This is a genomic window from Aliiroseovarius sp., assembly GCF_965228805.1.
Classification (GTDB): Bacteria; Pseudomonadota; Alphaproteobacteria; order Rhodobacterales; family Rhodobacteraceae; genus JASBTN01.
This window is the reverse complement of record NZ_CBDDIE010000003.1, coordinates 992,963-1,047,669: the sequence shown is the minus strand read 5'-3', so window position 1 is coordinate 1,047,669 and position 54,707 is coordinate 992,963. Positions and strand designations below refer to the sequence as shown.

Here is a 54,707-nt window from a genome sequence, read left to right as displayed (position 1 = left end):
GCGCCGACGGGGTCGAGCTGAACTTCGGCTGCCCGCACGGCATGGCCGAACGCGGCATGGGGTCCGCCGTGGGCCAGGTGCCGGAGTACATCCAGATGGTGACGGAGTGGGTGAAGAAACACTCCTCGCTGCCCTGTATCGTCAAGCTGACGCCGAACATCACCAACATCCTCGGGCCGGCGCAGGCCGCCAAGGCGGGCGGTGCGGATGCGGTCAGCCTGATCAACACAATCAACTCGATCACCTCGGTGAACCTGGACATGATGAGCCCCGAACCGATGATCGACGGTATGGGCACGCACGGTGGCTACTGTGGTCCGGCGGTCAAGCCCATCGCCATGAACATGGTGGCCGAGATTGCACGCAATGAGAAAACCGCCGGTATCCCGATCTCGGGCATCGGCGGGGTCACCACCTGGCGTGATGCGGCCGAGTTCATGGCGCTGGGGGCCGCGAACGTGCAGGTCTGTACCGCCGCCATGACCTACGGGTTCAAGGTGGTGCAGGAGATGATCTCGGGCCTCAGCCAGTGGATGGATGAGAAGGGCTATACCAGCACGGCCGATTTCGTCGGCATGGCGACACCCAAAGTCACCGATTGGCAGCACCTGAACCTCGACCACATCACCAAGGCCGAGATCAATCAGGACGACTGCATCAAATGCGGCCGCTGCTATGCCGCCTGCGAGGACACCAGCCACCAGGCGATCGACATGTCGGATGACCGTGTGTTCACCGTGAAGGACGACGAATGCGTTGCCTGTAACCTCTGCGTCAATGTCTGCCCGGTTGAGGGCTGCATCACCATGCGCACCCTGGCGCCCGGTGAGGTGGACGAACGCACCGGCATGGTGGTGCCTGCGGTGGATGACAAGCGCACCTGGCTGCAGCACCCCAACAACCCCTCTGCCGACCCCAATATGTGCATCGTGCGCGGGCAGTAGGCGACAATAAGTTTGTCAGGCCCCGGCGCTGTGCTAGCGTCGGGGTTGACCACTTGGTCAAAAGAAGAACGCCGCGCCAGACCCCGCAAAAACAGGGGCCCCGCATAAGACGGACAGGCGCAAACACAGGGAGCCAGGGCGATGAATATCCGCCCCATAGCCACCCCGGCAATGCCGGTCATTTTCTCCCCATTGGGGAAATCCGCTCTCTGTTGTGATGAAAATCATGGCAAGCTGCCCAGACAGGCAGCATGCCCCCGAATTTCTGACAGGAGAGCAATACATGGCCGCACAGACCAACGCCCCGGGTGAGAACATGAAAGTGAACGGCGACCGCCTGTGGGAGTCGCTGATGGAAATGGCCAAGATCGGGCCGGGGATTGCGGGCGGGAACAACCGCCAGACCCTGACCGACGAGGATGCCGAGGGCCGCGCCCTGTTCCAGAAATGGTGCGAGGACGCAGGCATGACCATGGGCGTGGACACCATGGGCAACATGTTCGCCACGCGCGAAGGCACTGACCCCGACGCTCTGCCGGTCTATGTGGGCAGCCACCTTGATACCCAGCCCACCGGCGGGAAATACGACGGCGTGCTGGGCGTGCTCGGCGGGCTGGAGATCATCCGCTCGATGAACGATCTGGGCATCAAGACTCGTCACCCCATTGTGGTCACCAACTGGACCAACGAGGAAGGCACGCGCTTTGCGCCTGCCATGCTCGCCTCGGGCGTGTTTGCGGGCAAGCACACGCAGGATTGGGCTTATGACCGGGTGGACGCCGAGGGCAAACGCTTCGGCGACGAGATCAAGCGCATCGGTTGGGTCGGCGACGAAGAGGTCGGCGCGCGCAAGATGCATGCGATGTTTGAACTGCACATCGAACAGGGCCCGATCCTGGAAGCCGAGGGCAAGGATATCGGTGTCGTCACCCACGGCCAGGGGCTGAACTGGCTGGAGGTGACCATCACGGGCAAGGAAAGCCACACCGGCTCCACCCCCATGCACATGCGCATCAATGCGGGGCGTGGATTGGCCTTGATCACCGAGCTGGTGCATGAGATCGCGATGAAACACCAGCCCAACGCGGTTGGTGCCATCGGCCATGTCGATGTCTACCCGAACTCGCGCAACATCATCCCAGGCAAGGTCGTCTGCACCGTTGATTTCCGCTCGCACCTGCAGGATGTGATCGACGCGATGATTGCCGAATTTGATGAACGCGCGCCGAAGCTCTGCGAGGGTATCGGCGTCGAAATGAGCTGGGAAATGGTCGGCACCTTCGATCCGCCCGCCTTTGACGAAGGCTGCGTTGCCGCCGTGCGCAACGCCGCCGAGCGGTTGGGCTACAGCCATATGGATATCGTCTCGGGTGCGGGCCACGATGCCTGCTGGATCAACGAGATCTACCCGACCGCCATGGTCATGTGCCCCTGCGTCGACGGGCTGTCCCATAACGAAGCCGAGGAGATTTCCAAGGAATGGGCCACGGCGGGGGCGGATGTGTTGATGCACGCGGTGATTGAGACGGCGGGGATTGTGGAGTAGGAGGGAGCCGGGGGGCTAGCCCCCCGGACCCCCCAGGATATTTATGGAAAGATGAAAAAGCGGCCCGGCGCGAACAGGTTGCGAGACAGGGAGACAAACCAATGACCACAGTCATCAAGAACGGCACCATCGTGACCGCCGACCTGACCTACAAGGCCGATGTGCTGATTGACGGCGGCAAGATCATCGAGATCGGGCAGGGGCTGTCCGGCGACAAGCAACTGGACGCGACCGGCTGTTATGTGATGCCCGGCGGGATCGACCCGCATGTGCATCTGGAGATGCCCTTCATGGGTACCTATTCTAGCGATGACTTTGAGTCTGGCACCCGTGCGGGGCTGGCGGGGGGCACCACGATGGTGGTGGATTTCTGCCTGCCCAACCAGGGCGAAAGCCTGATGGATGCGATCAAGCGCTGGGACAACAAGTCGACCCGGGCGAACTGCGACTATTCCTTTCACATGGCGATCACCTGGTGGGGTGAACAGGTCTGGAACGACATGGAAACCATCGTCAAGGATCGCGGCATCAACACGTTCAAGCACTTCCTGGCCTACAAGGGCGCCTTGATGGTCAACGATGACGAGCTGTTCCACTCGTTCACCCGCTGCGCCGACCTGGGCGCGACCCCGCTGGTGCATGCCGAAAACGGCGATGTGGTGGCGGAACTCTCCGCGCGACTGCTGGCCGAGGGCAACACCGGGCCTGAGGCCCATGCCTATAGCCGCCCCAGCCAGGTGGAAGGCGAGGCGACCAACCGCGCGATCATGATTGCCGACATGGCCGGTGCGCCGCTCTATGTCGTGCATACCTCCTGCGAGGAAGCGCATGAGGCCATTCGCCGCGCGCGGATGCAGGGCAAGCGGGTCTGGGGCGAACCTCTGATCCAGCACCTGACCCTGGATGAACGGGAGTATTTCGTCGATGATTGGGACCATGCTGCGCGGCGGGTAATGTCGCCGCCGTTCCGAGATGCGCGCCATCAGGAGTCACTCTGGGCTGGATTGCAGTCGGGTAGCCTGAGCGTCGTGGCCACTGACCACTGCGCCTTTACCACCGAACAGAAACGCTATGGCGTTGGCGATTTCACCAAGATCCCCAACGGCACCGGCGGGCTCGAGGATCGAATGCCGATGCTCTGGACCCATGGGGTGACCACGGGTCGTCTGACGATGAACGAGTTCGTCGCCGTGACCTCGACCAACATCGCCAAGATCCTGAACTGCTATCCGCAGAAGGGCGCGGTGCTGGTTGGCGCGGATGCGGACCTGGTGGTCTGGGATCCCGAGAAGGAGAAGACCATCGGCGCTGGCAATCAGCAATCGTCGATCGACTACAACGTCTTCGAGGGCAAGCATGTGAAGGGCCTGCCGCGCTATACCTTGACCCGCGGGCAGGTTGCGGTGATGGATGGCGAAATCAACACCCAGGAAGGTCACGGCAAGTTTGTCTCACGCGAGCCCAACGCCACCGTGAACCGCGCCCTGAGCCAGTGGAAAGACCTGACCGCCCCGCGCCCGATCGAGCGTTCGGGCATTCCCGCAACCGGAGTGTAAGCAACTAATGAGCCGCAGCCGCCCCTCCCTCCTCAGATATCTTGGTTTTGCCTGCCTGTCGGTGGCCTTGGCCAATGTGGGGCTGTGGTTGTGGGTGGCGATGGCGGCCCCGGACGGAGCAGCGGATGTCAGCGCTCAGGACGTGTTCCTCTTTGGCCTGCTTATGAGCGCACTGGTGGGCTGGAGGATCTGGGGTCCGATTCTTCTGATCGCAATTCTCCCCGGCTATCCGATTTTCGTGATCTTCCATCGCTGGCTTTGCGATATGACCTTGAACCGCACTTTGCCCAACCTCTTGCCCGCCGCCGTTATCAGCGTGCTCAGCTGGTGGTTGGCGAATGTTGTACTGGGGGGTGAGGTCTCGAAGTCCGTTTCCCTGCTGTATTTCGGTATCCCGGCGGCTGTTCTCTCCGCCACTCTCATCCTCATAAGACGCGAGGAAATATGACCACCAAGACCACCCCTCAGGCCGTGATCGAGGCCAAATCCCTCGACCTGACCTTCCAGACCAACGATGGCCCGATCCATGCGCTGAAAGGCGTGGATCTGACCATCAACAAGGGCGATTTCGTCAGCTTCATTGGCCCGTCGGGCTGTGGCAAGACGACCTTCCTGCGCGTGGTGGCGGGGTTGGAGCACCCGACCGGCGGCGACATCACCGTCAATGGCATGACGCCGGACGAGGCGCGGCGGCAGCGCGCCTATGGCTACGTATTCCAGGCGGCGGGGCTGTATCCCTGGCGCACCATTGGCGGCAACATCAAGCTGCCGCTCGAGATCATGGGCTATCCCAAATCCGAGCTGGATGCCAAGGTCGCCAAGGTGCTGGAACTGGTTGATCTGGCCGGGTTTGAAAAGAAGTTCCCCTGGCAGCTGTCAGGCGGGATGCAGCAACGTGCCTCCATCGCGCGGGCGCTGGCCTTTGACGCCGAAATCCTGCTGATGGACGAACCCTTCGGGGCGCTGGATGAGATCGTGCGCGACCACCTGAACGAACAACTGTTGGAGCTCTGGGCGCGCACGGAAAAGACCATCGGTTTCGTCACCCACTCGATCCCCGAGGCGGTCTATCTGTCGACCAAGATCGTTGTCATGTCGCCCCGCCCGGGCCGCATCACCGATGTGATCGAAAGCCCGCTGCCCAAGGAGCGCCCGCTGGATATCCGCGATACGCCGGAGTTCCTGGAGGTCGCCCACCGGGTGCGCGAGGGTCTGCGCGCGGGGCATGCCTATGACTGATGCGGACAAAGGCCTGACCCCGGAGCAGATCAAGCGTGTGCGCTCGGCCTTCCTGTTCCGGATGGGTTATGTCGCGGTCCTGTGGCTGGGATGCGTGGTGATCATGAACAATTTCGTCACCGAAGGGTCCAGCTTCGGCGGTGTCATCACCGTGCTGACCTTCGCCCTGCCGGTGGTCATGGCCCTGATCGCGCCGATGGACTGGCGCTGGCTGAACAAACACCCCGACAGCGTGAACCGCTGGGGACTGCGCGCAGGAGGGGACGGATGAACAAGATCCTGCCGATTCTGACCGTCGTTGCCGCCATCGTGGTCATCTGGTATGCCGCCGCCATTGGCATGAACAAGAAATGGGCGCTGGATCAGGCCGCCCGGGCCGAGGTCACGCTGACAACCGGCGCGTTGATCAAGGACACCTGGAGCCAGGACCGCCCGCGTCTTCCCGCCCCCCATCAGGTGGTGGCGGAGCTATGGAAATCCACAGGCGGCATGGTGTTGAAGGGCAAGCCCTTTTCCAAACGCAGCCTGATCTTTCACGGCTGGATCACCCTGTCGGCCACGCTGGCGGGTTTCGTGATCGGCACCGGCGCGGGCATCCTTCTGGCTGTTGGCATCGTGCATAACAGGGCGATGGACATGTCTGTCATGCCCTGGGCGATCGCCAGCCAGACCATCCCGATCCTGGCCATTGCGCCGATGATCATCGTGGTTCTGAACTCGGTCGGGGTGCAGGGGCTGATCCCCAAGGCCATCATCTCGGCCTACCTGAGCTTCTTCCCGGTGGTCGTGGGCATGGTGAAGGGGCTGCGCAGCCCGGATCACATGCAGCTGGACCTGCTGCGCACCTATAACGCGTCAGGGTCCGAGACCTTCTGGAAACTGCGTTTGCCGTCCTCGATGCCCTACCTGTTCACCTCACTGAAGATCGGCATGGCGGCATCGCTGGTCGGCGCCATCGTCGGCGAGCTGCCGACAGGCGCGATCCGCGGCCTTGGCGCGCGCATGCTGACCGGTAGCTACTATGGGCAGACGATCCAGATCTGGTCGGCGCTCTTCGCCGCTGCGATCCTGGCGGCCACGCTGGTGGGGATCATCAGCCTGATTGAGAGGCGCATGTTGAAACGAATGGGGGCCGCGTGATGGGTTGGGTTATCTTTGCCGTCGCCTTCTGGCTGTTCACCTGGTTCCTGAACGCCTGGATCGCCAATGGGCCGCAGGCAGGCACACGTGCCGCCAAGCTGGCGGTGCCGGTGATCTTCGGTGTGACCGTCATCGTCGTGTGGGAGGCCCTAGTGCGGGGCCTCGACGTGCCCGGTGTAATTCTGCCGCCGCCCTCGGCGATCTGGGTCAAGCTGATCTCGGCCACGGATATCCTGTGGGAGGATTTCGTGCAGACCTTCGTCAAGGGCGCGCTGAGCGGCTATATCATCGGCTGCGGGGCGGCCTTCGTCACCGCGGTGTTGATCGACCGGTCACCCTTCCTGCAACGCGGCCTTCTGCCCGTGGGCAACTTCGTTGCCGCCCTGCCGATCATCGGCACCGCGCCGATCCTGGTCATGTGGTTCGGTTTCGACTGGCAGTCGAAATCGGCGGTGGTCGTGGTCATGGTCTTCTTCCCGATGCTGGTGAACACCGTGCAGGGGCTGGCGGATACCACTGCCATGCAGCGTGATCTGATGCACACCTATTCGGCCAGCTACACCCAGGCGCTGTTGAAGTTGCGCCTGCCCGCCGCCATGCCAGCGATCTTCAACGGGCTGAAGATCGCGACCACTCTGGCGCTGATCGGTGCCATCGTTGCCGAATTCTTCGGCAGTCCGATCAAGGGCATGGGTTTTCGCATCTCGACCGAGGTTGGGCGGCTGGGCCTGGACATGGTCTGGGCGGAAATCACCGTCGCGGCTTTGGCGGGATCGGCATTTTATGGCATCGTAGCCATGATCGAGAAGGGGGTCACATTCTGGCACCCCTCACAAAGAGGTTGAGCAAAAACAATCAACCAACACACCAACTGGGAGACTGAAACATGATGAAATTGATGAAAGGCGCGCTGGCCGGGCTGGCGATGACAGCCGGATCGGCCATGGCGGCGGACGATGTCACGCTGCAGCTGAAATGGGTGACCCAGGCGCAATTCGCGGGCTACTACGTCGCGCTGGAAAACGGGTTCTACGAGGAAGAGGGTCTGAACGTCACCATCAAGCCGGGCGGGCCCGACGTGGCCCCGGTGCAGGTGTTGATGGGCGGCGGCGCCGACGTGATGATCGATTGGATGCCCTCGGCCCTGGCCGCGCGTGAACAGGGCGCCCCGGTGGTGAACATCGCCCAGCCCTTCAAGAGCTCGGGCATGATGCTGACCTGTCGCAAGGACACCGGCATCGCCTCGCCCGCCGATTTCCCGGGCAAGACCCTGGGCGTGTGGTTCTTTGGCAATGAATACCCGTTCCTGAGCTGGATGGGCTCGCTTGGCATTGGTACCGAGGGTGGCGATGGCGTGACGGTCCTGAAACAGGGCTTCAACGTCGACCCGATCCTGCAGGGCCAGGCCGATTGCGTGTCGACCATGACCTATAACGAATACTGGCAGATCATCGATGCGGGCCTGTCCGCCGATGAGCTGGTGACCTTCAAATATGAGGACCAGGGCGTCGCGACGCTGGAAGACGGGCTCTATGTGCTCGAAGCCAACCTCGGCGACGAGGCCTTCAAGGACCGCATGGTGCGTTTCGTGCGTGCCTCGATGAAGGGCTGGAAATGGGCCGAGGAAAACCCCTCGGACGCCGCCATGATCGTGCTGGAGTATGACGAGACCGGCGCCCAGACCGAAGGCCACCAGGTCCGCATGATGGGCGAGATTGCCAAGCTGACTGCAGGCTCGAACGGCGCGCTGGACGTGGCGGATTACGACCGCACCGTCGCCACGCTGATGGCGGGCGGCTCTGACCCGGTCATCACCAAGGCGCCGGAGGGGGCCTATACGATGGAAATCACCGACGCCGCGCTGCAATAATCTGCGTCGGGAATGATGAGGGGCCACCTGACTTGGTGGCCCTTTTGCGTGCACGCTTGACCAATGTCTCGCCTTTTGGGTGTAGAACCTGCTAGCCTACGTTCGAAAGGATAGCGCGATGTGGGGCGAGTGACAGGTGGTGACCACCGATTCCAGGACAACGGGCGGCGGGCGTTTGGGTTGGCTGCACCTTCTGCGCAGCTACCTGCCGTCTTTCTATGTGCTTTTCGCGGTGATCCTGGTCGGGTTTCTGATCGACCGCCAATATGTGGTGATCGACCGGCAGGAGGAACGCGAGGCCGTCCGGCGTCAGGTTGCCACGATCCGTGCGCAGCTCGAAGGGCACCTGAATGCACCGATCCAGGCGGTGCGTGGGCTGGTGGCCACCCTGTCGACCGAACCCCAGATGAGTCAGGCGCGGTTCTCCATGCTGGCCGAGCAGGTCACCGACCGCAATTCCGGTGTCGTGAACATTGCGGGTGCACGTGACATGGTTATCAATCTGGTGCACCCTTACGATCAGAACGCATCAGCCCTGGGGTTGGACTACAACCTCAATGACGCGCAGCGCGAGGCGGCCTTTCGCGTACGCGAGAGCGGGCAGTTCATCCTGGCCGGGCCGGTCGACCTGGTGCAGGGCGGGCGGGGCTTCGTCGGTCGGTTTCCGGTTTTTGTCCCGGGGGAGGGCAACCGCTTGAGCTTCTGGGGCCTGACCTCGGTCGTGATCGACCAGCCCTGGCTGTTTCAGAAGGCGGGCGTGTTGGACCCGGACGGCCCCCTGGAACTCGCCTTGGCCGGGACGGATGGTACGGGGGCTGGTGGCCCGTTGTTTCATGGCCATCCCGAGGTGCTGGGGCAAAATCCGATCTCGACCGACATCCTGTTTCCAAACGGCAGCTGGGTGCTTTACGCGGTGCCGAAAGGGGGCTGGGGCAGCACCCATCTGGCGGCGATCCGGTCCTGGCGGGTCGTGCTGATCATCTTTGGGGCGACGGTGGTGGCGATGACCCTTCTGGCCAATCGCCTGGCCTCGCAGCGCGAAGGCATGATCGACCAGCTCAGCGAACGGGAGCGTCAGCTCGAAGCCATGAACCGTCAGGCCGAGATACAGGCGCTGCACGACCACCTGACCCAGTTGCCCAACCGCCGCTTTCTCGACCGACGGCTGGCGGAGCTTGCGCGCAGCCGCCGCCCTTTCCCGGGGTTGATTCAGCTGGACCTGGACGGGTTCAAGGATGTGAACGATCAATATGGCCATGCGGTCGGAGATACCTTGCTGACCCAGATTGCCGACCGGTTCCGCGCCGTTCTGAAGCCGGACGACTTCCTTGCCCGGATCGGCGGAGATGAGTTCGTCGTCCTTTGCCTTCCCGACGATCCCACCCCGCGGTTTGATGCGCGGGAATACCTCGAAGAAACCGCCCGGCGCCTGATCGAGTGTGTCAGCCACCCCTTCTTGGTGGCGGGGCAAAGCCAGCGCATTGGTTTGTCGGCGGGCATCCTGTCGGATCCGCAGTCGACCGCATTACCCTCCGATTGGCTCAGCCATGCCGACCGCGCCATGTACCTGGCCAAGCAAGAAGGCCGCAATCGCTTTGTCACCTTCCAACCAGCCCAGGTTGACGCGAGTGATCAGACGCCGCGGGACCGTGCGAATGCACTATTGGAAGCCCTGTCCGAGGGGCGCATCCGCCCCTTTTTCCAGCCCCAGTTTGCTGCTGATGGGCGCAGCTTGGTGGGGGCCGAAGCCCTGGCGCGCTGGGACCACCCGGAACTGGGCCTGATCACCCCTGCGGGCTTCATGACCACCGCCCGAAATTTGAAGGTCGAGAACGAGATCGACCAACAGATCTTTGATCGTGCAACGGCGCAGATGGCCGCATGGGACAGCGAAGGTCTGATCCTGCCGCGCCTGTCGGTCAATGTCTCGTTTCGGCAACTCAATGACCCCGGCTTGAGCGCGCGGCTGGCTGACCTGCCCGTCAGTCCGGATCGCGTCGCCATGGAACTGTTGGAGTCGGTCTACCTGGATGAGGGCAACGCCCAGCTGACCAGGAACGTAAACGCGCTGGTGGAACAGGGATTCCAAGTCGAGATTGACGATTTTGGCACCGGGTTCAGCTCGATCGTCAGCCTGCTGAAGTTGCGCCCACGGCGGCTCAAGATCGACCGCATGTTGGTGCAGGGGGCCACGCGGTCACCCGAAAACCGTCGCCTCTTGGCGACCATCGTCGACATGGGCCGAGCGCTGGAGATTGAGGTCTGCGCCGAAGGTATCGAAACCCGTGCCCAACTCCTCACCGCCCGCGCGGTGGGCTGCAACGTGATGCAGGGTTTCTTCCTCGCCCGTCCGATGAGCGCCAAGGACATGGGAGAATTCCTGCGGGAAAGGCGTTGTGTCTGAGCCCGTCAGAAGACGTACTCGCTCAGCAGATAGACAGCCAGAAACACGGCGCCGACCTGCAGAAGGCCCTTGATGGCGCTGATGCCGACCCCGCCAAGTGCAGGCAGGACCTGTGCCCGCATGTTCTCTCCCGCCTCACGCAAGGCTTCGTCGGAGGACATGTGTTGAGACTCCTTTGCCTCGCGATACCCGAACCAGACTGCGGCTGAAAGGATCAGGGCATCCAGGATCCACAGGGCCACCAACCACCCTCCGCTGATCGTGATCCCCGAGCTTGAGGCAATGTCGCCGAAACTCATTTCGCCGTATTCCGCGATATAGGTGACCGTGTCCCAAACGGCGCTGGGGCCTTGAGCGAACACGGCGTTGGCGATGTCGAACCCCATCACCAGGCCGATATAGATGTACCAGGTGGTGGCGATGTTCAGGACGATCCCCAACAGGGCGACAGCCATCAGGAACGTGGCAGAGCCGCGAACCGCGCCGTAAAGGTAGAAGACGACAAACAAGGCAAAAACGAGCGGGATGATCACGCCAATCACCGCAAGGGGAATGAGGTAGGCCAGCGCCGTGTAGGCCGCCACGGTAAGGGCACCGCCGATCAGCGCGACCAATCCAGTGCCGTATTTGTTGCGTGTCGCCGTCGGTTCTTTGGTCACACTCATATCGAAATCCCCTTGGTGAATCGTCTTGGTTCAAACAGTCGGGCGCGTTGTGATGGTCCTGTCGTCGCCTGTCGACGACGGGAGGTAAGGGCGGACCACGACGGGTCCGAAGTTCGCGCATCGCAACGGTAGAAGTAACCAGTTGGCGTTTCAAGCCACCTGTCCCGGGGCGCTTGAGAGTTGGGGAAAATGGCGACCCCGATAGAACTGCCCAAACCGAGAAAAAAACCAACAAGGTCAAGAACCTTGGGCGGGACACAAGCGGTGGTTCCGGGCCGTTACAGGTCAATAGCTTAGAGAGGCCAACGGGACACGCTGAGCGTCCTAAATCGTCCTCTCTATCCAAAACCATTAAGCCGGAACACCTGCGCATGTCGCGGATGCTTGGCTATTGCCTGACCCTTGGCACCACTGACGCTTGGGCTGCTTTCAGCCTTGTTGTCTCTGCCCGGCTCTCTGAAGCCGAGCGTGTGGCGCTGGCCTATGCCGTTCTCAGCTCACTCGAACACGACCACGCGGAAGCGACTGCTGCGACTGCACTTCGCTCCGCTGGTTCCCCTCTGCCACCCTTCCTCGGTGGGCTGGATGACGCCAGGTTCTGGGCGTCTTTGGCCAGCCGTTCTGAACTCAAGGCGTATGCTCTGGCGAGCTTCGAGGCCATGAGCCTCAAAGACCAGGCGGCCTTCCTTCGACACATCAGCGAAATGGAGATTGCAGCATGAAAGTGTTTGTGCAGCGTACCCCTGTGTCAGCGGAGCTTCCCTTCGATCTTGACGACCTCAAGCAGCACATGCGGGTCGCACATGACCTTGAAGACGATGCAGTTAGGAATATGGGGCTTACAGCAGCCGCTGAACTTGAGCAATTTGCCCAGATCTCGCTGCTTAAGCAGGACATCACCGTCACTGTGTTTGAGGCAACCTTCAGCCGGTCAGTTCTAACGTTCCCCATCGGCCCAATGGCCGAGGGCAGCGCGCCAATCATTGTCATGGATGGCGAGAACTTCACCAGCTTTGAGCATGTTGGTGGGAACCGTCCCGCAATTCGCTTCCTGTGCGACTATCTGCTTTTGGCTCCGGGCAAGATGGAGATCCGCTATCAAGCGGGATTCGGGGGCGATGCCTCCTACATCCCGGCAGATCTGGCGCAAGCGCTCATGGACCAAACGGCGCTTCACTATGATGGCCGGTCTCCCATGCATTCCAAAGACCTCACAACCTCCCCGCACTTGGCCCGTATTGGCGCCCGCTATCGGGGGGTTCAGCTATGACTGATCTCGAATTGGACCAGCTTCTGACTGTGCATTGGCCGCGCGTCGTCCGGCGCGTGATGGCGGATGGATCTGACGAGTGGCTGAAAGGTTTCGTGCGTTCCATCACCAAGCACAGCAAGCGAGCAACATGGCGTCCTTCTTCCAAGCAGGAGCAGATCATGCGGCGGCTGGTGGCCGAAGTGGATACCGCGCCGGAACAAGAGATGGAGCTGATCGAGAGGTAAGTAGCGGCGACCCTGCGCGCCACCCCAAACGCAGGGCCGAAGTGGTGGTTCGGGTTAGCAACGGTGGCACCACAAAGGAGAGCCTACCACGGGCGGGATCACAGGCAAAGGGCAGTCCGCAAGGCTGAGGCCCGATCCCCGGCACCGCACTCAGGTGTCGCAAGCAGCAGCCGACCGACTGGCAGGAGTGCATGACCAGGCGGGCCTAAAGCGATGGACCGGCTCCGTTGAGCAGGACTGACACGCGGAGGGCATGGGGACTGCCACGGCATCCGCTGTGGGCAGTCGTCCTATGCCCTTTGCTCCGAACCTCACCATTGAGCAGCGAGGGTGAGCGCAACGGTTGAAGAAAGAGATGCGCGCAAGAGGACACGCGATGACTGAGACGAAGAAGAAAAAAAGGGAATGGCGTAAAGTGGATGGCTCAAAGCTGCCGCCGCGTCCAAAGCCGTCGCCTGTTTCGTTCACGCAAGCTGATCTCTTCGGAAATGGTCCCAATGCCAGCGATTTTGCAGGCGCGGGGAACCGTGGTCTTGAGTTTTCAATTTTCGCGCCCGGCGGGGAATTGGAAAATTCCACACCCGCCGAAAGAGCTATGCATTTCATGCATGGCCTCTCGATCCCTGAAGGCCCGAACGCAGGAAAACCGATCCAACTGGCGGCATTCCAGCGCCGTTACATTGAGGGCGCGTTGGCGGCAGACACAGCCAATGCCGTTCTCAGCATTGGACGTGGCAATGGCAAATCTGCCATCACAGCGGGGCTTGCTCTGGGCGGGCTGTTGGGGGCCTGGGATAATCAGCCGCGCCGTGAGATTATCGCCGCCGCGCGGACACGGGACCAGGGCCGAATCATTTGGGACTTCGTTGCGGGATTTGCCGCCACTCTTCCCTTGGAAATTCAAAGCAGGCTGATCTATCGGCGCGCACCGAGGCTTGAAATTGAATACACCGGTGATGGTGGCGGGCACGTTCTTCGCGTCATCGCTGCTGACGGCAAGTCCGCCCTCGGCGGTGCACCGACAATGGCCATTCTTGATGAGCGTGGGCATTGGGCGCTGGACCGTGGTGACGAGCTGGAACACGCTCTGTTGTCCGGCCTGGGTAAGCGGTCCGGCCGTGCTTTTCTGATCAGCACCAGCGCAAGCGACGACGCACATCCCTTTTCCAAGTGGATCGATGACCCGTTGCCCGGCACATACGTGCAAGAGCATCGCCCGGCGCCAGGCCTGCCCGCAGATGAGGCTGAAAGCCTGCTGATCGCCAATCCTGGCGCACCTCATGGCATTGGTTCGTCGCTGGAATGGCTTGAAGCCCAAGCTAAACGGGCGATTGCGCGCGGTGGTTCCAGCCTCACGTCCTTCCGGCTCTACAACCGTAATGAACGTGTGTCCGGTGAAGCCCGTGACATGCTGATCACGCTGGATGAGTGGCTGAGCTGCGAGACCGATACTCTGCCTCCCCGTGAAGGAGGCGTTGTGATCGGAATCGACCTCGGCGGTTCCGCCTCGATGACTGCCGCTGCGTTCTACTGGCCTGACACCGGTCGCCTGGAATGTCTCGGCACCTTCCCGTCCATGCCGAGCCTGCTGGATCGAGGACAGTCCGATGGCGTGGCCGGACGCTATGTCGAGATGCAGGATCGTGGCGAGCTGAGTGTTCTTGGTGACAAGACGGTCCCGGTTGCTCCGTGGCTGGTTGAGGTAATGCGCCATGTCGAGGATCAACCGATCCTTGCCCTGACCATGGACCGCTACAAGCAAGCAGAACTTGGGGAAGCCATCGCCCGCGCCGGGATCCGCGCGCCGCTGGTTTGGCGCGGTCAGGGGTTTCGGGATGGGGGTGAAGATGCAGAGCGATTCCGCCGCGCAGCCTTTGACGGTGTGGTGAAAGCCAAACCGTCCCTGCTGCTGCGGTCGGCCTTTGCGGACACGGTATGTCTGCGCGACCCCGCCAATAACATCAAAATCGCCAAAGCCCGGTCTACCGGCCGGATCGACGCCGCCGCTGCATCGGTCCTGGCGGTGGCCCAAGGCGCGCGTATTGCTGCTCAACCCAAAGCCAAAGCGAGGGCGACATGGGTGTGAGACGTGAACACTATCGCCACTCCAAGCGCGTAACGCGGACGAAGAGGTGGAAGGCTTTACGTGCCGAGATCTTGGAGCGTGACGGCTACCGCTGCAGATCTTGCGGCTGCGGAGGGCGACTGGAAGTCGACCACATTAAACCCGTTAGGACGCATCCCGAGTTGTCCTATGCCCAAAGCAACCTGCAGGCGCTTTGCCCCAGTTGCCACACCCGAAAAACACGGATCGAGTGCGGGCACCCCCCGCCCCGAAAGGACCGCCGAGATTGGCGGGAAGCCGTCGAGTCGCTTGAGCGACCCGACAATAAGCCCAATGAGCAGAAAGGATAAAACAATGCTCGAGAGTGTGAAGATCGCGCGGCGGCAAAGCGAAATCCGCCAGAACCTCGCCGAACTGGCAGGGAAGGAGAACCCGACCGAGGATGAAGTTCGCCAGATGGACGAACAGGATCGGGAATACCGTTCCAATGAAACCCGCTATCGTGCGGCGCTGATCGCGGAAGACGCAGAACGGCGCGACGCTGGCGAAGAGCTGGAAACCCGCTCCGACCGTGAATGGTCCGACATGATGGCCGGTTTCGAAATGCGCCAGGTCGCGCTGGCCCTCGATGAGGGGCGCCAGCTGGATGGCCAGACGGCCGAGATCGTGACCGAACTGCGCGAACAGGGCGGCTTCCGGGGCATTCCCGTGCCGTGGCAGGCCCTGGAAGTCCGGGCCGGTGAAACTGTTGCCAGCGGAACCCCGCACCCGGTCCAGACCCGCCCCATCATCGACCGGTTGTTCCCGGACAGTGTTGCGTCACGAATGGGGGCACAGATGATCAGCATCGACGCGGGCGCGGTGGAATGGCCGGTGACCACCTCGGGCGTTACGGCAGGCTGGGCGGATGGCGAAACGGCTAATGTGGCCGGGCCGACCACCTATGCCACCACCGACCGCGCCATGTCGCCGGACCACAACCTCGGCATTCAGATGCGCATCACCCGCAAGACGCTGAAACAGTCCGGCGCGGCGCTGGAGCAGGCAGTGCGGCGTGACATGAGCGGGGCCATGGGCGCCGCGATGGATCAGGCAGCATTCCTGGGCACCGGGGCCAATGGCCAGCCGCTTGGTGTCATCACCGGCGCGGCGACCTATGGTATTACCACTACGCCCGTGGATGCGCTGGCCATCTGGGGCGCGTTCCGCTCGGCTGTCACCCGGTTCATGACCGCGAATGCCGCCGGTTCGCCGGATGCAGTGCGGGCGCTGATCCGGCCTGAGTTGTGGGATTATCTGGACAGCGTCCTAATCAGCGGCACCGCCGTATCGGAATGGGACCGACTGGTGAAGAACATTCCTGGTGGCAACATCGCCATGACGAACAACGCTCTGGCGGCGCCTTCCGGCTCGCCCTCGGCCACTTCGTCCCTGCTGACCACGGCGGCGGGCGGTGTGGCTCCGATCTTCGTCGGTGCATGGGGCGCAGTAGACGTGATCCGCGACCCCTACAGCGACGCTCAGTCCGGCGGGCTACGGATCACGGCGCTGGCCACGATGGATGTGACCGTGGCGCGCCCGGCCCAGCTCGAACTGCTGACCGGCCTCGAACTGGAAGCTGCGTAATGCTCTGGGGCGCTCATGTTGGCAGCCTGGAGCTGCGCACCGAGGGCGGGGAAACCCGCCTTCGGGCAATCTTTCCCTATGGCCGGGAAACCGTTCTGGCCGAGCGCGTAGGCATGGGGCGTGAGCGTCGTGAGATGATCGCAGCCCGTGCTTTCGCGGATCGGTTGGAACGCGGCGAGGATGTGCATTTTCTGTCCGGCCATGACTTCAACAAGCCGCTGGCCTCACGTTCGGCCGGCACCCTGAACCTGACGGAGTCGGATGAAGCCCTGACCATGGAAGCGACGATCAGCGCCAACATGTGTCAAGTCAGCTATGTCCGGGACTTCCTAAGCGCTCACGCGGCCGGGCTGGTGCGCGGCCTTTCCCCGGGCTTCCGTGTCCGGCCCGGTGGCGAGACGGTCGAGGAACGCGGCAACGCGATCCTGCGGACCGTCAAGGCGGCTGACCTGATCGAAATCAGCGCGGTCACGAAACCGGCCTATCCCGAAGCCCAGATCGAGGCTCGGAACTGGCAACCCGTTGGCGAGGTGGCAAAGTGCCTGACGCACCGCCCCGCCGCGATCCGGTGGAGGTGACCATGCTCGGATGGCTCATGAACAAGCTGCGCCCGATCGAGGAGCGATCCAGCGGTGCAGGATACACCGCCCAGGTCATTGCGGCACGTGACAGCTTCATCAGCGGCCGCCGCGGCGTAGCTGAGCTGACGGCAACAGTGCAGAGCTGCGTCAGCCTGTGGGAAGGCGGGTTCGCAATGGCGGACGTGTCCGGCACTGAGCTGCTGACCCGCCAGACTATGGCAATGATTGCCCGCTCGGCGGCTCTAAATGGCGAGGCGGTCTATCTGATCACCGAGCTGGGGCTTGTCCCGGCGACGGATTGGGATCTGACCACCCGAGACGGCAAGCCGCGTGCCTATCGCCTTTCGATCCCTGAAGCGGGGGGAGGGCGTACTGTGACTGCCCTAGCGGCCGAAGTGCTGCACTTGCGGATCGGCACCGACGCCCTAACACCATGGATCGGCACGGCACCGTTGCGCCGATCCAGTCTAACAGGGGCGATGCTCCATGCGGTGGAATCGGCCCTTGGCGAGACTTTCGAGAATGCCCCGCTTGGGTCTCAGATTGTCCCTCTACCGGACACCGGGGCCGAGGATGTGGCCTCCATGCGCGGTGCATTCCGTGGTCGGCGTGGATCCACGTTGGTGATCGAAGGTGTGGCGCAGGCGACAGCGGCCGGGATGAACCCTCAGATCGGGCAAAAGCCGGATCAGCTTTCCCCGGACCTGTCCCGCAGCATGACGGCCGAGACGCTGGCAGCGGCCCGCGAGGGTATCCTTATGGCCTATGGTGTCCTGCCGTCGTTGCTGAACCGTGCGGCCACTGGCCCAGTGATCCGCGAGGCGCAACGCCAACTCTGTACGTGGACGTTGCAGCCCGTGGCTGAACTCCTCGCTGAGGAAGCACGCCAGAAGCTTGGAGTGGAGGTCGAGATCGATACTCTGCGCCCGCTTCAGGCTTTTGATGCCGGGGGCAGGGCTCGGGCACTTTCAGCAATCATCAAGGCGGTGGCCGAAGCCAAGGAAGCGGAGATCCCGCCCGATGCCGTGGCCGGGGCAATGCGCATGGTTGATTGGAAGGAATAAGGGAGGTTGTCCCCTGGCAATTGGGTAGCCAAAGACAACCCCGTTAGTCGGTCAGTGGGTAAACCCCGACAGCGCGCGGCCCTAACCTCCGGTGGGCGTGGCGCGCAATTTCTATTCGAATAACACAGCGCCTTTTCCAGCATTGCCGATGCGGATCATGTTGTCAGCGGATAGTGCTGAACTGTTTTCGATAACAATCCGTGCTTGTTTGCTGCTTGCTGCATTTGCAATTCGAAGGAGATTGTCCACTGAAAAGGCAAGGGCATCAAGTCTAAGCCCTCCTCCGGCATTGGCTACTCGAATCAGATTGTTTACCTGCAAGTGTTTGATAGTCATCATTTTCTCCAAACTGTTTAGGTGTCATTAGTCTTTTTCAACAAACTGATCGGGAACACGTTCCCAAGTCGAACACCTTCTGTACGCTTGCCTCAGGAACGTTTTGTAGAGGCGGTTCCGGTCAATCGGTACGCCGGGGTAGTGCTCTCGAACCGTGGCCTCCAGCGCTTTTTTGAGTTCGTGATCCAAATGATACAAAACGTCTTCAACTTTAATTCGGGCCATTTCTTCCACCTTTCTTCATACGCACTCCGGCGCCTCCGCCATTCTCAGCGATAAACTCGACGCCCGCATTTTCTAATGCTGTCCGTATATTCTCTAAGGTTGTTTCCTTCAATTCCTCCCCGCGCTCAAGGCGACTTACTGTCGCTTGGGCGACATTTGCGAGCTTAGCCAAATCACGCACACCGAGACCAAGGGCTGCGCGTGCCATTTTGCATTGGGTGGCATTCATTTTGATAACCCTGTTGTTATTTTCTATTTGACTAGTGAGGGGCATATTTTATAACGGGGTTATATTTAGACCAGCCACGAGGAACTGACAATGTCCAATGAACGCGCCTGCGCGAGCGAAGTCTCTTTGTCTAACGACCCCATTTCGGATTGGGAAAACGAAAGAAGTAATGGGTTTGCTCTGTGCTCCGACAGGACCTTCAGGAGGGAAATGGAGAGAGTACAATCGCTGCGAGAGCAACATAGAAGGTACATCGAAAGCCTTCCAAAAGAGCCTATGCAAGCAATAAACGCCGCTACTCAACTCCTTCACCCCGGTGGGGAAGCTTATCCCACGGGAATAGAGGAGGCGTTGCACTTCTCCTATGCTCTGGAAGCGCTAATTAAGGACGCTAATACTGATTACCCCGGCCGAACTAGAGACGCAGCTTTGTATCTCGCGGATCGGTTGACTTTCGCGATGCATCAAGCTGTCGAGAGAGTTGATCGGGTGTCCGACTTACTTGGCAATGCAATTCGAGCAACCAAAGAGGAAGATCCGAACGCCACCGCTTGAGGTGGGTAGGTAGATGTTTTGATCCAAGTTGAATTAAAGTGTTGCAGCTCCGACACCTTTGATCTAACTTGGATCAAAATGGAGTCGATCATGATCCTCGGTCAAAAATTCACACTCGCACGAATTGCAAGTGTAGTGGGCAAGAACCCCGCTACGCTTCGCACTCACATAAATCGAGGGTTGGTGACAGCTCAGGGGCCACGAAACATCAATGGGGACAAGCCTGCGGGGAAGCACTCTCGTTTCAGCTTTTTTACTCTGATGGAATTTGCAATGGCCTATCATCTCTATGATGAAATGGGTCTGCAGCTCGATAGGTCGTTTGAACACGCACGGCACTTTTCGCATGTTTCAGGTGGTGGTCGCGCTTTTGATCTGCCAGTTCGCCATGGGGCCCTGCCATTCCACCACGAGCATGGGCATACGTTGTGGGGCATTGCAGGCGACCGTTCGTTTGAAATTCCTACGGACAGCGATCCTGGCAAGAACCTTTACGTCATGATGCGGTACTACCTGAACTCGGATGACTTCATTCTGATCAACGCCAGCAAGGTGTTTGAGCAAGTGTGCGGTGCGCTTGGTTTGCACCCACTTGAGGCACTGGACGAAGTCTATGGAGATGACGACGAAGACAACAATCCGGCATGGCCAGAGGCGGTTGAGTAGTCATGTCACGTCCCTCTGCTCCTTCCATGCCTACTGAACGCCAGGTGATCGAGGCACACAAAGCTGTGACTGCGCTACATCCCAAGGCGCGGATTAAGTGTGTGGGGCCAGATGGCGTCCAATTCGACTACCCTGACCAAGGTGACGCACCGACCGAATGGCAGAATCGTCCGTTTTCGGCGGAGGGAACATGAAGAAGATCCCTCACCTTAAAAGCCGCCGCCGTCGCAAGACCGGACGTTGGGCGCATTACTACCGGCGCTTTGATCGCGCGAAAGGCAAAGAGGTGGAAATCAGCCTCGGTGTTCATGGTCTGCATCCCACTGACCCGAAGGTACTGGCTGCATGGGCTGCGGAACATGCACGTTGGCAAGACATGCCGCCGGGTGTCGATACTCCGAAGGCAGAGACTTTTGGATGGGCGCTCGACCTCTATACGTCAGGCAATGACAAGTGGGCGAAATACTCAGAGGAAACGAAGAAATCCCGACTGGCCATTTTTGCACGCTACAGGAAGGCCCAAGGCGCCCGCCCGATTAAGACGATTACAAGTGAAGCGATTGAACGCGCACTGTATGCCAAAGGCGGACATGCTGCTGTGAACGAGTATAAGGCGCTCAAGCCGGTCTTTGAACATCTGCGTCGCCTGGGCTTCATCGCGAAGAATCCGTTGGCCGGGATCGAGTTGGATAGGCCTCAAATCCAAGGCTTCCCCGTTGCCGATGCTGACGGCATTGCAGCGTTTCAAGATCGGTGGCCCGTCGGAACTCTTGAGCGACTTGTGTTTGATCTAGCGCTCTATACCGGCGCAGCGCGTGGCGACCTTGCCAGGCTTGGCCGCAGAAACATCAAGGACGACTTGCTTGTGTATGAACGACACAAGAGCAGGGTTACGGCCTACGTTCCTTTAACCCGAGAATTGCGTGCAGTGATCGCACGAACACCTGACATTGCACCAACTTTCATTCTCAACAGCTTCGGTCGTCCTTTTGCAAAGGAAAGCCTTGGCAATTTGTTTGGAGATGCAGCCCGTAAAGCTGGAATGTCCGCCCGCCTGCATGGTTTGCGCAAGGCGTTCTGCACGTATTGGGCTGAACAAGGGAAAAGCACCCACGAAATCGCGGCAATGGCTGGTCACATGAGCCTTTCTGAAGTGGAGCGCTACACCCGCGCCGCTGATCGGGAACGCATGGTCAAACTTCTTGTGGGGGTCGCATGAAACGGGACACGCAAACCCAAAAGCGGGACACGCCTTCGCAAGTACCTGATTTTAAGTGTGAAAATATCACATTTAGCGAAAATGGCGACCCCGATAGGATTCGAACCTATAACCTGCCCCTTAGGAGGGGGCTGCTCTATCCAGTTGAGCCACGGGGCCGTCCTGTCCGACATAATTTGCCGGAGGGGGGATGTCTACGGGCTTGTCTACCTGCGCTTGAGCGTGTCGCCGGGCTCGATCTTGGGGCTGAGTTCGATGCGCTCACCGCCACCGGTGCCTTCCTCGGCCTCGGCCCGGGCGGCAATGATCTGGGCAGCGGCGCGGCCGATCTCGGACCGGCAGGCATCCATGGTGGCCAGTTTACGCGGCAACCCGTCCAGCAGCTCGACCCCGTTGAACCCCGCCAGGCCAACCTGGCCGGGCACGTCGATACCCTTGTCGAGGCAGTAGAGCAATCCGCCCGCCCCGATCATGTCGTTGGAATAGTAGAGGAAATCAAGCTCCGGGTTGCGTGTCAGCATGGCCTCGGTCATCTCACGCCCCTTGGCCAGTGCCGAGCCGCCCTCGTAAAATTCCTGATCCATGATCTCGATGCCTTCCTTGGCCAGCGCCTCGGTGAAGCCCTCGAACCGTTTGCGGGCGCGGTGGTCCAGCGGCATCTTGGTGCCCAGGAAGCCGATGTTGCGGTAACCCGCCTTCAGGATTGCCTTGGCCATCTTGCGGCCTGCACGACGGTGTGAGATGCCCACGGCGGCGTCGATCGCGTGGCCGTCGGTGTCCATGATCTCGACCACAGGAATGCCAGCGGCTTTCAGCATGGCCTTCGACGCGTCCGAGTGCTCCAGCCCGGCGATGATCACGCCTGAAGGCCGCCAGGACAGCATTTCATACAGAACCTTTTCCTCGCGCTCTGGTTTGTAGTTGGTGACGCCCACCACCGGTTGCAGCGGGGTTTCATCCAGCACTTCAGAGATGCCGGTCATGACCTCTGGGAACACCATGTTCGAAAGCGACGGGATGATCACGGCGACGAGGTTGACGCGTTGGCTTGCCAAGGCGCCTGCGATCTTGTTTGGCACATAGCCCAAAGATTTCGCGGCGTGCAGCACCTTTTCGCGCGTGGCCTCCGATACGTCCCCCCTGTTGCGCAGCACGCGGCTGACGGTCATTTCGCTGACACCTGAGGCTTCGGAAACGTCACGCAGGGTCAGAGGACGGCGGGGGGGCGTTGGGGCTTGGTCGGTCACGCGCATCTCTTTCTGTTACTGTCCCTTACTTGTTAGCGGTAATTTGGCCCTTGTCCAAGGGTGAAGAAAACAATATGTTTGCGCTAACAGCATCCCGAACCGCAAGGATTCGGCAAAAGGGGGACCGGTGGGCCAAAACCGTCCCCCTTTTCTTATGGCTGCGGCTGCAGCCTGCCCACGATGTGCGGTTGCACGGCCCCACCTGCGACAACGCCCCGCAGGCGCGGGTCTTCGCGGTTGAAGACCAGCGGCGCGCCGGTCTGGTCGGTGACGCGCCCGCCCGCTTCCGTGACGATCAACGCACCGGCAGCCACGTCCCACTCCCAGGTCGGGCGCAGGGTCAGCATGGCGTCGAACTTGCCCTCGCCAACCAGAGCCAGGCGATAGGCCAGCGACGAGCGGAAGTTGCGTTTCATCCTCGGCACCTGGGCGTCCTTCCAGCGCCAGGGCTCGAACGTGGGTTTGGCGGCCAGCACTTGGGCACCGGTTAGCCCCAAGCGGTCCGAGGCCGTCAGTTTCCAGCCGTTCAGCGTGGCGCCCATACTCCTGGCGGCGCAGTAGAGCTTGTCGCGCATCGGCAGGTAGATCGCGGCGGCGGTCACCTGGCCCTGGGTCACCACGGCGAGGCTCAGCGCCCAATGCGGCGCGCCCTCGATAAAGGCGCGGGTGCCGTCGATCGGGTCGACGATGAAGCAGCGTTCCATCGACAGGCGGGCGGGGTTGTCCTCGGTCTCTTCGGACAGCCACCCGTAGGTGGGCCGGGCTTGTGTTAGTTCGCGGCGGAGCAGCGTGTCCACGGCGATGTCGGCCTCGGTCACCGGGCCCTGGCCGTCGTCCTTCTCCCACACCTCGGGGTCGCGTTCGAAGTGGTGACGGGCCAATGCACCCGCCTCCTTGGCGGCCTCGGCCAGAAGGGTCAGGTCGTCGTCATGCACCGGCCAAGGTCATCCCGTCTACCAGCAGCGAAGGCACCTGGCGCGAGTGGTGCGCCTTGGCGTCGTTTGCCGGGGTGATCCGCATGAGCATGTCCAGAAGGTTGCCCGCGATGGTGCATTCGTTGACCGGGTAGGTAATCTCGCCGTTTTCGACCCAGAAGCCCGAGGCGCCGCGCGAATAATCCCCGGTGGTCGGGTTGATGGTCGAACCGATCATCGAGGTGACCAGCAGGCCGGTGCCCATCTGGGCAAGCAGCTCGTCGCGGGTGGAGTCGCCCGGCGTCAGCGTCACGTTTGAGGTGGCAGGCGAGGGCGGCGCGCTGGTGCCGCGCGCGGCGTTGGCGGTGCTTTGCAGCCCCAGCTGGCGTGCGGTGGCCAGGTCCAGCGTCCAGCCCGTCAGGATGCCGTTTTCAACGATGGCGCGGCGGGCGGTGGGCAGGCCTTCACCGTCGAAAGGCCGCGAGCCACCGATACGGGCGCGATGTGGGTCTTCGACAATTGACAGATGCGCAGGCAGGACCTGTTCACCCAGTTTCTCACGCAGCCAGGAGGCGCCGCGCACGATACTGGACCCGTTCGAGGCACCCAGAAGGTGGCCGATCAGTGAGCCCGAGATACGTTCATCGAACAGTACCGGAAAGGCACCGGTTGGCGGTTGTTTGGCGCCGATGCGGGCGGCAGTGCGTTCGCCGGCCTCTTGTCCGATCTCCTCGGGGCTGGGCAGGTCGGCCTGGAAGGTGCGGCCTTCACCGGCCCAGTCGCGCTCCATGGTGGCCCCTTCGCCACTGATCGCTGCCAGGGACAGGGATCGTGACGTGCGGGCATAACCGCCCGAAAATCCGTTGGAGGTGGCGAGGTGAATGGCGTTTTCGCCATAGCCGGTCGAGGTGCTTTGCACCTGGGTCACGCCATCCACAGCCAGGGCGGCGGCCTCGGCGCGGCGGGCGTGATCTTCCAACTCGGCAGGATCGGGATCGGCCATGGGATCGGCCAGCTCCAGCGCGTCCAGATCCCAGGAGGTCGCGAGCTGATCCACATCGGCAAGGCCGATATAGGGATCCTCGGGCGCCTCACGTGCCATGGCCACGGCGCGTTCGGCCATGGTTTCAATGGTCGAGGCCGAGACGTCAGATGCCGAGACGCAGGCCTGGCGCTGACCCAGCATGACCCGCAGCCCGATATCAACGCCCTCGGAGCGTTCGGCGTGCTCCAGCTTGCCCTTCAGCACGTCGATCGACACCGAGGTGCCACGCACGGCAAGCGCGTCGGCCTGGTCGGCCCCGGCGTTGCGGGCGGCGTCCAGAAGCTGTTCGGTCAGGGCAGAAAGGCTGGCGGTCATGATGGTCCCGTGTGGCTGTGGTCTGTCCGAGGTAACCGTCCAGGTCCCCTCATGCAAGACGGCGGGCCAATTGACCCGCCGCCTTTCGTTCTGCCGCCGCCCTTATTGCAGGCGCTGGCCGTTGGCGCTGATGGACCCGTCAGATTTGACTTCGAGGGTCGAGGTCAGCGTGTCATCCTCGCCCTCAACCGGGCTGGTGAAGATGCCCAGCATCATGCGAATTCCCAGGGCCTCGTCCTCCGGGATCAGGCCCATGTCGATCAGCGTGGTCAGCAGGGTGTTGCCACCTGTCAGTTTGAGCGCAACCGATCCGTCGGGGGCAGGCAGCCCGTCGAAGGTCTCCAGATCATCATTGTTGAAGGTAAAGTCACCGGTGCCGGTCAGCTCGGCCCCGGCCAGTTTCAGCTGCAGGTCGTTCAGGGTCAGCGCGTGCAGTTCGGCGGGCACCTCGTCGGAGTCGTCCAGTTCTGCCTGAACGGCCGGATCCATGATATTCACCAACCAATTGGCCTTGCCCGCCAGGTCCACCACCAGGGTGGCCGGGTCGTGCGGCACGGCGCCGGTCGGGTCGATCAGCATCCAGAGGAGGTCATCGACCGCCAGGTCGCGCAGGCTGAGTTTCAGGCCAAAGTCCTGCGGCATGTCGGATTGCATGATCGGCATGGTAAAGCCCATGCCGAATTCCGTTGCTTTCAGGCTGATTGGGAAGGGGATTTCGCTGCCCTGGACCGCGTAATCGACGTCGCGGCTGGCGCCGTCGATATGCAGGCCGGCAGGCCCCATCGCCAGGGCGAATTCACCACCGCTGCTGCCGGAGGTGCCGCTCACCAGCTCGCCATCAACCTGGAAGTTGAAGCTGCTGTTGCTGGCCCCAATCTGTGCGGAGCCTTTCATGTCGAAACCGGCGGCCATATTCGCGGCCATGTCAATCGGATCCCAATCCAGCGGGAAGGTGCCATCGAACCCTGCGGTCAGATTGGCCCATTCGCCGTTCATCTGGATGTTGCCCTCTTCCTCGGGGATGATCACAGACAGGTCATAGGAGGTTGCCCCCATGTCGTAGGTGGTATCGAACTGATAGGTCGTGTCGGTCGTTACCATGCGCGTGACGGTGCCGGGATTGGCGATTTTCAGGTTGAACTGTGCGTTTCCAATCGCTTCGCCGTCCACCTCGACGCTGTCCAGGTTCATGCTGGCCAGAACTGCGCCATAGGTGGTGGTCATGTCGTCTGCCGAGCCCGAGATCACCACCGAGGGGCTGTCATGGGTAAGCGACAGTACAAAGCGGATGTGTTCCCCTTCGCCGGACATGGTGTCGGACATGGCATCTCCGGTGTCCGTGGCCATGTCGTCCCCGACCGCGCTATCGTCATCCCCCTTCTTGTCATCGTCCTTCATCGCCCCCTGATCCATGGACTGGGCTTCCATATCATCGGTGGCGTCCGTGTCATCGTCCATGTCGCTGGCGATGCCGGGTTCGACAATGTCGAACGTCAGGACCATCGGTTCCACCCAGGACAGCGAAACCGTGCCATCCGCCTGGTCGGTCAGGGTCCAGCCGGACATCGACATGGTCACGTCCGGCTCCCCTTCCATGCCTTCGGGGCTGGTAAACACCATGTCGGTCAGGGTGACGCCCGTGTCGGTGACCGTTTCGGTGGCCGACATCGAAATCCCCTGCACCTCGTAATAGGCGCGCATCTTATCCCAGACCTCTTGGCTGGTGATGTCTGCGAAGGCAGCGGACCCGGCGCAGGCAAGGGCCAGGGCCGAACAGGAGAACAGGGAAGCGTGTTTGGGTTTCATCAAAGCACCTCTGGCAAAAAACTCCCTTTGAATGTCGGGGCAAAGCGGGCGGCGTTCAACCCCCAAACTGGTTTCAAACCGGGTGGAAACCGGTCCAGTGCTGGGTTAGGTCTGAGGAAAGGGAAGGATGGACGACATGATCGACATGACAGGCAAGACGGTACTGATTACCGGGGCCAGCCGGGGCATCGGTGAGGCGGCTGCGCACATATTTTCAGGCGCCGGGGCCAATGTGGTCCTGCTGGCGCGCGGTGCGCAGCAGATCGAGGCAATCGCCGCCGAGATCGGCGAAAAGGCGCTCGCCGTGCCCTGTGACGTGGCCGATTGGAACAGCATCAAGGCGGCCGTGGATGCGGCGGTGGCGCGGTTTGGCGGTGTTGACGTGCTGATCAACAATGCCGGTGTGATCGAACCTATCGCCTCGCTGATGGACAGCGACCCGACCGAATGGGGCCGGGTGATCGATATCAACACCAAGGGCGTCTACTACGGCTTGCGCGCGGTGATGCCCTTGATGGCCGCCAAGGGTGGGTCGATCCTGACGATCAGCTCGGGCGCGGCGCATAACGCGCTTGAGGGGTGGAGCCATTACTGCACCTCGAAGGCCGCCGTGCACATGCTGACCAAATGTGCCCACAAGGAAGCTGCAGGTCGGGGGATCCGTGCCATGGGGCTGTCTCCGGGCACCGTGGCCACCAAGATGCAGAGGGAAATCAAGTCGTCGGGTGTGAACCCGGTGGCCGCTTTGGATTGGTCCGAACACATTCCACCTGAATGGGTGGCGCGGGCGCTGCTGTGGATGTGTACGCCGGATGCGGACGAGTTCCTGGGAGAGGAGATCTCGCTCCGTGACGAGGGCATCCGTGAACGCGCGCAGGTGCGTGGATGATCGACCTGACAAAGGATGACGGGCTTTGGGTCGCGACGATCAACCGCCCCGACAAGGCCAATTCGCTGACCCGTGCGATGTTGACCGAACTGGCCGATATCGCCGAAGCCGCAGTCGGTGAAGCGCGTGTGCTGGTGCTGACCGGCACGGGGCGCGTGTTTTCCGCCGGGGCCGATCTGGACGAGGCGCGTGCAGGCCTGGCCACCGATCCGGTCTGGGAGCGCCTGTCCGGCGCCTTGGCCGCCGCACCCTGCCTGACCATCGCCGCGCTCAATGGCACGCTGGCCGGTGGGGCGTTTGGCATGGCGCTGGCTTGTGATTTGCGTATTGCCGTGCCCAGCGCCAAGTTCTTCTATCCGGTAATGAAACTGGGCTTCCTGCCGCAGCCCTCCGACCCGGCGCGGCTGGCCGCACTGGTCGGCCCTGCGCGGGCCAAGATGATCCTGATGGCCGGGCAGAAGATCGAGGCGCACGAGGCGCTGGCCTGGGGGCTGGTGGACCGAGTGGTGGAGGGCGACGCGTTGATGCGGACCGCGCTGGATCTCAGCGCTGACGCGCGTGGTGCCACCGCGGACCATGTGGCGGGGATCAAGGCTTTGGTGCCAATGACAACTGGTTGAGCGCGCTAGGCTGGCTCAACTGCACAGCTGCGAGCCCTGCACGCCTTTTTCCTCGTACATGGCCCGATCCGCTGCTGCGAGCAGTCCGCAGGCGTCTGGATAGGCCCCGGGTGCTGCGGTCGAGATGCCGAAGCTGAACCCGACACGGTGGTGGTTTTCCCGATGAAGGGCTGCACGCAAGGCTTCCGTCAGCCGCAGCACTTCGGCCCGCGCTGCCCCTGCGTCCAGGCCCGGTAGCAAAAGGCAGAACTCATCCCCGCCATAGCGGAACCCCATCTGTTCGGGCGTCATGCGGCTGTTCAGCACCTGGCCGATCAGCTCCAGAATGCGGTCGCCCTCCTGATGACCATGGGCATCATTGACCGATTTGAAGTCGTCCAGATCGATGAAGGCCAGCGACAATATGCCGCCCGTACGGGCCGCTTCTTTCAGGAGCTGTTCCAGCTGAGTGACGAAGGCGCGGCGATTCCACAGGTTGGTTAGGTGGTCGGTCTGGGCCAGGCGCTCGATCTCGGCGGTGCGCTCGGCCACGGTCATCTCGACCACCCGCGCCACGTCGGGTCCCTGGGCCGCATCCTGCGAAGCGCCTGCGCGCGCATGGTCGATGAAACTGTCGATCGCCAGCTGGATGTCGAGCATGACCAGCTTGTGCAGCCCTTCCAGCAGCAGCTCACTCTGCGGCTGCTTGCGCAGTTCCCCGGCCAACAGCGTTTCCATCTTGTGCAGCGCCGAGACATAGAGGCGCACGGGCACGCCAACCGCGCCGTGAATGCGCCCGATGCGCAAGCGTGCGTTCATGTATGCGCGGTTGTAGCAGCCGCCGAAGAAGCCCAGCACATAGCTCCGTGTCACACGCTTCAGGTTTTCCAGCGAGTTGTTGTTCTCGATGATTTCAGCAATGGCCGGGACGCTCATCTGGCTGTCAAAGAATTGCTCGACCACCTCGCCGACAATGGTTTCAGCATAGGGCTGTGCGACCCGAAGAGCTTCCTGGTGGGCGCGAGTCAGGCCCAAGAGAGCCTTTCGATCTTCTATATCTTCGTCCGCAAATGCGACCGGTTGGGCAAGGGCAATCATGCAGTCCACCCCGGCCCCATCCCCGAGGCCGCCTTAGTGTTCTTGAATTCGAATGGACGCACCAAAACGATGAATCGTTAACAAAAGGTTAATTGTCGCTGAAAGGTTGAGCCATTCGCTGCCGTTCGGGCTATCCCTTGTCCCTTCGGCGCCGCCCACCGGGACTGCGGGACCGGAACCCTGGCGGTCGTTTGACAACCCAGGCGATGAATTTCGCAAGGTGCGGATGGGCCCGCAGCGCGTCGACGGTGTTATAGCTGCGGGCAAGCTCCGTTTCGCTCAATGTGGCATGGATTTCGCTGTGGCAGATCTGATGCAACAGCACCGTCTCACCCCCCTTGCCGCCCCGCAGACGGGGTATCAGGTGGTGGCGGCTTTGCGGCACATCTGGCGGGATCTCCCGACCACAGAGTGGGCAGAGGGGAACGCCCCCGCTTGTTTCACCTTGCTGTTCCATGCCACAGGGTGGTCAGGTTCGGTAAGCAAGTGCAAGGGGTGGGACATGGAAGGGCAACCGGAAATCGTGACGCAAGCGCTGGGCTACGCCCAGCAGGGATGGGGCATTGCCAAGGAGTGGCTGCTGTCCCCTGCCGCCTGGTCGCAACTCGCGCTGCTGGTGGTGGCCTATGGGGCGGCCGTCTACGCCCATCGCCGCCTGACGCCGCTTATCCAAAGGCTGCTGACTCCGTCCGGGGACAAGACCACCTACCTGTCGCGCGCGCGCCTGTTCGTGCTGATCTTTCTGCCACTGACCCTGCCGCTGCTGGCCTATGGGTTCACCGCGGTGGGCGAGCAGGTCACGCGGTCGATCTTCGGCTCCGGCGCGGTCATTGCCTTCGGGAAACGGATCTTCCTGTTCCTCGCCGCGCGCATCCTGGCGCGCGAGATTATCTCGGACCCGTTCCTGAAACTGCTGGGCAAATACGTGCTGGTGCCGCTGGCCGCAGTCTATGCGCTGGGCTTCCTCGACGTGGTGACGCAGAAGCTGGATGAAACCGTGGTGCCGCTGGGCAATATGAGCTTCTCGCTGCTCTTCGCGCTTCGCTTTGCGGTGCTGGGCGGGGTGGTGTTCTGGCTGGGCCGCTGGTCCAACGACCAGACCGCCGCCGCGATCAAGCAGCAGGAGGACATGCGCCCGGCCACCCGGGAACTGGCCGCCAAGGCCGCCGAGATCGCAATCTTCGGCGCCGCCTTCCTGATCCTGATGAACATCATGGGGGTCAATCTGACCTCGCTCGCCGTTCTGGGGGGCGCCATCGGTGTCGGTCTGGGTTTTGGTCTGCAACAGATCGCGGCCAACTTCATCTCCGGGGTGATCCTGCTGATCGAAGGGCAGGCGACCGTTGGCGACTATGTCGAACTGGACGGGGGTGAGGCGGGCACGATCGTCAAGATGACAGCCCGTGCGGCCATTCTGGAAACTTTCGACGGGCGCTGGATCGTGGTGCCGAACGAACATTTCATCACCACCCGCGTGGTGAACTATTCCGACGCGGGCAGCGCCAACCGCTACGAAGCGCCGTTCAGCGTGTCGTATGATACCGATATCGAGGCGGTGCCGGGCATCATTGAGGCAGCTGTCGCCAAGCTCGATTTCGTGCTGACCGAGCCCGCCGAACATGCCCCGGATTGCGAGCTGCGCGCTTTTGGTGACTCGGGCGTCGATTTCGCGGTGGAGTTCTGGGTGAACGGCATCGACGATGGCAAGAACAAGTTTACGCCCAAGGTCATGATGGCGGTGTGGAAGGCCCTGAAGGAAAATCAGATCGAGATCCCGTACCCGCATCGCGTGGTCGAATGGAAGGGCGCGCAGCCCCCCGCTGAGGCGTGAAGACGGCGCTGGTCATTGGGGCCGGTCCTGCCGGATTGGCGGCGGCCGAGGAACTGGCGCGGGCGGGCCTGTCCGTTACCGTGGCCGAAGCCAAACCGTCGCCCGCGCGCAAGTTCCTGATGGCGGGCAAGAGCGGGCTGAACCTGACCAAGGACGAGCCCGTGGAGATCTTCCTGGATCACTACTGCGACCGCCCCTTGCTGCGCGAGATCGTGGCGGAGTTTGGTCCTGATGAGGTGCAGGACTGGGCGCGGGCGCTGGGGCAGGCGGTGTTCACCGGCTCGTCCGGGCGGGTCTTTCCCGAGGTGATGAAGGCCTCGCCGTTGTTGCGCACCTGGCTCGGTCGGCTGGACGGGCTGGGCGTGAAGCTGAATACCCGCTGGCGTTGGACTGGCTGGGACGGCGACGCGCTGTGGTTCGACACACCGGACGGTGCCGTATCGCTCTGCCCCGACGTGACGGTATTGGCGCTGGGTGGGGCCAGCTGGGCGCGGTTGGGGTCGGACGGGGCCTGGGCCGAGTGGCTGGGTACCAAGGGCGTGACGCTGGCGCCGTTCAAACCGGCCAACGCGGGGCTGGTGGTGGACTGGTCTGATCATATGGCCCGGCATTTCGGCGCTCCGGTGAAAGCCGTGTCACTGCGCGCAGGCGACCGCATGGTGAGGGGTGAGTTTGTCATTTCCGCACGCGGGTTGGAAGGCTCGGCGATCTACGCCATCTGCGCGGATGTGCGCGAGGGGGCGGAGTTGACGCTGGACCTCTGCCCGGACCTTTCCGTTGATGACATCCGCGCGCGGCTGGAGAAACGGGGCAAAGCCTCGCTGGCCAACCACTTGCGCAAGGCGTTGAAGCTGGACCCGTCGCGGCTGGCGCTGTTGAATGAATTCGGGCGGCCTTTCCCGCAGGACCTGGTCGGGCTGATCAAGGCCCTGCCGGTGCGCCATGCGGGGTTGCGCCCGATGGATGAGGCCATTTCCACGGCTGGGGGTGTGTGCTTCCACGCGCTGGACGCAGGCCTGATGCTGCGTGACCTGCCCAGTGTCTTCGTTGCGGGCGAAATGTTGGATTGGGAGGCCCCGACCGGAGGCTACCTGCTGACCGCCTGCTTGGCGACGGGGCGACATGCGGGACGCGCTGCCGCCGAGTTTGCCAAGGACCTTTAGTCGGCCCGGGCGCGTATGTAGGCCGTGCGGGTGCGCATCGCGTCGCAATGGGTGTTGAACGCCCCGTTTTCCAGCGGGAACTTTGCCGAGGCTGCCCAGTTGGCGCAATGGGTGGCGATGATGTCCGCCACCGTGAACCGATCCCCCGCCAGGAAGGGCGCATCCCCCTTGCGGCGCATGAGTTCGTCGACCGAACGGGCGAACTCCCACCTCAGGCTGTCTTTCACCGCAGGTACGCGCTTATCCTCGGGCAGGATGAAGCTGTGCCGCGCTGCGGTCCAGAGCACGGCATCAAGTTCGTCCAGCAGGAACTGGGTCATGCCGTCCTGCCGCGCGCGCTCCAGCGTGCCGGCGGGGTAGGTCAGCGCGCCGTGCTTGTCGGCCAGGTAGTGCAGGATCGCGGTCGAATCGGTCAGGGCGACGTCATCCACCAGCAGCACCGGCACCTTGCCCGGCAGGTTGTGGCCGCGCACCGTGTCGCTGTGTGGGCGTTCCGGCAAGTGGGTATAGTCCAGCCCCAGCTCCTCCAGCGCCCAGAGCACGCGAAGGCTGCGGGTGGTCTTGGTGCCGATCAGGGTATAGCTCATCGTTTCCTCCCCATCATCGCCAGGCGAATGAGCGCTCGCTCCATCAGGGCCATTTGAGGCGCCTTTTGTGAACTGCGCAAGGCCAGGTCGGTCTCGATCAGCAGTTCCAGCGCCTGTTCCAGCTTCGGCGTGCCCCAGGCCTGGGCCTGGCGCACCATGCGGTCGCGGGACTTGAAATGCACCGGCGGACGCAGGCGTTGGATGCCCTGGGCGGGGCCGGAGGGGTCGGCGCAGGCGGCGAAGAGGTTGCGGAAATGCCGCGTGGCGCCGATGCAGAGGCCCACGGGCTGGGTGCCCTGGGCGCCGAGTTTCACCAGCAGCGGGCCAATTTCTCCGGCGCGGCCTTCGGCGACCACGTGAATGAGGTCATCAAGCTCTGCCTCGGTCGAGGCGGGCGCCATGGCTTCCACATCCGCCGGGGTCAGCGGCGTGGGGTCCGAGAGCTTGTAGAGCGCGATCTTTTCGAGCGTCTGGCGGAAATCGCCCGGGTCCAGCGTGCGCGAGAGGCCGGTGAGGTCGTTCATCGCCTCCGGATCGATCTGGGTCAGCCCGGCGCGGGCCAGTTCCGCCTGGATCTCGTCCCGCGAGGGCGGGTCGTCATAGATACCGGCCGCATAGGCGTTCGGGTGTTTTTCGAAGAACTTGCGCAGGGAAGAGGTGGGTTTCAGGTTGCCCGCGGTAATGATCACCTGGGCGTCGCCCTCCTGCCAGTCTTCCAGCGCGGGCAGGATCTGTTTCGCGACCGCCTCGGTCGCCTCCTCGACAAAGGCGACGCGCGGACCGGGGAAGAAGCCCTGCGCCTTGATCGCATCCGACAGCAGGGCGGGGTCCTTGCGCAGGTCCGACGCCGGAATGCGGGTCAGGCGCATTTCTTCTTCACCCTCGGGGCCGATCAGGTTTTCGATCAGCTCCTGTCGCTTCAACGCCACGCGCATGGCGTCGGCGCCAAATATGAGCGCGCCGGTGCGGTTCGCCTCGGGTTTGGAGAAATAGCGGGAGGCGTCGCGCGGGCTGAGCTTCATGCCAACCAGTCCGCCGCGGTGGCCATGAGGCGCGTGGCGATCTGGTCGGCCAGACCCGACATCAGGCGCCTGCGCGCGTCATCCTCGACCGCCGAGGTCGACACGGTCGAACCCTCGGCCGAGTAGGACGTAAAGGTCGAGACCGAGCCCGTATCCACCACCTCGCCAGTCACGGTATCGGTGACGGTATAGACCACCGCGCCACGCAGTTGGACGCGGCGAATGACCTGTTCCGGGGTCACACCAAGCCCTTCCTCGCGCACGGTGATCTTGTATCCGAGTGCATAGCGCGCGCCGGTTTGGGTAGCGAGTCGCTCGTCCAGCCGCTTCACCAGTTCGTAGGTGTCGCGATCCTCGGGTGCTGCCACCTCGATGGCGCCGCGCAGGCCCTGGGCGGACCCGCCCGGCCCGTGCACGGGTGTGAACCCGCAGGCGGCCAGACCCAGGGCAGACAGGATGAACGAGCGTTTAGACCACGACATTGATGATGCGACCCGGAACCACGATGACTTTCTTCGGCGCATTGCCTCCAAGCGCCTTTTGCACAGCATCGGTCGCCATGGCCAGCTTTTCAACCTCGTCCTTGGTCATGTCCTTGGGCACGCTGATTTCCGCACGACGTTTGCCGTTGATCTGGATCGGCATCGTGACGCTGTCATCCACCAACATCGCCTGATCGGCCACCGGCCAAGGCGTGTTGATGACCAGACCTTCGCCGCCCAGCATGCGCCAGACCTCTTCGGACAAATGCGGTGTCATCGGGCCCATCAACTGGGCCAGCACCCGCATCGCGCGCCATTTGATCGTGGCCGAAGCTTTCGACTTGGCGATCTGGTTCACAAAGCCGTAGATCTTGGCGATGGCGGCGTTAAAGCCAAAGCTTTCGATGCCCATGGTCACATCATGGATGGTTTTGTGGGTGGTACGCACCAGATCGTCGTCCATGGCGTTCACGCCCAGCAGATGGTCATCCATCACCGCGTTCAGCACATCATCCAGCTCTTTCAACCCGCTGTCGCGCTGTTCTGCCAGATCAGAAGCCATGCGCCAGACCCGGGACAGGAATTTATGCGCAGCCTCGGCGCCCGAGGCGGTCCATTCCACGTCGCGCTCGGGCGGGCTGTCCGACAGGACAAACCAGCGCGCGGTGTCGGCGCCGTAGGAGCTGATGATATTCAGCGGGTCGACCACGTTGTTTTTCGATTTCGACATTTTGGCCGAGGGGATCACCTTGATCTTCTCGCCGGTTTCCTTGACCACGGTCGCGCCATCGCGCTCTTCCACCTCCTCCGGGTAGTGAAAGATCGCACGACCGTTTTCATCGGTGCGCTCGGCGTTCTGGTAAATCGCGTGGGTCACCATGCCCTGGGTAAACAGCGCGTTGAACGGCTCGCGCGCGGTGTCGGGCAGGTGGCCGGTGATGTTCATCGCACGGGCGAAGAAACGCGAGTACAGCAGGTGCAGAATCGCGTGTTCGATGCCGCCGATATACTGGTCGACGTTCATCCAGTAGGCCGCTTCGTCCAGATCGGTCGGTGTTTCCGCGCGCGGCGCGGTGAAACGGGCGAAGTACCAGGACGAATCGACAAAGGTGTCCATCGTGTCCGTTTCGCGGGTGGCCGCACCACCACATTCGGGGCAGGTCGCCTCGCGCCACGAGGGGTGACGGTCCAGCGGGTTGCCGGGAATGCTGAAATCGATGGCCTTGCCGTCTTCATCGTAAGGCAGCTCGACCGGCAGGTTCTCGGGCTTTTCACCGACCACGCCGCATTTCTCGCAATGCACCACGGGAATCGGGCAGCCCCAGTAGCGCTGGCGGCTGAGGCCCCAATCACGCAGGCGGAATTTTTCCACGCCCTTGCCCCAGCCGTGTTCCTCGGCATAGGCGATGGTCGCATCGATGGCTTCCTGGCCGGTGGCCTCGTCCAGACCGGCGAAATGGTTCACCCATTTTACCTTCTGCTCCTTCGGCGGCACGAAGGCTTCGGTCTCGACCGGCTTGGGGTCGTCCAGATCGAAGAAAGTATCAATGACGGGCAGGTCGTATTTGCGGCAGAAATCCAGGTCGCGCTGGTCATGGGCCGGACAGGCAAAGATCGCGCCGGTGCCGTAGCCCATCAGGATGAAGTTCGCGACCCAGACCGGCAGCTCGTCCCCGGTCAGCGGGTGTTTCACGCGCACGCCGGTGTCATAGCCCAGCTTCTCGGCGGTCTCGATTGCCTCTTCGGTGGTGCCACCCTTGCGCATCTCGGCCACGGCCTTGGCCAGGTCGGCGTTGTCTGCCTCCAGCTCCTTGGTCAGCGGGTGGTCGGGGGAAATGCCCACGAAGCTTGCACCATTCAGCGTGTCGGGGCGGGTGGTGTAGACTGTGATCGCCTCGCCGCCATCCACGCGGTCGAAGGCAAATTCCAGCCCGCGCGACTTGCCGATCCAATTGGCCTGCATCAACTTGACCTTGGCGGGCCAGTCGTCCAGCCCGTCCAATGCGTCCAGCAATTCGCCCGACATGTCGCTGATTTTAAAGAACCATTGGGTCAGTTCGCGGCGTTCCACCTCGGCGCCCGAACGCCAGCCCTTGCCGTCGATCACCTGTTCATTGGCCAGCACGGTCATGTCGACCGGGTCCCAGTTCACCACGGCGTTCTTGCGGTAGATCAGCCCGGCCTTCCACATGTCCAGGAACAGGCGCTGCTGCTGGCCATAGTATTCGGTGTCGCAGGTGGCGAACATACGCGACCAGTCCAGCGACAGGCCCAGCGGCTTCATCTGGTCGACCATCGTGTCGATATTGTCGTAGGTCCAGTCCTTCGGGTGACCGCCCGAGGCCATCGCCGCGTTCTCGGCCGGCATGCCGAAAGCGTCAAACCCCATCGGGTGCAGCACATTATGCCCGGTCGACATCTTATAGCGCGCGATCACGTCGCCCATCGTGTAGTTGCGCACGTGACCCATGTGCAGCTTGCCCGACGGGTAGGGGAACATCTCGAGCACATAGTACTTGGGCTTGTCGCCCTCGCGCTTGGCGGTGAAAACGTCGGTGGTCTGCCAGGCTTCCTGCCATTTCGGTTCGATGCTGGCTGCGTCGTAGCGGGACATGTGTCTGCGGTCCTTCGGATATGAAAACGCCGGGCGAGTGGCCCGGCGCAGGTGTACTGTCATGCGGTGGCGGGGTCTAGAGGTTCCCGTCGGCGATGCGCATCTGGCGGGCGCGGGTCAGGATTGCATCCTCGATCGCGCGGGTGGCCTCGCCGCTGGCGGTGCCGCCGCCACGGGTGATCAGCGCCACGTTCAGCGCGCGTGCGTCCAGCGCCGGGTCGGTGATGTGCACGGTCGCCTTGTAGGCGCGGCCACCACCCGGCGGGGTGCCGTAGCCAAAGACGATGATTCCCGAGAAGGGATCGGCGGCCTCGACCGGCATGAAGCCCAGCACGTCCATGGAGGCATTCCACAGATACCGGTTCACCTCGACCGTAGTGTTCGGATCATCGACATTGGCGAAGAGATCCCAGATCGTTTCGCGCTGGTCTTCCTCGGCGACGCGCGCGGCGGGCTGTTCCGCACCTGCGTTCGAGCTGCCACCGCCGAAAATGTTGCCCGAGCTCAACGAACCGCCCCCGCAGGCCGAAAGGGCCAGAATGGCCAGAATCGTCGATCCGGTCGAAATGATACGCTTCATGCCCATGAGGATAAGGCCCCGCTTCCCTAGAATTCCCTCCTGACTACCCAAAGCCCCAAAGGCGGGCAAGTCCTTAGTCTGTCTAGAGGAGTTTTCGGGCATTATAAGGTGTTTCGGCGGGGTTCCGCCGACCCGGGGAAGGGGACTGTGGCATGTCTGCATCATTGCGAAGGGCAATGACAAAACCGCCGTTCGGGTCGCTTGCAATGCGAGGTCGGGTGGTGGAAACACACTGCCATACTCAATTCGGATTCCCCGATTTGAGGTTACCTTTGGAAATACGAGGGAAAACGAAATGAAAAAGGTTCTCTTTGCTACCACCGCGCTGGTTGCTTCGGCTGGCTTCGCCGCTGCCGATGTTGATCTGTCGGGTTCGGCTGAAATCGGTGTCGTCGGTGGCGACTTCCACGGCGGCGAAACCCAGTTCTGGAGCGACATCGACGTCACCTTCACCCTGTCGGGCGAAACCGACAACGGCCTGACCTTCGGTGCCACCATCGACCTGGACGAAGTTGGTGACGACGCCGACGCCAGCGCGACCTCCGGCGACCCGATCGGTGAAACCGGTTCCGGTGAAGAGCATTCGGTCTTCCTGTCGGGCAGCTTCGGCACCATCACCATGGGTGACACCGACGGTGCCTTCGACTGGGCCCTGAGCGAAGTTGCTCTGGCTGGCGGCACCATCAACGACGCCGAAACCGAGCACGGCGGCTACAGCGGCAATTCCGGTCTGGACGGCACCTACGACGGTCAGATCGTGCGCTACGACCACTCGGTTGGTGACTTCTCGTTCGCCGTGTCGGCTGAAATCGACGATTCCGGTGCAGGTGATGCGGTGCTTGGCCTTGGTGGTCAGTACTCGGGTGACCTGGGCGGCGTGACCCTGGGGGTTGGCCTGGGTTACCAGACCAACGACGCCCGTGACATCTTCGGCATCAGCCTGACTGCTGCCATGGACAACGGTTTCTCGGTTGGCCTGAACTACTCGGATCTGGACGGCGGTGTCATCCGCGGCGAAGGTCGCGATAGCCACATGGCCATCGGTGTCGCTTACACCATGGACGCCCTGACCGTTGCCGCCAACTACGGCGAATATGACGGTACGACTGCTGCTGGTGACGAAGACGGCTTCGGCATCCTGGTCAACTACGACCTGGGCGGCGGTGCCGTTGTGCAAGCCGGCTACGGCTCGGGCTACGACCTGGGCTCCTCCACCGGCGAGCGCTGGTCGCTGGGTGTTGCCATGTCGTTCTAATCCTCACGGATTATTACAGGGAAAGAGCGGGCCTTGCGCCCGCTCTTTTTCTTTTGGGCGGATGACGATAGACAGCGTCTATGGCGACGCTTGAAGATATTCAGAAGCTCCTGAAACAGGGGCAGGCGGGCAAGGCCCTGCCTTTGGCGCAGGCTCTGGTGCGGCGGCGGGGGCGTGATCCGCATGCGCTGAACCTCCTGGCGCGCTGTTTCACTGCGGCCGGGCAGCATCGCAAGGCGCTGGCCAGCTATGACAGGTTGATAAAACTGGCCCCCAAGGCCCCCGGCCCCTTGGCCGACAAGGCGCATCTGTTGCAATTGCTGGGCGAGATGGCGCCCGCCGAGGCCGCCCTGCGCAAGGCGCTGAGCCTGCAACCACTGAACGGCAGCCTGTTGCGCATGCTGTCGCTCAGCTCCAAGCTATCCCCTGACGATCCGGTTGTCTCACGCATCGTAGAAGCCTGGGACAAGGGCACCCTCCCGGCGGAGGACCGCATCCACGCGGGCTATGCCCTGTTCAAGGCCATTGGTCGGGAGGGGTTCGCCTATCTGTCTGAGGCCAACCAGTTGCAACAGCGCAAGGCCCCGTGGTCCGAGGCCGAACGTCGCAAGGAAGTCATCGCTTTGCAAACCGCCCTGCGCAGCGCGCCCTGGCCCGAACCGGGTCCAGGTGCGGCGGGACGGTTGCCGATCTTCGTCACCGGCATGCCGCGCTCCGGCACCACGCTGGTGGAGCAGATCCTGTCCTGCCACCCGCAAATCAACTCCACCGGAGAGACTGGCCTGCCGCTGCGTGCTGCCTATTCCGTGCTGGCCAAGGGTGGGGCGTTTCAACCGGTCTCAGGCCTGAACCAAGGGGACCTTGCGCTCATCGGGCAGCGCTATGTCGAGGGAATCGACCATTTCCATGATCCCGGCGTGGGGTTCACTGATAAGTCGATCCAGACCTACATGGTGATGGGGCTGTTGCACCACATTCTGCCGCAGGCGCGCACCATCGTGGTGCGGCGCGATCCGCGCGATGTCGGCTGGTCGATCTATCGCAACCACTTCGCCGACGGCACCCATGGCTATTCCAGCGGCCAGGTCGAAATTGCGCAGATGCATGCGATCATGGAAGACATGATCGCCTTTTGGCGTGAACTGCGGCCCGAAAGCTTCATTGAGGTTCGCTATGAAGACCTCGTGCGTGATCCGGAGCCGGAAGTGCGGCGCATGCTGGACTATTGCGGCCTGGATTGGGATCCCGCCTGTCTGGAACCCGAAAAGAACACCGCCATGGTGCGCACCCTGTCCGCCGACCAGGTGCGTTCGCCGATCAGCCCGAAGGCGATTGGTGGCTGGCGGGCCTATGCCGAGGAACTGGCACCTATGATTGATGCATTGGGAGATCTGACAGCACCATGGGATTGAGCGACGTTCAGGCGTCTGTGACGCAGGCTTGCAAGACACATGACCGGGACCCGGAAGCGGTGCAGCTGATCGCCGTGTCCAAGGTGCAACCCCTGGAGCGGGTCGTGGCCGTGCTGGAAGAGGGTCACCGCGTTTTCGGTGAGAACAAGGTGCAGGAAGCGGCCGGAAAGTGGCCGGAGCTGAAGGAGCGATTCGATGGTGTCGAACTGCACCTGATCGGCCCCTTGCAGTCGAACAAGACGCGCCAGGCGATGAAGCTGTTTGACGTGATCCATACGGTGGACCGGGTAAAGCTCGCACGTGCCATTGCGCGGATTGCTGAGGAAGAGGGGCTTTGCCCGCGGCTGTTTATCCAGGTGAACACCGGGGATGAGGCGCAGAAGGCCGGGGTATCTCTGGAGGATCTGGATGCGCTGGTGGAAGAGTGCCGCGCGTTGAAGTTGCCGGTCGAGGGGGTGATGTGCATCCCGCCCGCCGATGAGGAACCGAGCCTGCATTTCGCGCTGCTGGCCAAGATCGCCGCGCGCCATGGGTTTGAAAACCTGTCGATGGGCATGAGCGGCGATTTCGAACGCGCGATTGCGCAGGGCGCGACCCATGTGCGCGTCGGGTCGGCGATTTTCGGGGCGCGGGATTACGGGTGATGCGCGTCGGGCGTGCATGTGGTACCCATCGGTTGAGAGCATTACCGATTGGAGCCTGTCATGCGTTTTCTCCCCTCTGCTATTGCCGCCCTGATTCTGAGCGCCGCGCCAGCGTTTGCCGAATTCACGATCAGCTTTGACTGGGGTGACATTCCGCTGTGCACCACGGGTCGTCCGGGCAAGGTCGACAACCCGCGTTTCGTGATCAAGGACCTACCGGAGGGCACAACGCGTATTGTCTTTCGCCTGAAGGATCTGGATGTGCCAAGCTACAACCACGGGGGCGGCAAGGTTACTGTCAACGCGGATGGGGTGATTGAACCGGGCGCGTTCCGTTACAAAAGCCCCTGTCCGCCAGGCGGCAGTCATACTTATGAGTGGACCGCCAAGGCGCAGGCGGGGTCGAAGACACTGGCCACCGCTAAGGCACGGCGCGATTATCCGAACTGAAGTGCGGCGACTCTCGCCGCCTGCCCGCGTCTTTGGCCACCCCTAGACTTTTTGGCAAGATACAGAGGATCAGCGCACTAGGATGCGGGAGCGCGGGGTCCAGCGGGCGAGGATCCAGTCAAGGTGGTCCGGTGCAAAGGCAATGCAGCCCGCCGTTGGGTGACGCGGTTTGCGCCATTGGTGCACGAAGAGGGCAGAGCCCTTGCCTGGCGTAGCGTTTGGGAAGTTCTGATCGCTGATCAGGAAGATGTCATAGAGCGGCGGCCCCATGCGCAGCTTTTCGTGGCTGAATGGGTGGGTATGGGCGCGTAGGCCGTGATTGTAGGCCGGGTCGGCAGGGTCGTCGGACCAGATGTCGGCGGGGCCGATGGCCTTCATCCGAAACGGCACGCGGGGGGCAGCGCGCCGATCTGCGCGGTATCCGCCCCCGAGGAGGCGCCAGACCCCGGCCGGGGTCACGCCGTCGCCTTCGACTTTTATGCCGTGGATGCCGCCGCGCCCGATAGAACAGGGAAAACGCCGCCCCATGAACCGTGCGCCCCAGCGGGTGACCACCATGTCGGCGCGGCGGGTGATCACAGCAGGTGTCCGGACTTGGCCGCCTTGGTGTCCAGATAGGCCGCATTATGCGCGCCCCGCCCGACCTTCAGCGGTACGCGTTCGGCGACCTGGACGCCCGTGGCCTCCATCATTGCGACCTTGTTGGGGTTGTTGGTCATCAGGCGCACGGACGAGAACCCCATGCGTTTCAGGATCTCCGAGCCCAGGCGGAAGTCGCGTTCGTCATCCTCGAACCCCAGGCGGTGGTTGGCCTCGACCGTGTCGAAGCCCTGATCCTGCAGGAAATAGGCACGCATCTTGTTTGCCAGACCAATGCCGCGGCCTTCCTGGTTCATGTAAAGCAGCACGCCCGCGCCTGCCTCGCCCATTGCGGCCAGGGCAGCACGCAGCTGCGGGCCGCAGTCACATTTCAGGCTGCCCAGGATGTCACCGGTGAAACAGGCCGAATGCAGCCGCGCCAACACCGGATCGGAACGGGAGGGGCGGCCGATCTCGACCGCGTAATGCTCTTCACCGCCATCTTCTGGGCGGAAAATGTGCAGGCGCCCGGCTTCGGAAGCCTCGAGCGGCACGCGGGCAGCAATGACAGGTGCCAGCGAGGTACCATCGGGCAGGGTGGTGCCGGTCAGGTCCAGCAGGGTCAAGGAGAACTGACTGGCCAGTTCGAACGGTGTATCGACAGACATCACCATTGCGGCGGGCAGAAGCTGCGCTGCCTTGCATAGGCGAATCGCGGTATGGGCCAGGCATTCGTCCCCGCCGCGTTCGGTGCGCAAGGGGCCTTTCATCGGCATAGCCAGATCATCGGCAGGATCTGCGATGTTGCGCGCCCAGGCGGCGTCAGCCTCCCTCGGCAACATCACCCGGGCCACATGGTTGCTATAAGCGCGGGCCTTTAGGGTTTCGGCCCGGCGCGGAGTAATGCCCAGGACCGGGTCGCCCAGGCGCCGCAGCTCGGTCAAGCGTGGCTGCGTCAGGGTCTCGGCCGCAGCCACCATTGCCGCCTGATCGCCATCGACCAGCAGCACCGGCACCCCCATGCGCAAATCGGCACGGGCGCGGGCAATCAGCTCGGTCAGGTTTGGGGCAAGGGTCATGCGATTTTCTCCTATCCCCTGTCATGAACTGAAACAATTCCGGGTGCAAGGACACGAGCACGTGAGGAAATTGTTGCAAATCTTGCCAAGCCCGCGAGGGGCACGCATGTCTTCGTCAAGAAAGCGAGAGGAGCCCGCAATGAGCAACGTGAAAAAGATCCTGCTGGTCGACGATGACGAGGACCTGCGCGACGCCCTGGCCGAACAGCTTGTCATGACCGAGGATTTTGACGTCTTCGAAGCGGGCAATGGCGCCGAGGCAATGGTAAAGGCCAAGGAGGCGCTTTACGACCTGGTGATCCTGGATGTCGGCCTGCCCGACACCGATGGGCGCGAACTGTGCCGGTTGATGCGCAAGCAGGGGGTGAAATGCCCGATCCTGATGCTGACGGGCCATGACAGCGACGCCGACACCATCCTGGGTCTGGACGCGGGCGCCAATGACTATGTGACCAAGCCCTTCAAATTCCCGGTGCTCCTGGCCCGCATCCGCGCCCAGCTGCGCCAGCATGAACAGTCCGAGGACGCTGTGTTCCAACTTGGGCCGTACACGTTCAAACCCTCGATGAAGATGCTGATCCGCGAGGATGACAGCAAGATCCGCCTGACCGAGAAGGAAACCAACATCCTGAAGTTCCTCTACCGCGCGACCGAAGGCGTGGTGGCGCGGGATGTGCTCTTGCACGAGGTCTGGGGCTATAATGCGGGCGTCACCACCCACACGCTGGAGACGCATATCTATCGCCTGCGCCAGAAGATCGAGCCCGATCCCTCGAACGCGCGTTTGCTGGTGACCGAAAGCGGTGGCTACCGCCTGGTGGCCTGAGGTGCAGCGACCGAAAAGCTGCATCCAAGGGACATATTTTCGGCAGACTTGACCGATATCATGTATGGGCAGGCCACTCCATGGCAGTCTGCCGGTGAAAAGTTCCCCTTCCGTGTCGGGGTTATGACACGGGTATCCTCCCTGTTGGACTGGCCCGGGCTTTGCCCGGGTCTTTTTTTGGGGGGGAGTTAGGCCAGAAGGGGTAAGAGGAATTCTGCCAGATCGGTTCCCAAATCGCTGGGGCTGTCCAGTTTCAGAGAATGGGGGTAGTAGGTTGAGATATCGTAATCCAACCCCAAGGCGGCACAGGTAATTCCTTCATTGCTCAGTGCTTGAACTGTGTGAGAAAGATGGTCTTCCAGTATATTCGGCTGGTTGCTCGCAATGGTGCCGTCATCGACCGGTGCCCCGTCCGAGACGACCAGCAGGACTTTCTTTCTGGCCGGGTGCGCCCGCAGGCGTTCAGCCGCCCATAACAGCGCCTCGCCATCCACGTTTTCTTTCAACAGCTCCGGGTGAAACATGTATGTTGCGGCATGCCCAAGTCCGGCTGAAGCTGCGTCGAAGTCGCGGTAGATAACGTGTAACAGGTCACATAGACGTCCGGGGAAGGACGGGCGTCCTTCGTAAAGCCAATGCAGGCGAGACTGTCCGCCTTTCCAGCTAACGGTGGTGAAGCCCAACACTTCGGTTCGCGTGCCCAGGCGACCAAGCGTGTCCGTCAATAGCTCGGCCAGGGCGCGAGCCAGCAAAATGCGCTGCCCCCGCATGGAACCGGAATGGTCGATGAGGATGGTGACCAAAGTGTCTTCGACTTCCACCCCTGCGCTTGCCCGCAACCACTGTGCCTGCGCGCGCGTAAGCCATTCTGCGCATTCGGTTCGATAGGCACGCTCGGCCGCATCAAGCGCGTCCTGCGCTGAACCGATTAGCTTGGGCAGCTCTTGAGCGCGCAATTCCTGATCAAACTGACGGGTATAAACCCGATAGCCCCCTGGCAGCGTGTCGCGGGTCGAAGGTGGGGTAAGCAGGGATTTCAGCAGGCGGCTGATCATTCCGGCAACTCCACCCCTTCCAAGAACGGGTAGGCCCGGTCGACCAGGGCGCGTTGTTCGGTGGCTTCGATGCGCAGCAGCGACCAGGTGCCGTTCTCGTACAGCGCCAGGGTGGGGGCGGTGGTCTCGATGCGTTTCTCGCGCCAGATCAGGGTCCAGTCCAGCGGGACCGAGGTTTGCACAACCGGGCTGCCATCCACGTCGCCGTCCAGCGCCTCCAGCCCGTCGGGGCGGAAGGCGACCTGTTCGACCGTGATCAGCATCATCTGGTGCGACATGCGTTCGACCATGGCGGCGCGGATCTGATCGGCGCTTAGATCGCCCTCGGAGGCCATCAGCTCCAGCACGCGGGGCGGGATGGTTTCGCCGATGGCCGCCCAGTCGCGTGCCTCCATCGCGGTGGTAAAGGCGGCGAGCTGCGCCTCAAGGCTGGTCTGCTCCGCCTCGGTCAGGGGACGGGCCAGGGCGGGCGTGGCCAGTGTCAGCAGAAGAAGGGCGATACGCAGCATGGGGAACCTCGTTGAAATGCTGCCGGACGCTACCCCTGTCAGCAGTCTTCATCAATGACCGAGGTCAAGAGCTTGTGCCCCGGCGCCCACCCGCTTACCTTCGCCCCACGCTTACAGGAGTACCCCTCGCATGTCCTTTTCCCTTGCCACCTGGAACATCAACTCGGTCCGCCTGCGCGAACCCATTGTCGTCAAGTTGATGGAAGAAGAAGGCCCCGATGTCCTGTGCCTGCAGGAGTGCAAGTCGCCGGTCGAGAAGATCCCGATGGAGGCATTTCATGCGCTGGGCTACACCCACATGGTGGCTCGCGGGCAGAAGGGTTACAACGGCGTCGCGATCCTGTCTCGCCTACCGATGGTCGAGGTCGAAAGCTTCGATTTCGCCGATTTGGGCCACGCGCGCCACATCGCCGGGCGGCTGGAAAACGGCGTGACCATCCACAACTTCTATGTGCCCGCTGGCGGTGACAAACCCGATCGCGAGGTGAACGAGAAGTTCGGGCAGAAGCTCGACTATCTCACCGATATGCGGGACCATTTCGCGGCCAATGCGCCGGAGAAATCCATCCTGGTGGGCGATCTGAACATCGCCCCGCGTGAGGATGACGTGTGGAATCACAAGCAGCTGCTGAAGATCGTTTCCCATACGCCGATCGAAACGGATCACCTGGGCGAGGTGATGGACGCGGGCAAATGGGTCGATATTACCCGCCAGGACATTCCCGAGGGGCTGTTGTATTCTTGGTGGTCCTACCGCGCCCGCGATTGGGATGCGGCGGACAAGGGGCGGCGGCTGGATCATGTCTGGGCCACGCCGGATATCTCGAACGCCGGGCACGGTTCGCGCATCCTGCGTGATGCACGCGGGTGGGAAAAGCCCAGCGACCACGCGCCGGTCTTTGCCAGTTTCGATCTCTAGCGCGCGCGGCGGGCCCAGGCGGCGTATTCCGTGTGGGTCCGGGCCATCTCGTCATAAAGGAAGGTCATGCGGTCGACGAACCAGGTCTTGGCCCCCATCGACAGGGCCAGGCCGGTGATCACCCAGGCCAGATCTCCGATCCAAAGCCCCCAGAGCAACGGGATCACGCCAAGCCCCGCCGCGATGGACAGGCCATAGCCCCAGCGGATGTGATGTGTGGGGATCGGGACCGTGTGGCGGTTCAAAAACACACGCTCCCCCATGACCCCGCGCGCGGCCCAGCTGTCAGTATGGGTGGGGGTGGAGAACAGGCGTGGGTTCAGCCAGGTCCAGACCAGGACCAGAGCGATGGGGACAAGCGCCCACCAGCCCAGCCAGAACCGTGACAGCACCGCCGCACACAGAAGGGGCAGGGCGGTAAAGCGCGTATAGACGCTGATCGGGTTTGCATGACGCGCCCAGGTCGCTTCGTCCATGCCCATCAGCCGTTCGGAGGCCTTGAAGATATCCATATGCATTATGTGGAGGGCGGACGGGGGCGTTGCAAGCACCGGGCCCAGCGTCCATATAGGGCGCAACATGCTAACCGGAGGCAAGACATGCTGGAACTCGGCGGAAACGGTGCGGCCCCTGCTGCGGATCTGATCAAGGACATTTCTGAGGCCACCTTCATGCAGGACGTGGTCGAAACCTCGAAAGAGGTGCCGGTGATCGTCGATTTCTGGGCGCCCTGGTGTGGCCCGTGCAAGACTTTGGGTCCGGCGCTGGAACAGGCGGTGACCGCGGCGGGTGGCAAGGTCCGCATGGTCAAGATCAACGTGGACGAAAACCAGCAGATTGCGGCGCAGCTGCGCGTGCAGTCGATCCCGACCGTTTATGCCTTTGTCGACGGCCAGCCGGTGGACGGTTTCCAGGGCGCGCAACCACCCAGTGAGATTGCCGCCTTCGTTGACCGTGTGTCCAAGGCCGGGGGCAATGGCGGGCTGGATGACGCTCTGGCCGCTGCCGACGAAATGTTGGAAAACGGCGAGGTGGCCGATGCTGCGCAGACCTATGCCGCAATCATCGAGGCCGATCCCAAGATGGGCGCCGCCTACCTGGGTCTGGTGCGCGCTCAGCTGGCTCTGGACCAGGTCGAACAGGCCGAAAGCGTGCTGGCTGCCGTGCCTGCCGAGATCGCCGAAAGCCACGATATCGAAGCGGCCCGTGCCGCCATCGAGCTGGCCCGCCAGGCCGCTGATGCGGGTCCGGTGGCCGAGCTGCGCGGCGCGGTCGAGGCGGATGCGGACAACCACCAGGCGCGGTTCGATCTGGCCGTGGCGCTGAATGCGGCGGGTGACATCGAAGGCGCGGTCGACGAGCTGCTGGAGCTGTTCCGACGGGACCGTGAATGGAATGATGGGGCGGCCAAGGCGCAGCTTTTCACCATTTTCGACGCGCTGCCGCCGCAGGATCCGATTGCTTTGAACGGGCGTCGCAAGCTGGGTTCGATGATCCTGGTTTGACCTCTGGCCACGTCAGGGTAAGCTGAGCCATGTTTCCTGCTGCCGATCTGCCTGACGCCCTGCCGATCTTCCCGCTTCCCGGGGCGGTCGTGCTGCCGCGCGGACGCCTGCCGCTGCATATTTTCGAGCCGCGTTACCTGGCGATGTTCGATGATGCGTTGAAGACCTCGGGGCGGCTCATCGGCATGGTGCAACCCTTGGAAACCCCGGCGGGGGAGGCGCTGCACGCGATCGGTTGCGCAGGGCGGATCACCTCGTTCACCGAGACAGAGGATCACCGCTATATGGTCACGCTGAGCGGGATCAGCCGGTTTCGCACCGGCGCCCAGGTGGAGGGGTTTACACCTTACCTGCGCCATCAGGTGGACTGGTCCGGCTTTGACCGTGACCTGGGTAAGGCGGAACGGGATCCGGGGCTGGATCGCGGCAGTTTTCTGGACCTGCTGGTGCGATATTTCCAGGCCGAGGAGCTACAGACCGATTGGGACAGTCTGAAAGAGGCCGAAGACGAGCTGTTGATCAACTCTCTGTCTATGATGTGCCCCTTCGAGCCCGAGGATAAACAGGCGCTGTTGGAAGCGCCCAGCTTGCAAACCCGGCGTGAGACGCTGGTGACATTGATGGAATTCGCCCTGGCCAGCGGTGGCACGGGCAGTGGAGAGGAACGGGTGCAATGAGTGAAGAACAGGCGTTCGACCGCCGCATGATCGAGGCGCTGATCTGTCCGGTCACGCATCAGCCGTTGAGCTATGATGCGGATGCCCAGGAGCTGGTGTCGAAGGGCGCAAACCTGGCCTTCCCAATCCGCGACGGCATTCCGATCATGCTGATCGACGAGGCGCGCAAGCTGGACGGGTGAGCGCAACCAAGCGGAGTGACTGCGCCACGCTTGATTGGTTGAATGGGGGTTTCACCCCCGCCCTCCAGGATATTTCTAGAAAGATGAAAGGGCTGCTGTGCCGCCTCAGATCTGTCGGCCCTGCAACAGTTTCGGCAGGTCTCCAGTCAGGCCGGCGGCTTCGCGGATGAAGTTGCGGCGTAGGCCGGGCATGGCGTTGACCAGTCCGAGGCCAATGTCGCGCGCCGTGCGCAGAAGCGGGTTGTCGTTGGAGAAGAGCCGGTTCGTTGCCCCGGTCGCCGCCACCATCTGCGCCACATCGAAGCGGCGCCATTGTTGATAGCGTTCAAGCACGTCGATGCGACCGTAATCCTCGCCGCGGCGTTTGGCTTCGGTTAGCACTTCGGCCAGCGCGCCGACGTCCTTCAGCCCGGCGTTCAACCCCTGGCCCGCAATCGGGTGCATGCCGTGGGCCGCGTCTCCCACCAGCGCCAGGCGGTCGGCGACGAATGCATTCGCGACGGTCAGGTTCAGCGGGTAGGTAAAGCGTTTTCCAGCGAGGGAGATCTCGCCCAGGAAAGACCCGAAGCGCGGGCGTAGCTCGGCAAGGTAGCCTTCGTCATCTAGCGCGTGAATGCGCGCCGCCTCGGCGTGGCTTTCGGTCCAGACGATGGAGCTTTGATTGCCGGGCAGGGGCAGGATCGCCAGCGGCCCCGGTGGCATGAAGAACTGATGCGCTGCGCCGCCGTGGGGCAGTTCATGGTCGATGGCGCAGACCAGCGAGGTCTGGCCGTAGTCATGCCCGGAGCGTCCGATCCCCGCCCGTTCGCAGGTGCCCGAACGGCGCCCGTCGCAGCCGACCACCATGCGGCCGGTCAGGGTCTTGCCGGAGTCCAGCGTCAGCGTGACGGAGGCTGGGCCGATGTCTTGTGCGACCACTGTGTCGCCATCGATCAGGGTGACTTTCGGATGGGCCTCAGTGGCGTCCAGAAGCGCGCGGGATAGGAAGCGATCCTCGACCATGTAGCCCATCGGGCCTTCGTCGATCTCGGCGTGGTCAAACTCCAGCACGAAGGGGCCGGGGCCTTCGCCCGCGCGGCCGTCCGAGATGCGGATGTCCAGAAGCGGTTGGGCGTTTTTGCCCACGCGTGACCAGACGCCGATGGCTTTCAGCAAACGTTGTGACGCCAGGGCCAGGGCATAGCCGCGTCCGTCAAATGCCTCTTCCCCCCGCGCACCCTTGGGCAGGGCGTCCACCACGGTCACGGAAAAGCCGGTGTCGCCCAGGGCCAGCGCCAGGGCGGGGCCGTTCAGCCCGCCGCCCACGATCAGGATGTCACTGTCAAATTTCATGCCCCCTTTTTGACGCCCGCGCGGGGGATTGTCCATGCGCCGCGGGGTCGTTACCGTCGCCGAAAAGGGCGGAGGTCAAGATGAGCGCAAACTGGTTGAGCATGAGCATGGCAGAGCTGGGCCGCGGCATTGGCGCGGGGCAGATCGACCCCGTGGCGCTGGCCCGGACCTATCTGGATGCAATCGCTGCAAGCCCGGTGGCGGACCGGATTTACGCCCGGGTGACCGCCGACCGGGCCCTGGCCGAGGCCGGGGCGGCAAAGCGTCGCGCCGACGCCGGGCAACGGCTGGGGCTGCTCGACGGGGTGCCGGTCAGCTGGAAGGACCTGTTCGACACAGCAGGCGTCGCGACCGAGGCGGGATCGGCCCTGTTGGCGGATCGCGTGCCCACGCGCGATGCCCGGGTGCTGGCGAACGCCACCGCTGCCGGGCTGGTCTGCCTGGGCAAGACGCACATGAGCGAACTGGCCTTTTCCGGCCTAGGTGTGAACCCGATCACCGCGACGCCGCCTTGCGTGAACGACCCGGGGGCGGCTCCGGGTGGCTCGTCGTCGGGCGCGGCGGCCTCGGTGGCCTTCAACCTAGCGCCCTGCGGGATCGGGTCTGATACGGGCGGGTCGGTCCGCATTCCGTCGGCTTGGAACGATCTGGTGGGGTTCAAGACCTCGCACGGTCGGTTGAGTTGCGAAGGCGTGGTGCCTCTTGTCGCCAGTTTCGACACGGTCGGGCCGCTGTGCCGGTCGGTCGAGGATGCGGCGCTGGTGCTGGGCGTGTTGGAGGGCGGTACCGTGCCGGATCTGCGGGGCGCGACGTTGCAAGGTAGGCGCCTCTTGGTGTTGAAAAATGGCCTGGACGATACCCGTAACGGGCCGGGCACAGGGTTTGAACAGGCGGTGAAGCGGCTGGAGGCGGCGGGGGCAAGCGTGGCGCAGCAGCGCCTGACCTGCATTGACGAGGCGCTGTCGCTGTCCGGTGTACTGTTCACCACCGAAGCCTATGCCACCTGGCGTGACCAGATCGAGGCGCAGCCGGACCTGATGTTCGGTGAAATCCGCGAGCGCTTCCGGTCGGGCAAGCAGTTCTCAGGGGTTGAGTTCATCAGCGCCTGGCAGCGGCTTCGCATGCTCAGGGCGGAATATCACCAGCGCACCGCCGGGTTCGACGCGGTTCTGCTGCCGACTTCGCCGATCCTGCCGCCCAATATCGAGCGGTTGGAAACCGACAGCGACTATTACGTGACCGAAAACCTTCTGGCCCTGCGCAATACCCGGGTGGGCAATCTGATGGGTTCGGCCGGATTGAGCCTGCCGACCGGGGTTCCGTCGGCCGGATTGATGATGCTGACACCGCCGGGCAGCGATCATCGCCTGTTGCGCCTTGGCGCCGCCGCCGAGCGGGCTTTGGCCTAAAAGCCACAGGGGCCGTGTCCAAGCCGCGAAAAATGCGGGCTTTTTCTGGACCCTGCCGTGGATGGTCGCTATCCTTAGACAAAACGGGGCGACATGACCCCGACAAACGAGGCAGTATCAGGCGGTCAGTATGACCTATCCCAAGCGGTTCGCCGCTCTACCGGAATATGCGTTTCCGCGTTTGCGGAGCCTTCTGGATCACCACGATCCGGGTGGCGATGTCGTGCATATGACCATTGGTGAGCCGAAACATGCCTTTCCATCGTGGGTCGGTGATGTGCTGGCGGAAAACACCGCCGGTTTCGCGAATTACCCGCCCAATGATGGCTCGCCCGAGCTGTTGGGTGCGATTTCCGACTGGATAAAGCGGCGCTATGACGTCGGGCTGGACCTGAACCAGATCATGGCACTGAATGGCACGCGTGAGGGGCTGTTCAACGCGGCTGTCGCCCTGTGTCCCGAGGAAACCGCGCGCGGCGAACGGCCTGTGGTGCTGATCCCGAACCCGTTTTATCAAGTCTATGCGGTGGCTACCGCCACCGTGGGTGCCGAGGCGGTGTTTGTGCCCGCCACGGCGGAAACCGGCCACCTGCCGGATTTTGCGTCCCTGCCACCGCAGATTCTGAACCGGGCTGAAATCTGCTACATGTGTTCGCCCGCCAACCCGCAGGGTGCGGTGGCGGATCGCGATTACTGGGCCAAGCTGATCGCGCTTGCGGAAAAGTACGATTTCCGCATCTTTGCCGACGAGTGTTATTCCGAGATCTACCGCGATACCCCGCCTCCGGGCGCGCTGGAAGTGGCGCAGGAGGGCGGCGCGGACCCCGAACGGGTGGTCCTGTTCAACTCCCTGTCGAAACGGTCGAACCTGCCCGGGCTGCGCTCAGGCTTCGTGGCCGGTGGGCCAGAGACGATCCGCCACATCCGCCAGTTGCGCGCCTATGCCGGTGCGCCCCTGCCGCTGCCCCTGCAGCGGGTCGCCGAAAAGGTCTGGGCGGACGAGGCGCATGTTGAAGAAAACCGCGCGCTTTATCGTGAGAAATACAAGGTGGCCGACGAGGTGTTCGCGGGCATCGACGGCTATATGCCGCCCGACGCAGGCTTTTTCCTGTGGTTGCCGGTCGAGGATGGCGAGGCCGCCGCGCTGAAACTGTGGACCGAGACGGGGGTGCGGGTGCTGCCCGGCGCCTACCTGTCGCGCGATACAGACCGGGGCAACCCCGGCAAACAGTACATCAGGGTCGCCATGGTGGCCCCGAAACAAGAAATGCGGGACGGGCTGACCAGGCTGCGTGACTGCATCTATGCATGAGGACGAGGTGAATTATGGCGTTTCAGGCCCGGCAACGTGACCCGATTTTCGACGCGGCCACCCAGGCGGTGATTGAACGACGCAGCAAGGAGCTGATCGGCGTCGGCATGGTGCTTCTTGGCCTGGCCATTGCACTGATCGTCGGCAGTTACGCGCCCGAGGATCCCAGCTGGTTCGCCGCCACCAACGGTCCGGTGCAGAACTGGCTTGGTCTGCCGGGGGCCTACCTGGCCCCGATTCTGAAGATCGGCCTGGGCTATGGCGCTTGGGCGCTGGCGCTGGGCATCGCGACCTGGGGGATGCGGTTCATCCTGCATTGGGGCGCAGAGCGTATCCTGCCGCGCGCGCTGTTCCTCGTGCCCGCTGTGTTCATGGTGTCGGTCTATGCCTCGACCCTGGTTCCGGGCCCCGCCTGGAACATCAGCTTCGGCCTGGGCGGCGCATTGGGCGATACGATCCTGGGCATGGTGCTGAACTTCCTGTCGGTGAATTTCCAGTTTGGCGTCAAGGCGATGTCCGTGGTGTCTGGCCTGACCGCCATCGCCCTGATGACCTATGCGCTGGGCTTCACCGGGGCCGAGCTGAAACGGTTTGGCCGCATGCTGCTGGGTGGCATGATCCTGATTTATGACTCAGTGCTGAAGATCACCGGCAAGGGCATGCGCGGCGCAGCCGTGGGGGCCGTGGCCGGGGCTGCGGGTGCCGCCAAGGGTGCGCAGGGGCTGCGGGCGCGCATGGCCGAACGTCGTGCCGAACGTGCCGCCATGGCCGAGGCCGTGGTGGAGGATGACGAAATCCTGTTCGAGGATGACGACACCGATTTTTCGGCCCCACCGCCGCTGCGCGCCAGCCGCGTGGTGCGCGCCGAGCCGCCCTTGGAGGCCGCGCAACCTGTCGCCGCTCCGGTGCCCGAAGCACCGCCCGTCATGGCCGCACCCGCGACCGATCCGCAGGTCGAAAGCCCGCGCACGGGTCTGCTGGGCCGCATTTCGCTGCTGAAGCGCCAGCCCGAACCGCAGATCCCCGAACCTGAACTGATCGAAAACGCCTTTGCGGGCGAGCTGCCTGCGGACATGGGCGACGAGGACCGCATCAAGGCCAAGGTGGCCCAAGCGCTGAAACAACGCGCCCGTGCGGTGCCGACCCTGACGGCCACGGCAACTGCTGCGCCGCGGCTTGAGCCGACCGTGACCCGCCGCCATGCGCGCGGGCCGCAACCGATGATCCTGGACACTTCGATCCCAGCCCAGCCGCCGGTCGAGGAGCCCAATATCTTTGCCGCCGACATGGCAGAGCCGATGGGTGAACCCATGGCGGAGACCGCCGAACCGATGGTCGAGATGCCCGCTCAGGCTGCCTATGCGCCGGAAGCGGATGATGTGCTTGGCTATGACGAAGCTCCGATGGTGGACCCCGAACCGGCGCCGCGCGTCTATACCCCGGCGCCGAAACCGGCCCCCGCGCCGGAGCCCAAGCGCGTGGTGCAGCACCAGGCCAAGAAACCCGCCGTGCCCTCGGCCCGGGCCAAGGCCGAGGCCCAGCCCAGCCTGCAATTCGAGGACAAGGCGGTCGAATACGAGCTGCCGCCGCTGTCGCTCCTGACCAACCCGGTCTCGATCGAACGGCACCACCTGTCCGACGAGGCGCTGGAAGAAAACGCGCGCATGCTAGAAACTGTGCTGGACGACTATGGTGTGAAGGGCGAGATCGTCAGCGTGCGCCCTGGCCCCGTCGTTACCATGTACGAGCTGGAACCGGCTCCGGGCCTGAAGGCATCCCGTGTGATCGGTTTGGCCGATGACATTGCCCGCTCCATGTCGGCCCTGTCCGCCCGTGTCTCCACCGTGCCGGGCCGCAGCGTGATCGGCATTGAACTGCCCAATGAGAACCGCGAGAAAGTGGTGCTGCGCGAGATCATCTCGACACGTGATTTCGGCGACGCG

General features: G+C 62.7%; 57 protein-coding genes and 1 tRNA gene (2 of these 58 running past the window's edge). 37 read left to right on the top strand and 21 right to left on the bottom strand.

Translation table 11 applies throughout. The annotated features are described in order from the left end of the window. The 10 genes from preA to ACO07D_RS06375 form a co-directional block, all read left to right on the top strand. A protein-coding gene (gene preA / locus ACO07D_RS06420; protein WP_421702123.1) for an NAD-dependent dihydropyrimidine dehydrogenase subunit PreA crosses the window boundary here: on the top strand, positions 1–944 show its 3' portion. Its footprint begins 385 nt before the window's first position; the window shows 944 of its 1,329 coding nt (coding positions 386–1,329); the start codon falls outside the window, past its left edge; the stop codon is at positions 942–944. A gap of 283 nt (positions 945–1,227) precedes the next feature. Then, a complete protein-coding gene (locus ACO07D_RS06415; RefSeq protein ID WP_421702122.1) occupies positions 1,228–2,490 on the top strand; it encodes a Zn-dependent hydrolase in 1,263 nt (420 codons plus the stop codon). A 101-nt stretch (positions 2,491–2,591) separates the two neighbouring features. Next, on the top strand, positions 2,592–4,046 hold the full coding sequence (gene hydA / locus ACO07D_RS06410; protein WP_421702121.1) for a dihydropyrimidinase: 1,455 nt from the start codon (positions 2,592–2,594) through the stop codon (positions 4,044–4,046). Positions 4,047–4,053: 7 nt separating this feature from the next. After that, entirely contained in the window at positions 4,054–4,494 is a 441-nt protein-coding gene (locus tag ACO07D_RS06405) for a hypothetical protein (protein ID WP_421702120.1), read from the top strand. Next, on the top strand, positions 4,491–5,285 hold the full coding sequence (locus ACO07D_RS06400) for an ABC transporter ATP-binding protein (RefSeq protein WP_421702119.1): 795 nt from the start codon (positions 4,491–4,493) through the stop codon (positions 5,283–5,285). Before ACO07D_RS06405 ends, ACO07D_RS06400 begins: the two co-directional genes overlap by 4 nt. Next, a complete protein-coding gene (locus ACO07D_RS06395) occupies positions 5,278–5,556 on the top strand; it encodes a hypothetical protein (protein ID WP_421702118.1) in 279 nt (92 codons plus the stop codon). The genes ACO07D_RS06400 and ACO07D_RS06395 overlap by 8 nt, the downstream gene beginning before the upstream one ends. After that, entirely contained in the window at positions 5,553–6,425 is an 873-nt protein-coding gene (locus ACO07D_RS06390) for an ABC transporter permease (RefSeq protein WP_421702117.1), read from the top strand. The genes ACO07D_RS06395 and ACO07D_RS06390 overlap by 4 nt, the downstream gene beginning before the upstream one ends. Further along, a complete protein-coding gene (locus ACO07D_RS06385) occupies positions 6,425–7,270 on the top strand; it encodes an ABC transporter permease (protein ID WP_421702116.1) in 846 nt (281 codons plus the stop codon). The genes ACO07D_RS06390 and ACO07D_RS06385 overlap by 1 nt, the downstream gene beginning before the upstream one ends. Positions 7,271–7,311: 41 nt before the next feature. Further along, a complete protein-coding gene (locus tag ACO07D_RS06380) occupies positions 7,312–8,295 on the top strand; it encodes an ABC transporter substrate-binding protein (RefSeq protein ID WP_421702115.1) in 984 nt (327 codons plus the stop codon). 139 nt (positions 8,296–8,434) lie between these two features. Then, the gene (locus ACO07D_RS06375) at positions 8,435–10,699 is read left to right on the top strand and encodes a putative bifunctional diguanylate cyclase/phosphodiesterase (protein ID WP_421702114.1); all 2,265 of its coding nucleotides are present in this window, start codon (positions 8,435–8,437) and stop codon (positions 10,697–10,699) included. A 5-nt stretch (positions 10,700–10,704) separates the two neighbouring features. Here the strand turns inward: ACO07D_RS06375 and ACO07D_RS06370 are convergent, their stop codons facing one another. Then, a complete protein-coding gene (locus ACO07D_RS06370) occupies positions 10,705–11,364 on the bottom strand; it encodes a hypothetical protein (RefSeq protein ID WP_421702113.1) in 660 nt (219 codons plus the stop codon). Between the two features lie 371 nt (positions 11,365–11,735). On the opposite strand from ACO07D_RS06370, the gene ACO07D_RS06365 reads away from it, so the two are divergent. From ACO07D_RS06365 to ACO07D_RS06330, 8 genes are all read left to right on the top strand, one after another. Next, positions 11,736–12,086, top strand: a complete 351-nt coding sequence (locus ACO07D_RS06365) for a hypothetical protein (protein WP_421702112.1) — start codon at positions 11,736–11,738, stop codon at positions 12,084–12,086. Next, complete coding sequence (locus ACO07D_RS06360) at positions 12,083–12,634, top strand: head-tail connector protein (protein WP_421702111.1); 552 nt, start codon at positions 12,083–12,085, stop codon at positions 12,632–12,634. The genes ACO07D_RS06365 and ACO07D_RS06360 overlap by 4 nt, the downstream gene beginning before the upstream one ends. Beyond that, a complete protein-coding gene (locus ACO07D_RS06355) occupies positions 12,631–12,861 on the top strand; it encodes a hypothetical protein (protein WP_421702110.1) in 231 nt (76 codons plus the stop codon). The genes ACO07D_RS06360 and ACO07D_RS06355 overlap by 4 nt, the downstream gene beginning before the upstream one ends. 376 nt (positions 12,862–13,237) lie before the next feature. Then, a complete protein-coding gene (locus ACO07D_RS06350) occupies positions 13,238–14,947 on the top strand; it encodes a terminase TerL endonuclease subunit (RefSeq protein WP_421702109.1) in 1,710 nt (569 codons plus the stop codon). Next, on the top strand, positions 14,938–15,276 hold the full coding sequence (locus ACO07D_RS06345; protein ID WP_421702108.1) for an HNH endonuclease: 339 nt from the start codon (positions 14,938–14,940) through the stop codon (positions 15,274–15,276). Before ACO07D_RS06350 ends, ACO07D_RS06345 begins: the two co-directional genes overlap by 10 nt. A 4-nt stretch (positions 15,277–15,280) precedes the next feature. Beyond that, entirely contained in the window at positions 15,281–16,552 is a 1,272-nt protein-coding gene (locus ACO07D_RS06340; RefSeq protein WP_421702107.1) for a phage major capsid protein, read from the top strand. Further along, positions 16,552–17,130 (top strand): HK97 family phage prohead protease, encoded by a 579-nt coding sequence (locus tag ACO07D_RS06335; RefSeq protein WP_421702106.1) that lies wholly within the window; start codon positions 16,552–16,554, stop codon positions 17,128–17,130. The genes ACO07D_RS06340 and ACO07D_RS06335 overlap by 1 nt, the downstream gene beginning before the upstream one ends. 2 nt (positions 17,131–17,132) lie before the next feature. Continuing rightward, on the top strand, positions 17,133–18,197 hold the full coding sequence (locus ACO07D_RS06330) for a phage portal protein (protein ID WP_421702105.1): 1,065 nt from the start codon (positions 17,133–17,135) through the stop codon (positions 18,195–18,197). A 111-nt stretch (positions 18,198–18,308) separates the two neighbouring features. Here the strand turns inward: ACO07D_RS06330 and ACO07D_RS06325 are convergent, their stop codons facing one another. Both ACO07D_RS06325 and ACO07D_RS06320 read right to left on the bottom strand, forming a co-directional pair. After that, a complete protein-coding gene (locus ACO07D_RS06325) occupies positions 18,309–18,533 on the bottom strand; it encodes a hypothetical protein (RefSeq protein ID WP_421702104.1) in 225 nt (74 codons plus the stop codon). Between the two features lie 211 nt (positions 18,534–18,744). Further along, positions 18,745–18,987, bottom strand: coding sequence for a helix-turn-helix domain-containing protein (locus ACO07D_RS06320; RefSeq protein ID WP_421702103.1), 243 nt, complete (start codon positions 18,985–18,987; stop codon positions 18,745–18,747). Between the two features lie 90 nt (positions 18,988–19,077). Between ACO07D_RS06320 and ACO07D_RS06315 the strand changes: the two genes are divergently transcribed. The 3 genes from ACO07D_RS06315 (at position 19,078) to ACO07D_RS06305 (ending at position 21,427) form a co-directional block, all read left to right on the top strand. Further along, the gene (locus ACO07D_RS06315) at positions 19,078–19,542 is read left to right on the top strand and encodes a hypothetical protein (protein ID WP_421702102.1); all 465 of its coding nucleotides are present in this window, start codon (positions 19,078–19,080) and stop codon (positions 19,540–19,542) included. Between the two features lie 90 nt (positions 19,543–19,632). Beyond that, positions 19,633–20,208 carry a hypothetical protein gene (locus tag ACO07D_RS06310; RefSeq protein WP_421702101.1) on the top strand — a complete coding sequence of 192 codons (576 nt, stop codon included), beginning with the start codon at positions 19,633–19,635 and terminating at the stop codon, positions 20,206–20,208. Positions 20,209–20,398: 190 nt separating this feature from the next. Continuing rightward, on the top strand, positions 20,399–21,427 hold the full coding sequence (locus ACO07D_RS06305) for a tyrosine-type recombinase/integrase (protein ID WP_421702100.1): 1,029 nt from the start codon (positions 20,399–20,401) through the stop codon (positions 21,425–21,427). Positions 21,428–21,509: 82 nt separating this feature from the next. Here ACO07D_RS06305 and ACO07D_RS06300 read toward each other — a convergent pair. From ACO07D_RS06300 to ACO07D_RS06280, 5 genes are all read right to left on the bottom strand, one after another. Continuing rightward, positions 21,510–21,586 (bottom strand) — tRNA-Arg (locus tag ACO07D_RS06300). Positions 21,587–21,633: 47 nt separating this feature from the next. Then, positions 21,634–22,674 (bottom strand): LacI family DNA-binding transcriptional regulator, encoded by a 1,041-nt coding sequence (locus ACO07D_RS06295; protein WP_421702099.1) that lies wholly within the window; start codon positions 22,672–22,674, stop codon positions 21,634–21,636. A gap of 152 nt (positions 22,675–22,826) precedes the next feature. Further along, positions 22,827–23,609 carry a 3'(2'),5'-bisphosphate nucleotidase CysQ gene (locus ACO07D_RS06290; protein WP_421702098.1) on the bottom strand — a complete coding sequence of 261 codons (783 nt, stop codon included), beginning with the start codon at positions 23,607–23,609 and terminating at the stop codon, positions 22,827–22,829. Next, entirely contained in the window at positions 23,602–24,948 is a 1,347-nt protein-coding gene (locus ACO07D_RS06285; RefSeq protein ID WP_421702097.1) for a TldD/PmbA family protein, read from the bottom strand. Before ACO07D_RS06285 ends, ACO07D_RS06290 begins: the two co-directional genes overlap by 8 nt. 102 nt (positions 24,949–25,050) lie before the next feature. After that, positions 25,051–26,754 carry a DUF2125 domain-containing protein gene (locus ACO07D_RS06280; RefSeq protein WP_421702096.1) on the bottom strand — a complete coding sequence of 568 codons (1,704 nt, stop codon included), beginning with the start codon at positions 26,752–26,754 and terminating at the stop codon, positions 25,051–25,053. A gap of 136 nt (positions 26,755–26,890) precedes the next feature. Between ACO07D_RS06280 and ACO07D_RS06275 the strand changes: the two genes are divergently transcribed. Together ACO07D_RS06275 and ACO07D_RS06270 are read left to right on the top strand one after the other, a co-directional pair. Then, a complete protein-coding gene (locus ACO07D_RS06275) occupies positions 26,891–27,643 on the top strand; it encodes an SDR family oxidoreductase (RefSeq protein WP_421702095.1) in 753 nt (250 codons plus the stop codon). After that, a complete protein-coding gene (locus ACO07D_RS06270) occupies positions 27,640–28,263 on the top strand; it encodes an enoyl-CoA hydratase/isomerase family protein (RefSeq protein WP_421702094.1) in 624 nt (207 codons plus the stop codon). Before ACO07D_RS06275 ends, ACO07D_RS06270 begins: the two co-directional genes overlap by 4 nt. A gap of 15 nt (positions 28,264–28,278) precedes the next feature. Here the strand turns inward: ACO07D_RS06270 and ACO07D_RS06265 are convergent, their stop codons facing one another. Both ACO07D_RS06265 and ACO07D_RS06260 read right to left on the bottom strand, forming a co-directional pair. Next, positions 28,279–29,340 carry a diguanylate cyclase domain-containing protein gene (locus ACO07D_RS06265; protein WP_421702093.1) on the bottom strand — a complete coding sequence of 354 codons (1,062 nt, stop codon included), beginning with the start codon at positions 29,338–29,340 and terminating at the stop codon, positions 28,279–28,281. A gap of 130 nt (positions 29,341–29,470) precedes the next feature. Beyond that, the gene (locus ACO07D_RS06260) at positions 29,471–29,797 is read right to left on the bottom strand and encodes an HNH endonuclease (RefSeq protein ID WP_421702092.1); all 327 of its coding nucleotides are present in this window, start codon (positions 29,795–29,797) and stop codon (positions 29,471–29,473) included. A 45-nt stretch (positions 29,798–29,842) separates the two neighbouring features. Between ACO07D_RS06260 and ACO07D_RS06255 the strand changes: the two genes are divergently transcribed. Together ACO07D_RS06255 and ACO07D_RS06250 are read left to right on the top strand one after the other, a co-directional pair. Further along, positions 29,843–31,171, top strand: a complete 1,329-nt coding sequence (locus ACO07D_RS06255; RefSeq protein WP_421702091.1) for a mechanosensitive ion channel family protein — start codon at positions 29,843–29,845, stop codon at positions 31,169–31,171. Next, on the top strand, positions 31,168–32,334 hold the full coding sequence (locus ACO07D_RS06250; RefSeq protein ID WP_421702090.1) for a TIGR03862 family flavoprotein: 1,167 nt from the start codon (positions 31,168–31,170) through the stop codon (positions 32,332–32,334). Before ACO07D_RS06255 ends, ACO07D_RS06250 begins: the two co-directional genes overlap by 4 nt. On the opposite strand, the gene ACO07D_RS06245 is transcribed toward ACO07D_RS06250, so the two are convergent. From ACO07D_RS06245 to ACO07D_RS06225, 5 genes are all read right to left on the bottom strand, one after another. Next, complete coding sequence (locus ACO07D_RS06245) at positions 32,331–32,921, bottom strand: glutathione S-transferase family protein (protein ID WP_421702089.1); 591 nt, start codon at positions 32,919–32,921, stop codon at positions 32,331–32,333. The genes ACO07D_RS06250 and ACO07D_RS06245 overlap by 4 nt on opposite strands. Next, the gene (gene holA, locus ACO07D_RS06240) at positions 32,918–33,943 is read right to left on the bottom strand and encodes a DNA polymerase III subunit delta (protein WP_421702088.1); all 1,026 of its coding nucleotides are present in this window, start codon (positions 33,941–33,943) and stop codon (positions 32,918–32,920) included. The genes ACO07D_RS06245 and holA overlap by 4 nt, the downstream gene beginning before the upstream one ends. After that, positions 33,940–34,425: an LPS assembly lipoprotein LptE gene (gene lptE / locus ACO07D_RS06235; protein ID WP_421702087.1), complete on the bottom strand. Its 486-nt coding sequence runs from the start codon at positions 34,423–34,425 to the stop codon at positions 33,940–33,942. Before lptE ends, holA begins: the two co-directional genes overlap by 4 nt. Then, positions 34,412–37,039, bottom strand: coding sequence for a leucine--tRNA ligase (leuS, locus tag ACO07D_RS06230; RefSeq protein ID WP_421702086.1), 2,628 nt, complete (start codon positions 37,037–37,039; stop codon positions 34,412–34,414). Before leuS ends, lptE begins: the two co-directional genes overlap by 14 nt. Positions 37,040–37,115: 76 nt before the next feature. Next, the gene (locus tag ACO07D_RS06225; RefSeq protein WP_421702085.1) at positions 37,116–37,619 is read right to left on the bottom strand and encodes a DUF3576 domain-containing protein; all 504 of its coding nucleotides are present in this window, start codon (positions 37,617–37,619) and stop codon (positions 37,116–37,118) included. A 295-nt stretch (positions 37,620–37,914) separates the two neighbouring features. Here ACO07D_RS06225 and ACO07D_RS06220 point away from each other — a divergent pair, with 295 nt between their 5' ends. The 4 genes from ACO07D_RS06220 to ACO07D_RS06205 all read left to right on the top strand — a co-directional run bounded on the left by ACO07D_RS06220 (position 37,915) and on the right by ACO07D_RS06205 (position 41,380). Continuing rightward, complete coding sequence (locus ACO07D_RS06220; protein ID WP_421702084.1) at positions 37,915–38,874, top strand: porin; 960 nt, start codon at positions 37,915–37,917, stop codon at positions 38,872–38,874. 80 nt (positions 38,875–38,954) lie between these two features. Then, positions 38,955–40,286: a sulfotransferase gene (locus tag ACO07D_RS06215; protein ID WP_421702083.1), complete on the top strand. Its 1,332-nt coding sequence runs from the start codon at positions 38,955–38,957 to the stop codon at positions 40,284–40,286. Further along, positions 40,277–40,930, top strand: a complete 654-nt coding sequence (locus ACO07D_RS06210) for a YggS family pyridoxal phosphate-dependent enzyme (protein ID WP_421702082.1) — start codon at positions 40,277–40,279, stop codon at positions 40,928–40,930. Before ACO07D_RS06215 ends, ACO07D_RS06210 begins: the two co-directional genes overlap by 10 nt. Positions 40,931–40,990: 60 nt before the next feature. Continuing rightward, a complete protein-coding gene (locus ACO07D_RS06205; protein WP_421702081.1) occupies positions 40,991–41,380 on the top strand; it encodes a hypothetical protein in 390 nt (129 codons plus the stop codon). A gap of 69 nt (positions 41,381–41,449) precedes the next feature. Here ACO07D_RS06205 and ACO07D_RS06200 read toward each other — a convergent pair whose 3' ends face one another. Both ACO07D_RS06200 and ribA read right to left on the bottom strand, forming a co-directional pair. Further along, positions 41,450–41,938, bottom strand: coding sequence for a L,D-transpeptidase family protein (locus ACO07D_RS06200; RefSeq protein ID WP_421704997.1), 489 nt, complete (start codon positions 41,936–41,938; stop codon positions 41,450–41,452). A gap of 17 nt (positions 41,939–41,955) precedes the next feature. Further along, complete coding sequence (gene ribA / locus ACO07D_RS06195) at positions 41,956–43,038, bottom strand: GTP cyclohydrolase II (protein ID WP_421702080.1); 1,083 nt, start codon at positions 43,036–43,038, stop codon at positions 41,956–41,958. Positions 43,039–43,177: 139 nt separating this feature from the next. Between ribA and ACO07D_RS06190 the strand changes: the two genes are divergently transcribed. Beyond that, complete coding sequence (locus ACO07D_RS06190) at positions 43,178–43,864, top strand: response regulator transcription factor (protein WP_421702079.1); 687 nt, start codon at positions 43,178–43,180, stop codon at positions 43,862–43,864. A gap of 188 nt (positions 43,865–44,052) precedes the next feature. Here ACO07D_RS06190 and ACO07D_RS06185 read toward each other — a convergent pair whose 3' ends face one another. Together ACO07D_RS06185 and ACO07D_RS06180 are read right to left on the bottom strand one after the other, a co-directional pair. Continuing rightward, the gene (locus tag ACO07D_RS06185; RefSeq protein WP_421702078.1) at positions 44,053–44,919 is read right to left on the bottom strand and encodes a cobaltochelatase CobT-related protein; all 867 of its coding nucleotides are present in this window, start codon (positions 44,917–44,919) and stop codon (positions 44,053–44,055) included. Beyond that, positions 44,916–45,428, bottom strand: coding sequence for a hypothetical protein (locus ACO07D_RS06180; RefSeq protein ID WP_421702077.1), 513 nt, complete (start codon positions 45,426–45,428; stop codon positions 44,916–44,918). Before ACO07D_RS06180 ends, ACO07D_RS06185 begins: the two co-directional genes overlap by 4 nt. Before the next feature lie 130 nt (positions 45,429–45,558). On the opposite strand from ACO07D_RS06180, the gene ACO07D_RS06175 reads away from it, so the two are divergent. Then, on the top strand, positions 45,559–46,347 hold the full coding sequence (locus ACO07D_RS06175; RefSeq protein ID WP_421702076.1) for an exodeoxyribonuclease III: 789 nt from the start codon (positions 45,559–45,561) through the stop codon (positions 46,345–46,347). Here ACO07D_RS06175 and ACO07D_RS06170 read toward each other — a convergent pair. Continuing rightward, positions 46,344–46,859 (bottom strand): DUF6653 family protein, encoded by a 516-nt coding sequence (locus ACO07D_RS06170; protein ID WP_421702075.1) that lies wholly within the window; start codon positions 46,857–46,859, stop codon positions 46,344–46,346. The two genes, ACO07D_RS06175 and ACO07D_RS06170, sit on opposite strands and share 4 nt — an antisense overlap. 87 nt (positions 46,860–46,946) lie before the next feature. Here ACO07D_RS06170 and trxA point away from each other — a divergent pair, with 87 nt between their 5' ends. The 3 genes from trxA to ACO07D_RS06155 are packed head-to-tail and all read left to right on the top strand — an operon-like array spanning position 46,947 to position 48,711. Continuing rightward, positions 46,947–47,852 carry a thioredoxin gene (gene trxA, locus ACO07D_RS06165; protein WP_421702074.1) on the top strand — a complete coding sequence of 302 codons (906 nt, stop codon included), beginning with the start codon at positions 46,947–46,949 and terminating at the stop codon, positions 47,850–47,852. A 29-nt stretch (positions 47,853–47,881) separates the two neighbouring features. Further along, complete coding sequence (locus tag ACO07D_RS06160; protein ID WP_421702073.1) at positions 47,882–48,529, top strand: LON peptidase substrate-binding domain-containing protein; 648 nt, start codon at positions 47,882–47,884, stop codon at positions 48,527–48,529. Continuing rightward, positions 48,526–48,711, top strand: a complete 186-nt coding sequence (locus ACO07D_RS06155) for a Trm112 family protein (protein ID WP_421702072.1) — start codon at positions 48,526–48,528, stop codon at positions 48,709–48,711. Before ACO07D_RS06160 ends, ACO07D_RS06155 begins: the two co-directional genes overlap by 4 nt. Before the next feature lie 105 nt (positions 48,712–48,816). Here ACO07D_RS06155 and ACO07D_RS06150 read toward each other — a convergent pair whose 3' ends face one another. Beyond that, positions 48,817–50,043 carry an FAD-dependent monooxygenase gene (locus ACO07D_RS06150; protein ID WP_421702071.1) on the bottom strand — a complete coding sequence of 409 codons (1,227 nt, stop codon included), beginning with the start codon at positions 50,041–50,043 and terminating at the stop codon, positions 48,817–48,819. Positions 50,044–50,123: 80 nt separating this feature from the next. Between ACO07D_RS06150 and ACO07D_RS06145 the strand changes: the two genes are divergently transcribed. The 3 genes from ACO07D_RS06145 to ACO07D_RS06135 form a co-directional block, all read left to right on the top strand. After that, positions 50,124–51,452 carry an amidase gene (locus ACO07D_RS06145; protein WP_421702070.1) on the top strand — a complete coding sequence of 443 codons (1,329 nt, stop codon included), beginning with the start codon at positions 50,124–50,126 and terminating at the stop codon, positions 51,450–51,452. 130 nt (positions 51,453–51,582) lie between these two features. Beyond that, entirely contained in the window at positions 51,583–52,764 is a 1,182-nt protein-coding gene (locus ACO07D_RS06140; RefSeq protein ID WP_421702069.1) for an aminotransferase class I/II-fold pyridoxal phosphate-dependent enzyme, read from the top strand. A 14-nt stretch (positions 52,765–52,778) separates the two neighbouring features. Then, a protein-coding gene (locus ACO07D_RS06135) for a DNA translocase FtsK 4TM domain-containing protein (protein ID WP_421702068.1) crosses the window boundary here: on the top strand, positions 52,779–54,707 show its 5' portion. Its footprint extends 1,140 nt past the window's final position; the window shows 1,929 of its 3,069 coding nt (coding positions 1–1,929); the start codon lies at positions 52,779–52,781; its stop codon lies beyond the right edge, outside the window.

What these genes read in the sequence shown, in the direction of transcription:
- ACO07D_RS06315 (WP_421702102.1), top strand. Translation starts at nt 19,078, where the DNA reads ATGTCCAATGAACGCGCCTGCGCGAGCGAAGTCTCTTTGTCTAACGAC.
- ACO07D_RS06200 (WP_421704997.1), bottom strand. Translation starts at nt 41,938, where the DNA reads ATGGTGGTCACCCGCTGGGGCGCACGGTTCATGGGGCGGCGTTTTCCC.
- ACO07D_RS06360 (WP_421702111.1), top strand. Translation starts at nt 12,083, where the DNA reads ATGAAAGTGTTTGTGCAGCGTACCCCTGTGTCAGCGGAGCTTCCCTTC.
- ACO07D_RS06145 (WP_421702070.1), top strand. Translation starts at nt 50,124, where the DNA reads ATGAGCGCAAACTGGTTGAGCATGAGCATGGCAGAGCTGGGCCGCGGC.
- ACO07D_RS06390 (WP_421702117.1), top strand. Translation starts at nt 5,553, where the DNA reads ATGAACAAGATCCTGCCGATTCTGACCGTCGTTGCCGCCATCGTGGTC.
- ACO07D_RS06335 (WP_421702106.1), top strand. Translation starts at nt 16,552, where the DNA reads ATGCTCTGGGGCGCTCATGTTGGCAGCCTGGAGCTGCGCACCGAGGGC.
- ACO07D_RS06310 (WP_421702101.1), top strand. Translation starts at nt 19,633, where the DNA reads ATGATCCTCGGTCAAAAATTCACACTCGCACGAATTGCAAGTGTAGTG.
- ACO07D_RS06355 (WP_421702110.1), top strand. Translation starts at nt 12,631, where the DNA reads ATGACTGATCTCGAATTGGACCAGCTTCTGACTGTGCATTGGCCGCGC.
- ACO07D_RS06155 (WP_421702072.1), top strand. Translation starts at nt 48,526, where the DNA reads ATGAGTGAAGAACAGGCGTTCGACCGCCGCATGATCGAGGCGCTGATC.
- ACO07D_RS06140 (WP_421702069.1), top strand. Translation starts at nt 51,583, where the DNA reads ATGACCTATCCCAAGCGGTTCGCCGCTCTACCGGAATATGCGTTTCCG.
- ACO07D_RS06270 (WP_421702094.1), top strand. Translation starts at nt 27,640, where the DNA reads ATGATCGACCTGACAAAGGATGACGGGCTTTGGGTCGCGACGATCAAC.
- ACO07D_RS06305 (WP_421702100.1), top strand. Translation starts at nt 20,399, where the DNA reads ATGAAGAAGATCCCTCACCTTAAAAGCCGCCGCCGTCGCAAGACCGGA.
- ribA (WP_421702080.1), bottom strand. Translation starts at nt 43,038, where the DNA reads ATGACCCTTGCCCCAAACCTGACCGAGCTGATTGCCCGCGCCCGTGCC.
- ACO07D_RS06330 (WP_421702105.1), top strand. Translation starts at nt 17,133, where the DNA reads ATGCTCGGATGGCTCATGAACAAGCTGCGCCCGATCGAGGAGCGATCC.
- ACO07D_RS06415 (WP_421702122.1), top strand. Translation starts at nt 1,228, where the DNA reads ATGGCCGCACAGACCAACGCCCCGGGTGAGAACATGAAAGTGAACGGC.
- ACO07D_RS06370 (WP_421702113.1), bottom strand. Translation starts at nt 11,364, where the DNA reads ATGAGTGTGACCAAAGAACCGACGGCGACACGCAACAAATACGGCACT.
- trxA (WP_421702074.1), top strand. Translation starts at nt 46,947, where the DNA reads ATGCTGGAACTCGGCGGAAACGGTGCGGCCCCTGCTGCGGATCTGATC.
- hydA (WP_421702121.1), top strand. Translation starts at nt 2,592, where the DNA reads ATGACCACAGTCATCAAGAACGGCACCATCGTGACCGCCGACCTGACC.
- ACO07D_RS06325 (WP_421702104.1), bottom strand. Translation starts at nt 18,533, where the DNA reads ATGACTATCAAACACTTGCAGGTAAACAATCTGATTCGAGTAGCCAAT.
- ACO07D_RS06285 (WP_421702097.1), bottom strand. Translation starts at nt 24,948, where the DNA reads ATGACCGCCAGCCTTTCTGCCCTGACCGAACAGCTTCTGGACGCCGCC.
- ACO07D_RS06170 (WP_421702075.1), bottom strand. Translation starts at nt 46,859, where the DNA reads ATGGATATCTTCAAGGCCTCCGAACGGCTGATGGGCATGGACGAAGCG.
- ACO07D_RS06225 (WP_421702085.1), bottom strand. Translation starts at nt 37,619, where the DNA reads ATGAAGCGTATCATTTCGACCGGATCGACGATTCTGGCCATTCTGGCC.
- ACO07D_RS06180 (WP_421702077.1), bottom strand. Translation starts at nt 45,428, where the DNA reads ATGCTGCGTATCGCCCTTCTTCTGCTGACACTGGCCACGCCCGCCCTG.
- ACO07D_RS06205 (WP_421702081.1), top strand. Translation starts at nt 40,991, where the DNA reads ATGCGTTTTCTCCCCTCTGCTATTGCCGCCCTGATTCTGAGCGCCGCG.
- ACO07D_RS06185 (WP_421702078.1), bottom strand. Translation starts at nt 44,919, where the DNA reads ATGATCAGCCGCCTGCTGAAATCCCTGCTTACCCCACCTTCGACCCGC.
- ACO07D_RS06400 (WP_421702119.1), top strand. Translation starts at nt 4,491, where the DNA reads ATGACCACCAAGACCACCCCTCAGGCCGTGATCGAGGCCAAATCCCTC.
- ACO07D_RS06215 (WP_421702083.1), top strand. Translation starts at nt 38,955, where the DNA reads ATGGCGACGCTTGAAGATATTCAGAAGCTCCTGAAACAGGGGCAGGCG.
- ACO07D_RS06350 (WP_421702109.1), top strand. Translation starts at nt 13,238, where the DNA reads ATGACTGAGACGAAGAAGAAAAAAAGGGAATGGCGTAAAGTGGATGGC.
- ACO07D_RS06260 (WP_421702092.1), bottom strand. Translation starts at nt 29,797, where the DNA reads ATGGAACAGCAAGGTGAAACAAGCGGGGGCGTTCCCCTCTGCCCACTC.
- ACO07D_RS06405 (WP_421702120.1), top strand. Translation starts at nt 4,054, where the DNA reads ATGAGCCGCAGCCGCCCCTCCCTCCTCAGATATCTTGGTTTTGCCTGC.
- lptE (WP_421702087.1), bottom strand. Translation starts at nt 34,425, where the DNA reads ATGTCGTGGTCTAAACGCTCGTTCATCCTGTCTGCCCTGGGTCTGGCC.
- holA (WP_421702088.1), bottom strand. Translation starts at nt 33,943, where the DNA reads ATGAAGCTCAGCCCGCGCGACGCCTCCCGCTATTTCTCCAAACCCGAG.
- ACO07D_RS06320 (WP_421702103.1), bottom strand. Translation starts at nt 18,987, where the DNA reads ATGAATGCCACCCAATGCAAAATGGCACGCGCAGCCCTTGGTCTCGGT.
- ACO07D_RS06340 (WP_421702107.1), top strand. Translation starts at nt 15,281, where the DNA reads ATGCTCGAGAGTGTGAAGATCGCGCGGCGGCAAAGCGAAATCCGCCAG.
- ACO07D_RS06255 (WP_421702091.1), top strand. Translation starts at nt 29,843, where the DNA reads ATGGAAGGGCAACCGGAAATCGTGACGCAAGCGCTGGGCTACGCCCAG.
- ACO07D_RS06395 (WP_421702118.1), top strand. Translation starts at nt 5,278, where the DNA reads ATGACTGATGCGGACAAAGGCCTGACCCCGGAGCAGATCAAGCGTGTG.
- ACO07D_RS06380 (WP_421702115.1), top strand. Translation starts at nt 7,312, where the DNA reads ATGATGAAATTGATGAAAGGCGCGCTGGCCGGGCTGGCGATGACAGCC.
- ACO07D_RS06365 (WP_421702112.1), top strand. Translation starts at nt 11,736, where the DNA reads ATGTCGCGGATGCTTGGCTATTGCCTGACCCTTGGCACCACTGACGCT.
- ACO07D_RS06275 (WP_421702095.1), top strand. Translation starts at nt 26,891, where the DNA reads ATGATCGACATGACAGGCAAGACGGTACTGATTACCGGGGCCAGCCGG.
- leuS (WP_421702086.1), bottom strand. Translation starts at nt 37,039, where the DNA reads ATGTCCCGCTACGACGCAGCCAGCATCGAACCGAAATGGCAGGAAGCC.
- ACO07D_RS06160 (WP_421702073.1), top strand. Translation starts at nt 47,882, where the DNA reads ATGTTTCCTGCTGCCGATCTGCCTGACGCCCTGCCGATCTTCCCGCTT.
- ACO07D_RS06345 (WP_421702108.1), top strand. Translation starts at nt 14,938, where the DNA reads ATGGGTGTGAGACGTGAACACTATCGCCACTCCAAGCGCGTAACGCGG.
- ACO07D_RS06175 (WP_421702076.1), top strand. Translation starts at nt 45,559, where the DNA reads ATGTCCTTTTCCCTTGCCACCTGGAACATCAACTCGGTCCGCCTGCGC.
- ACO07D_RS06220 (WP_421702084.1), top strand. Translation starts at nt 37,915, where the DNA reads ATGAAAAAGGTTCTCTTTGCTACCACCGCGCTGGTTGCTTCGGCTGGC.
- ACO07D_RS06385 (WP_421702116.1), top strand. Translation starts at nt 6,425, where the DNA reads ATGGGTTGGGTTATCTTTGCCGTCGCCTTCTGGCTGTTCACCTGGTTC.
- ACO07D_RS06280 (WP_421702096.1), bottom strand. Translation starts at nt 26,754, where the DNA reads ATGAAACCCAAACACGCTTCCCTGTTCTCCTGTTCGGCCCTGGCCCTT.
- ACO07D_RS06245 (WP_421702089.1), bottom strand. Translation starts at nt 32,921, where the DNA reads ATGAGCTATACCCTGATCGGCACCAAGACCACCCGCAGCCTTCGCGTG.
- ACO07D_RS06150 (WP_421702071.1), bottom strand. Translation starts at nt 50,043, where the DNA reads ATGAAATTTGACAGTGACATCCTGATCGTGGGCGGCGGGCTGAACGGC.
- ACO07D_RS06265 (WP_421702093.1), bottom strand. Translation starts at nt 29,340, where the DNA reads ATGATTGCCCTTGCCCAACCGGTCGCATTTGCGGACGAAGATATAGAA.
- ACO07D_RS06190 (WP_421702079.1), top strand. Translation starts at nt 43,178, where the DNA reads ATGAGCAACGTGAAAAAGATCCTGCTGGTCGACGATGACGAGGACCTG.
- ACO07D_RS06210 (WP_421702082.1), top strand. Translation starts at nt 40,277, where the DNA reads ATGGGATTGAGCGACGTTCAGGCGTCTGTGACGCAGGCTTGCAAGACA.